58 protein-coding genes and 1 pseudogene (1 of these 59 running past the window's edge) are annotated in these 57671 nt (G+C 47.0%); 49 read left to right on the top strand and 10 right to left on the bottom strand.

All coding sequences use genetic code 11. The features are described 5' to 3' along the window. From MKX59_RS25715 to MKX59_RS25805, 19 genes are all read left to right on the top strand, one after another. Positions 1–448, top strand: the final stretch of a protein-coding gene (locus MKX59_RS25715; protein WP_340859372.1) for an S-layer homology domain-containing protein. The gene continues 3605 nt to the left of window position 1, outside the view; 448 of the gene's 4053 nt are visible here — the last part of the coding sequence; its start codon lies beyond the left edge, outside the window; its stop codon occupies positions 446–448. A 148-nt stretch (positions 449–596) separates the two neighbouring features. After that, positions 597–1085, top strand: a complete 489-nt coding sequence (locus tag MKX59_RS25720; protein ID WP_340859374.1) for an RTX toxin — start codon at positions 597–599, stop codon at positions 1083–1085. A gap of 281 nt (positions 1086–1366) precedes the next feature. After that, positions 1367–2368: an ABC transporter substrate-binding protein gene (locus MKX59_RS25725; RefSeq protein WP_069081282.1), complete on the top strand. Its 1002-nt coding sequence runs from the start codon at positions 1367–1369 to the stop codon at positions 2366–2368. Between the two features lie 92 nt (positions 2369–2460). Then, positions 2461–3474, top strand: a complete 1014-nt coding sequence (locus MKX59_RS25730; RefSeq protein ID WP_069081281.1) for a FecCD family ABC transporter permease — start codon at positions 2461–2463, stop codon at positions 3472–3474. Next, complete coding sequence (locus tag MKX59_RS25735; RefSeq protein WP_023987174.1) at positions 3471–4514, top strand: FecCD family ABC transporter permease; 1044 nt, start codon at positions 3471–3473, stop codon at positions 4512–4514. Before MKX59_RS25730 ends, MKX59_RS25735 begins: the two co-directional genes overlap by 4 nt. A gap of 13 nt (positions 4515–4527) precedes the next feature. Beyond that, a complete protein-coding gene (locus MKX59_RS25740) occupies positions 4528–5349 on the top strand; it encodes an ABC transporter ATP-binding protein (RefSeq protein WP_023987175.1) in 822 nt (273 codons plus the stop codon). Next, complete coding sequence (locus tag MKX59_RS25745; RefSeq protein ID WP_340859378.1) at positions 5318–6100, top strand: IucA/IucC family C-terminal-domain containing protein; 783 nt, start codon at positions 5318–5320, stop codon at positions 6098–6100. Before MKX59_RS25740 ends, MKX59_RS25745 begins: the two co-directional genes overlap by 32 nt. Positions 6101–6432: 332 nt before the next feature. Beyond that, a complete protein-coding gene (locus MKX59_RS25750) occupies positions 6433–7458 on the top strand; it encodes an ATP-grasp domain-containing protein (RefSeq protein ID WP_023987178.1) in 1026 nt (341 codons plus the stop codon). 319 nt (positions 7459–7777) lie between these two features. Beyond that, the gene (locus MKX59_RS25755; RefSeq protein ID WP_256703682.1) at positions 7778–9493 is read left to right on the top strand and encodes an IucA/IucC family protein; all 1716 of its coding nucleotides are present in this window, start codon (positions 7778–7780) and stop codon (positions 9491–9493) included. After that, on the top strand, positions 9481–11265 hold the full coding sequence (locus tag MKX59_RS25760; RefSeq protein WP_076265223.1) for an IucA/IucC family protein: 1785 nt from the start codon (positions 9481–9483) through the stop codon (positions 11263–11265). The genes MKX59_RS25755 and MKX59_RS25760 overlap by 13 nt, the downstream gene beginning before the upstream one ends. After that, positions 11262–12038 (top strand): HpcH/HpaI aldolase family protein, encoded by a 777-nt coding sequence (locus tag MKX59_RS25765; RefSeq protein WP_076265224.1) that lies wholly within the window; start codon positions 11262–11264, stop codon positions 12036–12038. Before MKX59_RS25760 ends, MKX59_RS25765 begins: the two co-directional genes overlap by 4 nt. Beyond that, a complete protein-coding gene (locus tag MKX59_RS25770) occupies positions 12035–13288 on the top strand; it encodes a type III PLP-dependent enzyme (protein ID WP_076265225.1) in 1254 nt (417 codons plus the stop codon). Before MKX59_RS25765 ends, MKX59_RS25770 begins: the two co-directional genes overlap by 4 nt. Then, the gene (locus MKX59_RS25775; protein ID WP_076265226.1) at positions 13248–15170 is read left to right on the top strand and encodes an IucA/IucC family protein; all 1923 of its coding nucleotides are present in this window, start codon (positions 13248–13250) and stop codon (positions 15168–15170) included. The genes MKX59_RS25770 and MKX59_RS25775 overlap by 41 nt, the downstream gene beginning before the upstream one ends. A 218-nt stretch (positions 15171–15388) precedes the next feature. Further along, a complete protein-coding gene (locus MKX59_RS25780) occupies positions 15389–15730 on the top strand; it encodes an iron-sulfur cluster biosynthesis family protein (RefSeq protein WP_076265227.1) in 342 nt (113 codons plus the stop codon). 411 nt (positions 15731–16141) lie between these two features. Continuing rightward, on the top strand, positions 16142–16699 hold the full coding sequence (locus MKX59_RS25785) for an SLOG family protein (RefSeq protein ID WP_023987185.1): 558 nt from the start codon (positions 16142–16144) through the stop codon (positions 16697–16699). Between the two features lie 157 nt (positions 16700–16856). Beyond that, complete coding sequence (locus MKX59_RS25790) at positions 16857–18722, top strand: rhamnogalacturonan lyase (protein ID WP_371918000.1); 1866 nt, start codon at positions 16857–16859, stop codon at positions 18720–18722. Positions 18723–18897: 175 nt separating this feature from the next. Then, the gene (locus MKX59_RS25795; RefSeq protein WP_023987187.1) at positions 18898–19131 is read left to right on the top strand and encodes a hypothetical protein; all 234 of its coding nucleotides are present in this window, start codon (positions 18898–18900) and stop codon (positions 19129–19131) included. Positions 19132–19242: 111 nt separating this feature from the next. Then, complete coding sequence (locus MKX59_RS25800; RefSeq protein WP_076265228.1) at positions 19243–20112, top strand: DL-endopeptidase inhibitor IseA family protein; 870 nt, start codon at positions 19243–19245, stop codon at positions 20110–20112. 90 nt (positions 20113–20202) lie between these two features. After that, positions 20203–20448 carry an HPr family phosphocarrier protein gene (locus tag MKX59_RS25805; protein WP_023987189.1) on the top strand — a complete coding sequence of 82 codons (246 nt, stop codon included), beginning with the start codon at positions 20203–20205 and terminating at the stop codon, positions 20446–20448. 77 nt (positions 20449–20525) lie between these two features. On the opposite strand, the gene MKX59_RS25810 is transcribed toward MKX59_RS25805, so the two are convergent. Beyond that, a complete protein-coding gene (locus tag MKX59_RS25810) occupies positions 20526–21314 on the bottom strand; it encodes a formate/nitrite transporter family protein (protein WP_013308962.1) in 789 nt (262 codons plus the stop codon). An 89-nt stretch (positions 21315–21403) separates the two neighbouring features. Beyond that, entirely contained in the window at positions 21404–22186 is a 783-nt protein-coding gene (locus MKX59_RS25815; RefSeq protein ID WP_340859388.1) for a Cof-type HAD-IIB family hydrolase, read from the bottom strand. A gap of 198 nt (positions 22187–22384) precedes the next feature. On the opposite strand from MKX59_RS25815, the gene MKX59_RS25820 reads away from it, so the two are divergent. From MKX59_RS25820 to MKX59_RS25890, 15 genes are all read left to right on the top strand, one after another. Further along, positions 22385–23416, top strand: a complete 1032-nt coding sequence (locus MKX59_RS25820) for a WXG100 family type VII secretion target (protein WP_053324723.1) — start codon at positions 22385–22387, stop codon at positions 23414–23416. A 518-nt stretch (positions 23417–23934) separates the two neighbouring features. Next, entirely contained in the window at positions 23935–24381 is a 447-nt protein-coding gene (locus MKX59_RS25825; protein ID WP_023987192.1) for a tellurite resistance TerB family protein, read from the top strand. 28 nt (positions 24382–24409) lie between these two features. Further along, on the top strand, positions 24410–25003 hold the full coding sequence (locus MKX59_RS25830) for a TerD family protein (RefSeq protein ID WP_013308969.1): 594 nt from the start codon (positions 24410–24412) through the stop codon (positions 25001–25003). A 47-nt stretch (positions 25004–25050) separates the two neighbouring features. Further along, positions 25051–25626, top strand: a complete 576-nt coding sequence (locus MKX59_RS25835) for a TerD family protein (protein ID WP_023987193.1) — start codon at positions 25051–25053, stop codon at positions 25624–25626. Between the two features lie 31 nt (positions 25627–25657). Continuing rightward, positions 25658–26239, top strand: a complete 582-nt coding sequence (locus MKX59_RS25840) for a TerD family protein (protein ID WP_023987194.1) — start codon at positions 25658–25660, stop codon at positions 26237–26239. 102 nt (positions 26240–26341) lie between these two features. Further along, positions 26342–27610, top strand: coding sequence for a TerD family protein (locus MKX59_RS25845; RefSeq protein WP_023987195.1), 1269 nt, complete (start codon positions 26342–26344; stop codon positions 27608–27610). 26 nt (positions 27611–27636) lie between these two features. Then, positions 27637–28371, top strand: coding sequence for a TerC family protein (locus tag MKX59_RS25850; protein WP_023987196.1), 735 nt, complete (start codon positions 27637–27639; stop codon positions 28369–28371). Between the two features lie 167 nt (positions 28372–28538). Continuing rightward, a complete protein-coding gene (locus MKX59_RS25855) occupies positions 28539–29726 on the top strand; it encodes an HpcH/HpaI aldolase/citrate lyase family protein (RefSeq protein ID WP_068938761.1) in 1188 nt (395 codons plus the stop codon). A 52-nt stretch (positions 29727–29778) separates the two neighbouring features. Then, complete coding sequence (locus MKX59_RS25860) at positions 29779–31125, top strand: phosphoribosyltransferase family protein (RefSeq protein WP_023987198.1); 1347 nt, start codon at positions 29779–29781, stop codon at positions 31123–31125. Next, the gene (locus MKX59_RS25865) at positions 31122–32273 is read left to right on the top strand and encodes a cysteine protease StiP family protein (protein WP_340859396.1); all 1152 of its coding nucleotides are present in this window, start codon (positions 31122–31124) and stop codon (positions 32271–32273) included. The genes MKX59_RS25860 and MKX59_RS25865 overlap by 4 nt, the downstream gene beginning before the upstream one ends. Continuing rightward, positions 32270–33106: an HAD family hydrolase gene (locus tag MKX59_RS25870; RefSeq protein WP_023987200.1), complete on the top strand. Its 837-nt coding sequence runs from the start codon at positions 32270–32272 to the stop codon at positions 33104–33106. Before MKX59_RS25865 ends, MKX59_RS25870 begins: the two co-directional genes overlap by 4 nt. Positions 33107–33123: 17 nt before the next feature. Then, complete coding sequence (locus MKX59_RS25875; RefSeq protein ID WP_023987201.1) at positions 33124–34155, top strand: ATP-grasp domain-containing protein; 1032 nt, start codon at positions 33124–33126, stop codon at positions 34153–34155. A gap of 58 nt (positions 34156–34213) precedes the next feature. After that, entirely contained in the window at positions 34214–34894 is a 681-nt protein-coding gene (locus MKX59_RS25880) for a hypothetical protein (protein WP_028542074.1), read from the top strand. A gap of 98 nt (positions 34895–34992) precedes the next feature. Next, positions 34993–36093 carry a toxic anion resistance protein gene (locus MKX59_RS25885; RefSeq protein ID WP_013308980.1) on the top strand — a complete coding sequence of 367 codons (1101 nt, stop codon included), beginning with the start codon at positions 34993–34995 and terminating at the stop codon, positions 36091–36093. 335 nt (positions 36094–36428) lie between these two features. Further along, positions 36429–36974 (top strand): hypothetical protein, encoded by a 546-nt coding sequence (locus tag MKX59_RS25890; RefSeq protein ID WP_023987205.1) that lies wholly within the window; start codon positions 36429–36431, stop codon positions 36972–36974. A gap of 334 nt (positions 36975–37308) precedes the next feature. On the opposite strand, the gene MKX59_RS25895 is transcribed toward MKX59_RS25890, so the two are convergent. The 4 genes from MKX59_RS25895 to MKX59_RS25910 all read right to left on the bottom strand — a co-directional run bounded on the left by MKX59_RS25895 (position 37309) and on the right by MKX59_RS25910 (position 41407). Continuing rightward, positions 37309–37689 (bottom strand): DUF3899 domain-containing protein, encoded by a 381-nt coding sequence (locus tag MKX59_RS25895; protein ID WP_053324728.1) that lies wholly within the window; start codon positions 37687–37689, stop codon positions 37309–37311. After that, positions 37689–39332, bottom strand: a complete 1644-nt coding sequence (locus MKX59_RS25900; RefSeq protein ID WP_071559136.1) for a peptide ABC transporter substrate-binding protein — start codon at positions 39330–39332, stop codon at positions 37689–37691. The genes MKX59_RS25895 and MKX59_RS25900 overlap by 1 nt, the downstream gene beginning before the upstream one ends. A gap of 196 nt (positions 39333–39528) precedes the next feature. Next, positions 39529–40479, bottom strand: coding sequence for an ABC transporter permease (locus MKX59_RS25905; protein ID WP_053324730.1), 951 nt, complete (start codon positions 40477–40479; stop codon positions 39529–39531). 1 nt (position 40480) lies between these two features. Beyond that, entirely contained in the window at positions 40481–41407 is a 927-nt protein-coding gene (locus tag MKX59_RS25910; protein WP_340859398.1) for an ABC transporter permease, read from the bottom strand. 318 nt (positions 41408–41725) lie between these two features. On the opposite strand from MKX59_RS25910, the gene MKX59_RS25915 reads away from it, so the two are divergent. From MKX59_RS25915 to MKX59_RS25935, 5 genes are all read left to right on the top strand, one after another. After that, positions 41726–42493: an amino acid ABC transporter substrate-binding protein gene (locus MKX59_RS25915; protein ID WP_053324731.1), complete on the top strand. Its 768-nt coding sequence runs from the start codon at positions 41726–41728 to the stop codon at positions 42491–42493. A gap of 40 nt (positions 42494–42533) precedes the next feature. Then, on the top strand, positions 42534–43193 hold the full coding sequence (locus MKX59_RS25920; protein WP_023987212.1) for an amino acid ABC transporter permease: 660 nt from the start codon (positions 42534–42536) through the stop codon (positions 43191–43193). Positions 43194–43208: 15 nt separating this feature from the next. Then, positions 43209–43961, top strand: coding sequence for an amino acid ABC transporter ATP-binding protein (locus MKX59_RS25925; RefSeq protein ID WP_025683111.1), 753 nt, complete (start codon positions 43209–43211; stop codon positions 43959–43961). 418 nt (positions 43962–44379) lie between these two features. Continuing rightward, the gene (locus MKX59_RS25930) at positions 44380–44985 is read left to right on the top strand and encodes a VC0807 family protein (RefSeq protein WP_053324732.1); all 606 of its coding nucleotides are present in this window, start codon (positions 44380–44382) and stop codon (positions 44983–44985) included. A 6-nt stretch (positions 44986–44991) separates the two neighbouring features. Next, positions 44992–45600, top strand: a complete 609-nt coding sequence (locus tag MKX59_RS25935) for a TetR/AcrR family transcriptional regulator (RefSeq protein WP_340859399.1) — start codon at positions 44992–44994, stop codon at positions 45598–45600. A 138-nt stretch (positions 45601–45738) separates the two neighbouring features. On the opposite strand, the gene MKX59_RS25940 is transcribed toward MKX59_RS25935, so the two are convergent. After that, a complete protein-coding gene (locus MKX59_RS25940) occupies positions 45739–46035 on the bottom strand; it encodes a DUF6809 family protein (protein WP_371918001.1) in 297 nt (98 codons plus the stop codon). Positions 46036–46323: 288 nt separating this feature from the next. Between MKX59_RS25940 and MKX59_RS25945 the strand changes: the two genes are divergently transcribed. Together MKX59_RS25945 and MKX59_RS25950 are read left to right on the top strand one after the other, a co-directional pair. Then, a complete protein-coding gene (locus MKX59_RS25945) occupies positions 46324–46569 on the top strand; it encodes a helix-turn-helix domain-containing protein (protein ID WP_023987217.1) in 246 nt (81 codons plus the stop codon). Positions 46570–46799: 230 nt separating this feature from the next. Beyond that, complete coding sequence (locus MKX59_RS25950; protein ID WP_023987218.1) at positions 46800–47012, top strand: helix-turn-helix domain-containing protein; 213 nt, start codon at positions 46800–46802, stop codon at positions 47010–47012. Between the two features lie 64 nt (positions 47013–47076). On the opposite strand, the pseudogene MKX59_RS25955 reads toward MKX59_RS25950, so the two are convergent. Beyond that, positions 47077–47178: pseudogene (locus tag MKX59_RS25955) on the bottom strand (GNAT family N-acetyltransferase); the annotation flags it as partial. A gap of 471 nt (positions 47179–47649) precedes the next feature. On the opposite strand from MKX59_RS25955, the gene MKX59_RS25960 reads away from it, so the two are divergent. Next, positions 47650–48288, top strand: a complete 639-nt coding sequence (locus tag MKX59_RS25960; RefSeq protein WP_023987219.1) for a glycoside hydrolase family 11 protein — start codon at positions 47650–47652, stop codon at positions 48286–48288. 217 nt (positions 48289–48505) lie between these two features. Here the strand turns inward: MKX59_RS25960 and MKX59_RS25965 are convergent, their stop codons facing one another. Further along, the gene (locus MKX59_RS25965; RefSeq protein ID WP_023987220.1) at positions 48506–49819 is read right to left on the bottom strand and encodes a hypothetical protein; all 1314 of its coding nucleotides are present in this window, start codon (positions 49817–49819) and stop codon (positions 48506–48508) included. Positions 49820–50045: 226 nt separating this feature from the next. Here MKX59_RS25965 and MKX59_RS25970 point away from each other — a divergent pair, with 226 nt between their 5' ends. From MKX59_RS25970 to MKX59_RS25995, 6 genes are all read left to right on the top strand, one after another. Next, complete coding sequence (locus MKX59_RS25970) at positions 50046–51272, top strand: M20 metallopeptidase family protein (RefSeq protein ID WP_034095150.1); 1227 nt, start codon at positions 50046–50048, stop codon at positions 51270–51272. Positions 51273–51300: 28 nt separating this feature from the next. Continuing rightward, the gene (locus tag MKX59_RS25975; protein ID WP_023987222.1) at positions 51301–52140 is read left to right on the top strand and encodes an enoyl-CoA hydratase/isomerase family protein; all 840 of its coding nucleotides are present in this window, start codon (positions 51301–51303) and stop codon (positions 52138–52140) included. Positions 52141–52201: 61 nt separating this feature from the next. Further along, complete coding sequence (locus tag MKX59_RS25980) at positions 52202–52966, top strand: enoyl-CoA hydratase/isomerase family protein (protein ID WP_340859400.1); 765 nt, start codon at positions 52202–52204, stop codon at positions 52964–52966. A gap of 91 nt (positions 52967–53057) precedes the next feature. Next, positions 53058–53453, top strand: coding sequence for a serine dehydratase beta chain (locus tag MKX59_RS25985; protein ID WP_023987224.1), 396 nt, complete (start codon positions 53058–53060; stop codon positions 53451–53453). A gap of 287 nt (positions 53454–53740) precedes the next feature. Beyond that, positions 53741–54202 (top strand): L-serine ammonia-lyase, iron-sulfur-dependent, subunit beta, encoded by a 462-nt coding sequence (locus tag MKX59_RS25990; protein WP_231118758.1) that lies wholly within the window; start codon positions 53741–53743, stop codon positions 54200–54202. Continuing rightward, positions 54199–54717: a TetR/AcrR family transcriptional regulator gene (locus MKX59_RS25995; RefSeq protein ID WP_196773809.1), complete on the top strand. Its 519-nt coding sequence runs from the start codon at positions 54199–54201 to the stop codon at positions 54715–54717. Before MKX59_RS25990 ends, MKX59_RS25995 begins: the two co-directional genes overlap by 4 nt. 344 nt (positions 54718–55061) lie before the next feature. On the opposite strand, the gene MKX59_RS26000 is transcribed toward MKX59_RS25995, so the two are convergent. Then, on the bottom strand, positions 55062–56414 hold the full coding sequence (locus MKX59_RS26000) for an MATE family efflux transporter (protein WP_023987228.1): 1353 nt from the start codon (positions 56412–56414) through the stop codon (positions 55062–55064). A gap of 137 nt (positions 56415–56551) precedes the next feature. Here MKX59_RS26000 and MKX59_RS26005 point away from each other — a divergent pair, with 137 nt between their 5' ends. Next, positions 56552–57238: a TetR/AcrR family transcriptional regulator gene (locus tag MKX59_RS26005; RefSeq protein ID WP_023987230.1), complete on the top strand. Its 687-nt coding sequence runs from the start codon at positions 56552–56554 to the stop codon at positions 57236–57238. Positions 57239–57671 lie beyond the last annotated feature (433 nt).

The following is a 57671-nucleotide window of genomic DNA, read 5'->3' on the forward strand; positions in this document are numbered from 1 at the left end:
TGTTTTGCAATTGCATTATAACGGGAATGGAGACCCTTCCCATCGGGCAGACGGTTACTCACTTGAGTTTCATCAATGGATGAAGAAAACAAACCAAATGAAAGTTACCACTTTACCGATTAATCCGCTTTATCCTGCCATGCCATATATAATCATCGACAGTATCTTTTATGATTTCATGGATATTACGAATGCTTGGTATTTCAATGATGAGGGCGATTTCTACAACCCGAGCGAATTTAATACCGTTGCATATGTTTTAAAATACCAAGGACAAGTGGTAGATGTATTAGGAAATCCAAATTCGCATGAGCAGTTTGCACCGCAAGGAGGAACGTTCGTCCGCAAGCCAGGAATATCCTACGGATCGTCTGCCTATAATCAGCCAGATGAGTGGAATGCGTTTCCGAAAGGGACCTATCAATATGTCGGCGCTCATACACCATAAACGGTATGCTTTGTAGCACCAAGGAGACTCCTGTCCCCTCGAGAATGATTATTTGACTTTTTTAAGAGTCCAGCTTAAGTAGGTCGTAGGAGTTGCTGGCAGAGCGACTATATTTCAGGTTCATCAGGAACCACAGGAGGCATTTCTTTTGTTTTTTTCACAATATGTCGATGGTGGAGACGGTCGCATCGTGCTGCAATTGTTTTACAACCGAGAATGTGACTTCTCTCATAAAATAGAAGGATATGAGCTGGAGGTTCACCAATTCATGAAAAACACGAACCGCATGAACGTATCCAGCATAGCGCTATATCCGGTTAATCCAGTAATTCCGTATCTGATCATAAACAGCATCTTTTACGATTTCATGGATGTCACGAATGTTGCCTATTTTAATCAAGAGGGTCATTTCTATAACCCAAGTGAATTTAATACGGTCGCATATGTACTGAAATATCATGAAACTGTGGTAGATGTGATTGGAGAGCCTCATTCGCAGAATCAATTGTTTCCTCAAGGTGGGACATTTGTTCGTAGACAAGGTATATCAGGTGGCTCACCCGTTTTTAATCAGCAGGATGAGTGGATTGTATACCCGAAAGGTACTTATCAATATGTAGGCAGGCATACACCTTAATCGGTATGTTTGTCCGCGATCGCTGTCTTTTGAAGACAGGTCATAAATTCTTATAAAGGTGTAACCCAACAACTATGGAGGGTTACACCTTTTTGTATACTGAGCATTTTGTATTCATCCAAGCCTTTACTGTACAAGGAGATTTTCAACATGAAACTAGAGGCACGGGGAGTTCTTCCACAGCAGTATCAATATGCTTGAACAATGTACTCAACTGAATTACAATACAATTGATAATGATTTTTAATATCAATTAGGATGAGAAGGGGGAGTTGAACTACATGTTTGGATTGACAAAAAAGCTACATATTTATATAGCACTTATTCTGATGATATCGGTGCTGGCTGGTTGTGCCTCGGGTGGAACTACAGGGACAACTGACCCTTCAAGCAAGTCTGCAAGTGGTAATAAGAGCAATACAGTAGGCAGTGGTGCGGACGAGCAGACCAGAGTTATCAAACATGCCATGGGTGAAACGACAATTAAGGGAACTCCGAAGAGGATTGTAACCTTGTTTCAGGGTGCCAATGATGTTGTTGTTGCACTTGGTGTGAAGCCAACGGGTGTTGTGGAATCCTGGGTTCAGCAACCCGTATATAAATATTTGAAAGCGGATCTGGATGGCGTGACGCAGGTAGGTCAGGAATCACAGCCGAATCTGGAAGAGATCAACAAGTTGAAGCCGGATCTAATCATTGCCACCAAAACAAGACATGAGGATATCTATGATCAACTGTCCCAGATTGCTCCAACGGTAGTTACCGAGACGTTGTTTGACTGGAAAGAGACGGTAAAGACGGCTGGTGAAGCGATGAATATGAAGGAACAGTCGGACAAGTTGCTTGCCGATTGGGATGCAAGGGTAGCGGATTTCAAAGACAAAATGGGTGACCGTCTACCCATTGAAGCGACTATTACGAATTTCAGAGCCGATCAGGTTCGCATTTTCTATATGGGATACGCCGGGAAAATTTTGAAAGAGCTTGGATTTACCAGACCGCCTGGACATGATGAAGACACCTGGGGTGTGGAGTTGACTTCGAAAGAGAACATCCCGGATATGAACGCAGATATGATCTTCAACTTCAATTCAGGTACGGAAACAGAAGCTATTGAGAAAAATTATAAGGATTGGACCAGCAGTCCGCTCTGGAAAAATCTCGATGCGGTAAAGAATAACCAGCTGGTACAGGTTGATGAAGTGGCCTGGAACATGGGAGGCGGATACACATCGGCCAACATGATGCTGGACGACCTATACAAGCAGTTCAATCTGAATTAATGGGAGCAAGACCTGCCATGCACCAGGACATCGTATACGAAGTGTATGGGCAGGCAGGTCTTTTTGCATTTCACGAATGAAAGAGTGAGAATATGTTTCCCCTTTTTACGAAGGCAAGTACGAAGATGTATGGACTATCCGGCTTATTCATTTTACTATTACTCGCCTGTGTAGCCAGCATGATACTGGGACGCACACACATAACATTTCAAATAGCAGTGGATGCACTACAACACTATGACGAAAGCTCAGTGGAGCATGTCGTACTTCTGACAGAACGTTTACCACGCACAATTATTGCCGCTGTTGTTGGTGCAAGTTTGGCGGTGGCGGGAGGACTCATGCAAGCGCTAACTCGTAATCCGCTCGCTTCACCAAGTGTGTTTGGGATCAATGCGGGCGCCATCTTTTTTATCGTTATTGCCATCGTGGTGCTGTCGGTGTCCTCGCTCAGTACGATGATGTGGTTTGGTTTTGCCGGGGCAACCATTGCAACAGTGATTGTGTACGCGCTTGGGTCCATCGGTCGTGATGGTCTGACTCCCATCAAGATTGTGCTGGCGGGTACCGCCATCTCTGCACTTTTTGCTTCGTTCACGCAGGCAATCCTGGTGCTGGATGGAACGGGATTACAGGACGTGTTGTTCTGGCTTGCAGGTTCAGTGAGCGGTCGGACACTCGACATGCTGTATCCTGTACTGCCATATATGACGGTTGCCACTGTAGTATCCCTGTTTATGGGCCGGGCGATCAATCTGCTACTGACCGGTGATGATATCGCCAAAGGCATGGGACAGAACGTGCTACTGGTTAAGCTGCTTATGGGAGTCGTTACGGTATTGCTAGCCGGTGGTTCTGTTGCGGTGGCCGGTTCAATTGGTCTGGTAGGATTAGTTGTACCGCATATCATGCGGGCGTTTGTTGGCAACGACTACCGCTGGCTTGTTCCCTACTGCATTCTGGGCGGCGCCATTTTGTTATTGGCGGCGGATGTTGTTGCACGGCTGATCATCATGCCGCAGGAGGTTCCGCTTGGCGTTATGACAGCGCTCATTGGTGGTCCCTTCTTCGTCTATATTGCCCGCAAAGGGGGGACGAAGATATGAGGAAGATGATTACTTTTCGCAATAAAAAAGATACGTTATCCTTGCAAATGGAGCGCAAATCGCTGTTCATCATCGGAATCTGTATGGTTTTGGTATTGATTGCATCCATTCTAGGAACTAGTGTGGGTAATGATTTCATATCTCCGCTGAATGTGCTGCAGACGATTTTCGGTCTGGGCGCAGGCGATCATGACTTTGTCGTGTTGACGCTAAGGCTGCCGCGTGTGCTGTTATCGTTGCTTGTTGGTGCAGCACTGGGCATGTCCGGTGCCCTATTGCAGGGGATTATCCGTAATCCGCTCGCTTCACCAGATGTGATCGGGATAACGGGAGGAGCTGCCGTTGCCGCTGTAGGTTTTGTCACCCTGCTGGGTGGAACCATCAGTATCAAGCTGTTGCCGCTGTTTGCCATTATGGGCGCGATGATTACCACAATCATCATATATCTTCTTGCCTGGAAAAAAGGAGTAAGCCCGATTCGACTGGTGTTGATCGGAATCGGAGTGTCAGCCATTACGGGGGCCGGGACGACCTTCATGCTGATCCTTAGTCCATTCTATACGGCTGGTCAGGCGTATATCTGGCTGACGGGGAGTGTGTATGGAGCATCGTGGACCGATGTCAGAACGATCATCCCGGTGATTGTAATCGTGCTTCCGTTGGCGATCTGGTTTGCCCGTAGTCTGAACGCACAGGAATTCGGGGATGATCTAGCCACCGGGCTGGGGGTCACTGTACAGCGTCATCGTTCAGCACTGCTACTGTGCAGTGTACTGCTGGCCGGGGGTGCTGTAGCTGTCGCGGGGACGATTGGTTTTGTCGGTCTGATTGCGCCGCATATTGCCCGGAAGCTGGTAGGGCGTATGTTTGGCAGCATGCTCATCGTTTCGGGACTGGTCGGTGCCCTGCTTGTATTTGCTGCTGATCTGATTGCCCGTACGGTATTTCTGCCGCTCGATGTTCCGGCAGGGGTATTTACCGCCGGGGTAGGAGCACCGTTTTTCCTGTATCTGTTGTTCAAGAATCGAAATCAGTTTTGAGGAGGAGAATGCTGTGAGTATTCTGGAAGCCAAGGACCTTACGATCGCCTATGGCGCAGAGCCTATTATTGAGAATCTGAACCTGACTATTCCCAAGGGGAAAACTACTGTCCTGATTGGCAGCAACGGTTGCGGGAAGTCCACCTTGCTGCGAACGATGGCGCGGCTGCTGAAGTCCAGTTCAGGCTCGGTGCTGCTGGATGGCGAGGAGATTGCGAAGTTGCCTACCAAGGAAATTTCAAGACGTATGTCCATTCTGCCGCAAGGCCCTTCTGCTCCAGAGGGACTGACAGTGAACCAACTAGTTCGGCAAGGACGGTACCCACACCAGACCTGGCTGAAACAGTGGTCCGGTGAGGACGAACGCATGGTCAGGCTCGCGCTGGAATCCACACATCTGACTGCTCTGGCTGATCGGCCCATGGACGCATTATCCGGCGGACAACGCCAGCGTGCCTGGATTGCGATGACACTCGCACAGGGAACAGAGACCCTGCTGCTGGATGAACCAACGACTTATCTGGATATGACCCATCAGATTGATATTCTGGATCTGCTGTTCGATTTGAATGAACGGGAGGGGCGCACCATAGTGATGGTTCTTCATGATCTGAATCTTGCGTGTCGCTATGCTCACCATATCGTGGCTGTCCACAACAAGTCCATCTACGCGGAAGGAAAACCGGAAGACATTGTTACGCAGGACATGGTCCGCGCGGTCTTCCAGATGGAGTGCGACATTGCGGTTGATCCGCTGTTTGGCACACCAATGTGCATTCCGCACGGGAAGGGAAGGAAGTTAAATGAAACCACACGCTACAGCCACTTGGCTTGATGATCAAGAGATGCAGGCCTTGGCTGCCGAATACCGTTTGACCTGGGAGCCTTCGACAGATCGTACATTTTCGATGCCATTTACGGACTTGCTGGACCCGTCCAAAAGCCTGAACTATTTGCAAGGGGTGAGTAGCATCTTTGAGACGGATTCTGAAACGGCTACTGTATCTCTCTTTGCTAAACGGTATGCTTACTTGATTTTGGCTTCGGGTCTCTATGCCATGTCACGCTTCAACAAAGGCCTAAATTATGAGATTGCCAACGGCACGATCGAATCCAGTTATCAGGGGGAGACATGGCTCCCCAAGGCTCGTCTGACTAATTGGCAGACGACCTCACCGGAGGCGGATCAGCGTGGCGTATGGAGAGATCAGGTGATTGAACAGATGTTCGCCGGTAATCTGGCCAAGGTGTGGCAATCGCTGTCCAAGGCAACGCGGGTTTCACGTTCAGTCCTGTGGGAGAACACGGCCATTTACGTATACTGGCTCTATGAGAACAAGTTTGCTGAAGGAGCCACGCCTGAAGAAAAGCAGCGTGTCGAAGAGGACTTCCATTATCTAATTCGTGATGCACCTGCACATCTCTTTGGTGAATCCCGTAATCCGCTCAAGCAGTTTAACACGCCCAAGCGGGCAACAGCTGTCTCAGATACACCCATTCGTGTGCGCAAAACCTGTTGTTTCTATTATCTCGCTGCAGATGATCCAGAAGATTACTGCCCAACCTGCCCCAAATTAAAGCATTAATGCCGATGATCATCATCCACATCCCCAGCCTATACTTCATTGCATCTCAATACAGCGAATAGCACAGGCAAGCTTATGACATAACGAAATTCAGAGCTTGCCTTATTTGTTGTGCCCATTGTTCCATGAACACTCCTTCATTTGGGGATTCTCTCCCTGCAAAAACCATCTTATTTTTCCTAAAAAGCTTATTATTGACAAGGTGACTGAAATTGCCATAAAATAGATTTTGTTTGAAACTGATAATCATTATCAATATTATTTCCATCAAATCAATCCGATGAAAGCACAACCAGGAGCGAACGCCTTCATTCGGTCGGGGAGGATTTTCATTGTTTCCGAAAGGAATTCATAATCTGCAAAACCGACTCATCATAAGCAAAGCAAGAGAAATGGGAATGACCTGCGAGCCACTTCTCGCAGAATGTGAAGATTTTTTGGAATTATCCTATGGGGATAAGCGCAGAGTCATTAATAAAACCAGATCGCATCGTCTACCCTTGATCGCTGGACTGCTCGCCAAGAACAAGCAGGTTTGTAATATGCTACTGCATGAGCGGGGAATGCCTGTGCCGCCGTTTATCGTTATCGAGGCAATGGGTGACAAGGCAACGCAGTTTCTGAAACTGCATCGTTCCGTTGTAGTGAAGCCGCTGGACGCAAGCGGCAGTGCAGGTGTGACACTGGACGTTCGAACAAACGAGGAACTGGAAGCGGCTATTGCCCGGGCGGGTACCCATAGTAACAGCATCATGCTGCAGCAATTCGTAACGGGTGTGGATTACAGGGTACTGGTCATTAACGGGGAAGTGGCGGCAGTAAATGAGTATCGACCTGTCTATGTAGAAGGAGACGGCACCTCAACCATCCGGGCGTTGATTCGAATGTTGAATCAGCAGCGAATCCAGCATACCAGTATAGGGAAGTTCGAGGCCTTTCCCAAGATTAATGAAGACGCAGAGCCTTTGCGAAAGGTTCTGCTTGGACAGGGAATCACACTGGAGGAGGTACCTGCGGCAGGAAGGGAGATCGAGCTATATGATCTTCGCAATTCGGCCGCCGGGAACATCAGTGAATTTTATATGGACTGTACGGAAGCGATTCTTCCTGACAATGCACAAATGGCAATTGAGGCCGCAGGAGCCCTCCGGATTGATGTGGCTGGCATTGATATCCGTTGTGAGAATATCCGCCAGCCGCTGACAGGAGATCAGGGAGGCATTTTGGAAGTCAACGCATTGCCGGACCTGACCCACCATGTCTTCCCCTTTGGGGGGACCACACGTGATGTCGTCCGGTTGTACCTGGAGTATCTTTTTCAGATGGAACATCATTTCGAAAAGTCGATTGCAGAATAAGGGCAAATCATTGCTTGTTCTGGCTCAATAGCCCGCTTGCGTTTTGCGTTGTTCTTGCTCCTATGGTGTGATCGGTATATTCGAATGGACGTGCCTGCCCGCCGCAAGCGGTGGCATCCATCCAGCATTCCGCTGCTGGTCAGCAGTGTAGGTACTCTGGATGATTAGTCTGCTAATGGTTCAACGGGTCAGAACACCAGCAGATACGGCCAGATGGGCGGCACTGAAAGAGATTAGTATGGGTCTCGGCTGTGCCATCCTGTGACCTTGTCCCTTGTTTTATTTATAACCCGAAAGAAGGTTGGCAACATTGTTCGAGATGGAAAACAGGCTCAGGTCTGAAGCAGAGCAGCAGGCGAATATACACTCTTGTAAGCTGCTGCTCAATTGTTATATCCGGGAGCTTGCGGTGGAGAAGGAGGGCGACATTCGGATTGATCCGAATGCGATGACGTACGCAGTTGCTTTTCAGGCCAGCGGGGTGATGATAACCGGACAATTAGCGTATTACTCGGCTATGGGAGAGCATGAGTACCGAAGCGTACAACAGCACGGGCAAGCGGTGCATTATCAGGACCTGGTTCGCTGGATCACACGGGAGTTGAGTGAAGACACGGCGTATGGAAACAGCCGGCATGAGCAAGGCAGGTTGACCCATGCGGCTGATGTGCGTGATTTTGCGGAAAAGGTAGATAACAGCGTGAATAATCTTGCGCTGTATATCGAGCAGGCTGCTGGACTTGGCATATATGATTACTGTACTTCTGAACAGTCTCTGGTATATGGTCATCCCTTTCACCCGTTTCCGAAAAACTCCAAAGGCTTCACCGAACACGACGTACGGATGTACAGCCCAGAACTGCGTACCTCGTTCCAACTCTGTTACGTTGCTGTGAGGAAGGATGTGTACATGCAGGAATGGGTGGATGATTACACTAGGATCAATCTGCATGCCAGCCTGCACGGGCATGTGGAACAAGCTTGGGAAGCAGAGTGGGGTGAGCATGGGGATGAGTATGAACTACTGCCTATCCATCCCTGGCAGTATGCGTACGTGTTGGGCTTGTCCGAGGTCCAGCAGTATATTCTGGATAAGAAACTCATTCCGATGGGCAGCGGCGGGCCGAAGGCCTACCCGACCTCCTCGGTACGCACCGTTTATATTCCAGAGCTGAATTGCAATATCAAGCTGTCGCTGAACATGCAGATTACCAACATGATTCGCACCAATAGTGCGGAGCAGATGCGAAGGACGCTGGACGCCTCCAGGTACATCAAGCAGCAGAATTGCTTCGGTGCAGATCAGCATACGCAGATTGCCTATGAGACAGGTGTAGCTACTTGTGACTTTCAGGAGGGAGAATTAACGAGTCTGTTTACCGTCGCATACAGACCGATTGAGTTTGACCCGGAATGTACATATGTCCTGTCGAGTCTGGTAGAAGCCCCCTTGCCGGGAATGCAATCACGACTTATGACGATGCTGGGTGGCGTACGTGCTGAAGCCGAGCGCTGGTTTGCACGTTATCTGACCTTGTCTTTGCTGCCCATTGTACGAGCGGCCGGAGAGCGAGGCATTCACTTTGAAGCTCATTTGCAAAATACTCTCGTGACGCTAAGAGACGGAATGCCTGAGGCATTTATCGTGCGTGACTTGGAAGGAGTCAGTGTCGATGAGGGGCTGATCCATGAGGTGGATACCGCTCCCTCTAGATTGTTGTTTTATCCACGGGACAAGGCTTGGGCGAGGACATCCTATTACTTTATTATCAATCATCTGGGTTCCCTCATTCATGCGATGGCAAGGGATGTGAACGTATCGGAGGAGCATTTCTGGGCAAAGGTCCGCGAAGTGCTTGTGAAGGAACTGGATCGAACTGGAAACGTGTATGTGCAGCATTTGCTGACCGCGGACAGTTTTCTGGCGAAACAAAATCTGGTGAGCTGTCTTAGGGGGATCAGTCAGACCCCGGCGTATGTGCCGGTGAGCAATATAATGAACCGAATAGGGAGTGAAGTGGCGTGGGGTTCATAGGGTACAGGGCTGAGAAAGGTCACAAGACGGCAGTATACACGGATGTACAGGAACGGATCATGCGGCAGGCGCTGGAAGCCATGTGGTTCGAGGGTATCCTTGACTGTAAGGTGGGGGAAAACGAATGGTGTACTGTGGGGCGGAGTACGTCAGGGCAGGCTGTGACATACAGCTGTGAGGCGGAGCGAAAATTTTCATTTGGCCGAGTGAAGGTGGCGAAGGGCTCGATTCGAAGAGAGGGCGTTCCCTGCACCGATCTGGATCTGTTTCTGGAGGAAATGGTACTGAACCTTCTGGAGGGTGCGAATGTGACGGCCTTCATTCAGGAATTGCTGGAGACGATGGCGAAGGACAGTCAGTGCCGGGCTTTGCTGCCTGAGAAGATTCCGGATGAAGACCTGCACTATGATGCCCTCGAAAGCCATATGAGCGATGGTCATCTCTACCATCCAAGCTACAAATCGAGGCTTGGCTTCACCCTAAAAGACAATCTTGCCTATGGTCCAGAGTTTAACTCGGATGTGACCGTATACTGGATTGCCGTGAAAGAAGGACTTGTGCAAACGGCTCTTTCCACAGGCTACACGTCAGAACAGTTGGTGAGACAACATCTCACAGAGGAGGATATCAGCCGATTTAATCAGATACTTCAGTCGGAAGACACGGAGGGTAAACGCTATATATTCATTCCTGTTCATCCGTGGCAGTGGGAACACCAGCTGGAATCGGTGTTTGCCCGGCAACGAATGGACAGAGATATCGTTTTTCTCGGCCCTTCGGACTCAACCTATCGCGCCCAGCAGTCCATTCGTTCCCTGTCGAACCGGATGAATTCGAAGGCACCGTATCTCAAGCTGTCGCTGAGTATTACCAATACATCGAGCATACGCATTTTGGCACAGCATACGACCCAGAATGCACCGCTAATCAGCGACTGGCTGGAAGCACTCATTCGAGAGGATGAGTTGTTGCAACGGGAAGAGTTTTCCATTCTGAAAGAGATCATGGGACTCTCGCTCCGGTACGAGAATTTGCCTGCAATCCAGTATGGACGGGCGTATGGCACAACAGGGGCGATCTGGCGTGAAAATGTATCTGTTCATCTGCAAGAAGGCGAGACTGCCTGGCCCTTAAATGCACTTATGCTGGTACAGTCGAACGGGGTACCGTTTATCCAGGGTGCAGTTAAGCATCATGGCATTCAGAAGTGGAGTGAAGCGCTCGTTAGAACGGTATCGCTGCCTATTATTCATCTGCTCTATGCACACGGCATCGCGCTGGAATCGCATGCCCAGAATATCATTTTGGTGCTGGAAAATGATCTGCCGAAACGGATCATCATCAAGGACCTTCATGATGGTGTCCGCTATGTACCCGAGAAGTTGCTGAATCCAGAACGAGCCCCGAAGCTGCACCCCGAACCGGAGACCCACCGCAAGTTCAATCGGTATTCCTTTATCTACGCGGGTGACGTGTCGGAAGTCCGGGACTATACGTATGATGCGTTCTTTTTTATTTGCATGACGGATATTGCGCTGACGCTGGAGAATTTCGGTCTGACGGAAGAAGCGTTCTGGCAGCTGTGCGCGGCCACGATTGTGGACTATCAGCGGGAGCACCCGGAGTACGAGGAACGGTTCGAGTGGTTTGATCTTTTTGCCGAGGATGCGCTGATTGAAGAGATGACCAAGCGCCGCCTGTATGGGGATGGGGAACTGTATTTCCGTAAGGCCAGTAATCCGCTGAAGTTGGCGAAGGACGTTCTCAGATGAGAACCAACACGCTGAAGGAGAAAATTGAACGTAAACAGCCGGTGTTTGGCCTCTTTGTCTCTATCCCACATCCGGTCATCATTGAGATGATTGGACATGCGGAGTATGATTTTGTAATTATCGACCTGGAACATGCCGCAACGAATATGGAATCGGTGGAAGAGCTGGTTCGTGCTGCGGAGCTGGCAGGAATGACCCCGCTGGTACGCATCTCGAAGGTAGAGCGAACAGAGATTCTAAAGGTATTGGACTGCGGCGCACAAGGCATTGTCATACCTCATGTGGAACAGCGGGAGCAGGTGGAGGAAGCGGTTCGTCATGCGTATTATCATCCGCTTGGCATGCGGAGTCTGAACAGTGGGCGACCGGGGGTATTCGGCAAGTATCCACTCACCGGGTATATTCAGGAAGCGAATGAACAGGTGATGGTTGTACCGATGATCGAAAGTGTGGAGGGCGTCCGGCAAAGTGCGAGCATTCTGTCTCATCCCCAGGTGAGCTGGGTACTAGAGGGGGCGGCAGACCTGTCGCAATCACTTGGTGTACCGTGGCAGACGGAACATCCAGACGTGCAGCGTGCGCTAGGCGCATTATACGAAGACGCGAAGGAGTGCCAGGTACCGTATGCAACGGTGGCCAGAAGCCAGGAAGGCATGGCGCTGTGGGCCGAACGAGGGGTATACATATACGTGTTGGGCGATGACCGGAATACGGCTTTTCGGGCATACGAACAGAAACGGAATGACTATGGAAATGCGGGTGGACTGATATGAAATCAAGCGTATGGAATATGATCCATGAACTGCAAAGGGATAGTGAAGACCCGGTATGTGCTTATGTCTACGATCTGGCTGGTATTCAGGAGCAGGTCCGTCACATGCTGCACACGCTGTCCAGAGGCACGCGGCTATTCTATGCCATAAAGGCCAATCCGGATCCTCGAATTATTGAGGCTTTGCTGCCCTGGGTTCACGGGTTCGAGGTAGCTTCCATTGGTGAGTTGCTCAAGGTGAGGAGTGTAAGTAGCGAGGTTCCAATCCTGTTTGGCGGTCCAGGGAAAAAGGAGAGTGAGTTGAAGCAGGCTATCGAGCATCAGGTGAGTTTCATTCATGTGGAGAGCCTGCTGGAACTGCGGCGTGTCATCACCATTGCTACAAGGAGAGAACAGGAAGTCCGCATTCTGCTGCGGATCAATCTGAGAAGCAGCACATTGCCGCGGACCCGGATTGTAATGGGCGGCGGTCCGAGTCCATTTGGCATGGATGAGGAGAGCGTGGAAGAAGCAGTCCGGGTCATTCGTGAGGAAGGCGCAGGTTTGGTGCGTTTATGCGGATTTCATTTTCACTCGTTATCGAACAATGTGGACGCGAGACTGCATGCCGAGATGATTGAGATGTATTTGCAAAAGGTGGAGATGTGGCAGCAGGCATATGACCTGCATCTTGAAGTAATTAACGCCGGAGGCGGGTTTGGCGTCACATATGATGGTAGCCCCGGGTTTGACTGGTCCCTGTTCACATCCTTAATTGAGCGCAGTGAAGCCAGAGGGCGCCTTGCTTCACGCGGCATACAGTTGTATTTTGAGCCGGGTCGCATGCTTGTCGCTGACCACGGTTATTATGCGGCAGAGGTTACGGACATCAAAACATCGCATGGTCAGCATTTTGCCGTGTTAAGAGGAGGTACACATCATAATCGTTTGCCCGCATCATGGGGACACAACCATCCGTTTCACATTATGTCTACGGACCGTTGGGGGCATTCGTTTGCAAGACCAGAGGTACGGGACAACAAAGTTCACGTGGTCGGAGAACTGTGTACACCCAAGGATCGTATGCATTCAGATGCGGAAGTAGAGCGGCTGCGGGTAGGCGATATTGTTGTATTCGAGAAGTCGGGAGCCTATTGCTGGACCATCTCGCATCATGATTTTCTGGGTCATCCGCACCCGGCATTCCATTATTTGACGGAGGACAATAACCATGTCAACAGTGATGAAGCGTGCCAGTCTGCAAGACGCTGAGCGCCGGATTATGGAGGATCTGATCAATGCATTTCTGGCCGAGCAATTGCTTCCGCTGGAAGGGCATCCGTTCATTGAACTCTCTACTTCACCAGAACCGTTCCGCCGAATGTTTCTGGGGGATGGTAATGGAGGTCCTTCGCAGAGCAGATGGGGAACGGGGAACGGAACCGACGGCAATGTCGCAGGTAAGGATAAGCAGGATGAGAATGGGGCAGGTAGACATAGTGGACAGCTTATGCTGCATCAGAAAGGGATTTTGTTTCTGGTGAAAGCAGGCAAAAGGCAGGGATATCAATGGGTACAAGGTTCACCCGTCTATGGAGAGACACCGGATGGAGGCTGGAAGCTTCTTGAATCTCCGGCAGTCGTAGGACAGGCTGTGCTTCGGATGACGCTTTCGGATGAAGCATACGCGCATCCCGGGGTTGCGGAATTCTTCGCAGGCGTGAAAATAGCCACCGAGCAATTGGCACTGGGACTCCAGCAGGTACAACGTCTGAGAGAACAAGTTCCGTTCAATGCCTACGATTGGTTTATCAAGGGAGAGCAGGTTGCAGCGCTGCGAGATCGTCCATTTCACCCCACCTCCAAGGCCAAGGTGGGGTTCACAGAAGCGGATGTGACCCGGTATGCAGCGGAATTCAGGAAGGAGATCCCGCTGCGATGGGTGGCGGTGCGTTGGGATGCCGTACAACAGGGATGTAAGGAAGGATTGTCCACACTGGATGTACTGGATGAAGAACAGCGGAGCAGGCTGGAAGCAGAATTGGCCCGGAAGGGCCTGAATCTGCAAGAATACATGCCCATGCCAGTACATCCATGGCAGATGGAACATATCATCTTGCCACGTTTCAACGGAGAGATCGGGGACGGTACCATCGTTGTACTGGATATTGAATTGGGAGAGGTTCAGGCGACATCGTCCCTGCGCTCGATGGCCCCGATGGAAGAATCCACACAGATGCTCAAGCTTCCGGTCAGTGTGTTATCTCTCGGGGCCGCCCGCTATCTCCCGGTAGTGAAGCTGCTGAATGGTCTGGCTGGGGAGAAGATGTTACGACAGGCGGTGGCCTGCGATGAATCGCTTACAGGTAAAGTGTGGCTCTGCGAGGAACGGAACTGGTGGGGATACATGCCGGAATCCATGGGATTGTTCGATGATCATCCTCGCCATCTGGCCGCCCAGATTCGCATTTATCCGCCAAAGTTGCTGGAAGAAGGTATGCAGGTCATTCCCATGGCTGCGCTTGGGGTGACGCTGGAAGGTCGCCATATGTTATCCGACCTGCTGGGCAGAGAGTTAACCAGTGAAGAGGTCATGGGATTCTACACCGATCTGACGGCGTTATTCTATGATGTGGTGATGCGGCTGTTCAAGATAGGCGTTGTACCCGAAATTCACGGTCAGAACTGCTGCGTGGTACTGCAGGACGGACAGGTGAACGGTCTGTTATTCCGTGACCACGACTCCGTTCGTTTGCATCAGCCGTATCTGGACAAACACGGCATTGCAGACCCGGGTTATCATATCCGGCCAGGATACTCGAACAGCTTGTATAATGAGACGATCCGCAAGCTGATCTTCTACGTGCAGTCGCTGGGCACACAGGTGAACCTGGCTGCGATTATGGAAGCGCTAAGCGAGGTGTATCCTATCCCGGAAGCGAAATTATGGGATATCACCGAGCAGGCGTGGAAGGAAGCGCTACGGGTGGTGCCGCTTCCCGAAGCTGACCGGGCTGAGCTGTTCCAAGCGGTATTCGAGAGCAGGGAATGGCCGGTGAAGCTCATTGTCCGTCCGCTGCTTGAAGCGGACGGGGTGCCTGGGGCGATGCCATCGGGCAAAGGCACAGGTCATAATCCTTTTTACAAAGGATAGAAGTTGTGACTAGAATGTTGGTTTAGATAAGATGAGAGATGACGGAGGTGACCCGGTGTAATCGGGTTGCCTTTTTATGTAAGAGTTCATTGATAGCAGTGAGTGCAGTCACATAGACACATACGAAAACATGACTATAATGAACACATAGTTAAAATTTAGTCTTTATGGAGCTGACGGCTCCAAACATCTCATTTACAAAGGAGAGAATTCATCTCATGAGCATACATTTAGAATTGGATTCCTTGTCCGTTGAAAGACTAGAATTGGCTCTTTCAGGACAACCGGGAATGTTCAAGTTGTTTTATGACACCGAGGATTGTGGATGCAATGGCGTACTCGTCATCTTGGTTGTCACTACACCGAATACAACTGATAAAGTAGTTCAGTCTGAGCCTTATTCTTTTTGGGTAGATCAGCAGCAGGAGCAGCAGTTCGATAGCAGAATGCGGCTTGAGGCAGACCCTAGTTACCCGTCATTCAAGCTAAGTAGTGATGCCGGTTTATTTAGTAGCAACATTAGAATTAAAGATGTCCGCATAAAATCGTCTGAGGAGTGATAGGGAATGGAAAAAAATAATCTTACCCAATTTCAATAATATCAGGAGAACAAATTCAACAAACGTATTATTCGTAAGGAAGCGGCGGTAGTCAAAGGGGATATCATTCATATCACTGGGGACGAGCATTTTGCTTATCGCAACGGCGCAGATACTACGTCTAGCTGTATGTCGTTTTAATGAAAATACCAAGTGAGGATTATGCTCAGAATAGATAATAAGAATTCATTAGGCACCCAAAAAGCATGAATGAATACCAAACTCCAAAAGACGAACCTGATCCAGCCCAATTGGAAGAGGTTCGTCTTTTGCGTTATATTCAATTCGTTCCTCCAAAAAACGAAGTGTTTAGTGGTCTGCTCTGAAGTGGTACAATAACCTTTATGATAATCGGAGAAGGACGTTGAGAAGATGAAAAACTTGCTTGTTTCGGGCTATCGTGCCCATGAGCTGAATATTTTCAGTCAGAAGCACGAAGGCATTCCATATATTAAAAAGGCGATTGCAGGCAGGCTTATTCCCCTGGTCGAAGAAGGGCTGGAATGGGTGATTACCCCCGGCCAATACGGGGTGGACCTGTGGGCCTGTGAGGTCGTTACTGCACTAAAACAGCAATATCCCCACCTCAAATGCTCTATTATGATGGCTTATCAAAATATGGAAGAAAAATGGAAAGAGGACAAAAAGGAATATTTTCAGCAGATTTGTGCCGAAGTTGACTATGTGGGAGTAGTCAGCCGCCAGCCTTATCAGGGAATATGGCAACTTAAGGCACGGGATGAACTCCTTTTCCGCAAAACAGACGGTTTATTGCTTGTTTACGATGAGGATGCGGGAGAGGGCAGCCCACGTTTTATGAAGGAACTTGCATTGAAAAAACAACAGGCAGAGGGCTATCAGTATATCAGCATCAGCTCGGAGGATATCCAGAGCATTGCGGATGAAGAACGATTATTCATGGACCTCTGATTTTTAAAGCATTAGCCCGGATTTTTGAACAAAAAGGACGTATTCGTCCCTTTACATTTATGTAAGCGCTATCATAAAATTTAAATAACAATAACTTATCAGTCACATAAAATAAATCTATTGAAAATACAAACCATGAAAGGAGCTAATGATTCAGATGAACAAAAGGTTTCGGTATACTGCGTTGCTCTGTCTCGGTGTAATGTTGAGTGGAGTGGTCACCCCGATGGATAGCCAGGTCTCTGCTGCCTCTACGAGGCAAATGGAAAAGCTAAGCCGGGGAGCTGTCGCTGTAAAGGTGCCTGAGGGTGTACTGGTGAGCTGGCGCTTGCTGGGCACGGAAGCGGATTCGGTCGGCTTTAATTTGTACAGAGGGACAAGCAAGGTAAACGATGCGCCGATTACATCGAGAACCAACTTTTTGGACAAGGCAGGTACGACCTCATCTTCGTATACCGTTCGTGCCGTGGTCAATGGAGCAGAGCAGGGCGCTTCTCCTGCGGTGAAGGTATGGAACAACAACTACCTGGATGTTCCGATCCAGCAGCCCGCGGGAGGCACAACTCCGGATAATGTGAATTACACATACCATGCCAATGATGCCAGCGTAGGGGATCTGGATGGGGATGGCGAGTATGAGATTGTGTTAAAATGGGACCCTTCCAATGCCAAGGATAATTCGCAATCCGGTTATACGGGAAATGTATTTTTGGATGGCTACGAGCTGGATGGAACACGCAAATGGCGGATCGACCTGGGACGGAACATACGGGCTGGAGCTCACTACACGCAATTTCTCGTCTACGATTTTGATGGAGATGGTAAAGCAGAGATCGTATGTAAAACAGCAGACGGCACAGTGGATGGTGCAGGTGTAAAGATTGGGGACGCTTCGGCTGATCATCGAAACACGAGCGGATATATTTTGAAAGGTCCCGAGTTTCTAACTGTGTTCTCAGGTGATACAGGCAAGGCTCTTAGTACGATTGACTACGTGCCACCGCGCGGAACGGTATCGAGCTGGGGAGATAATTATGGTAACCGTGTGGATCGTTTTCTCGCCGGGGTTGCTTATCTGGATGGCGTGAGACCCAGCATAGTGATGGCACGTGGTTATTACACCCGCACCGTTCTGGTCGCATATGATTGGCGGAACGGTAACCTGAGCCGACGCTGGACCTTTGACAGCAACAGCTCCACCAATGCCGGGACGGCTGGACAGGGGAACCACAGTTTGAGCGTGGCGGATGTGGATGGAGATGATAAGGATGAGATCGTGTATGGCTCGCTGGTTGTAGACGATAACGGAGCGAAGCTGGCTAACACGGGGATGGGACATGGAGATGCACTTCATGTTGGCGATCTGGACCCCGACCGTTCAGGTTATGAAGTGTTCAAGGTGAACGAGGACAAAAATGCCACCTACGGAGCTGCCATGTACGACCCGCGTAATGGAAATATTTTATGGGGCGTAAATACAGGCAAGGATACCGGAAGAGGCATGTCGGCAGACATTGACCCGCGGACCAAAGGGAACGAGCAGTGGGCACCGGGTATTGGTTTGCGTTCAGCCAAGGGGGAGCTCATCACCAACACGCTACCGTCTTCCATTAATTTTGGCATCTGGTGGGATGGGGATCTCCTCCGTGAACTGCTGGATCATACCTCATCAAGCGCTGGAAAGATAGACAAGTGGAACTATACGAACTCGACTACTTCCAACTTGCTTACGGCAACAGGAACGAGTTCCAATAACGGAACCAAAGGAACACCGTCCTTGCAGGCCGATCTCTTCGGTGACTGGCGTGAGGAAGTCATTTGGCGCAAAAGTGATAATTCGGCGCTGCGGATCTACACAACACCATACGAGTCAGAACATCGATTCTATACGCTTATGCATGATCCAGTGTATCGCCTGAGTGTTGCCTGGCAGAACGTAGCTTATAATCAGCCGCCGCACACCGGGTTTTATCTCGGAGAAGGGATGTCCAAGCCCCAGCAGCCGAATATATATACTCCTTGATATGTCGTTCGAAAGTGGTCTGAAAGCAGGTAGAATGAACAAAAACAGAGAGGGCTCCTAGCTAATTGGAGCTCTTTTTGTCATGAGAGCCCAAAAGATAACGTATGATTTCCATAAAAATGGGAACACTAGTTCTTATTGATGGAACATATGTATGAAGAAGGAGGCGGAATCTGTGAGTTCTTTAACGACTGAAGGCATGATCGAGCTCGTAACTAATGTCGGATTCCCTGCTGCATTAAGTCTGATTCTGTTAAAATACATCCTCGTCACTTTGAGTCGCAGATTGGAGGAGCTGGACCGATCTGTTAAGCAACTGTCGCTATCCTTGGAAGAGATGGAGGCAAAGCAGTTGAAACAATCAGAACAGCCGTCCCCGGCAAATACGGACAAACTTCGTGCAGAATGAACAAAAAAAGGCAAATAGAAACAATTTAGCAACCCAATCGAGAAGCGAAATTCTTATAATAGAAACGTGTGCAGTTTATGCAGACATATGATTATGGAGGTGTATATGAGTATGAAAATAAATACGAAGCTATCCGCGCTGTGCATTGCGGCCACACTTATGAGCGTGGCACAGGCCGCCGCTGCCGCGCCGGCCGTGACCGCTCCAGCGGAAGCGACGCAACCGAGCGTTGCCAGTCCGGCCGCATCCGTCCCAGCCCAGGTGCCAGCACCCGCAGCGTCTGCGTCGGCTACGATGCCAGCCCCGGCGCAAGCGCCGTCGGTTCCAGCCGCCTCGACCCCGGCTGCAGCCGCAGGTTCTGCTAAAGCCGCTACACCAGTAGCTCCGTCTGCACCAGCACAGCGTCCATCTACATCGGTAGCACCAGCGGCTGCTCCGTCCGTACCGTCGACTGTGAAGCCGTCTAAGCCGCAACAGCCGTCCACTTCGGCGCCAGCAGCCGCGGCTACCAGCGTGAAACCGACGCAGCTGGACAAGCTGAACCACGAGAGTGCGGTTCCGCTAGTGCTGGAGGCGCAGTCTCGTTATCAGTATGCGATTAGTGGTGGCAGCCCGGTAGGTGAGTCGTTCCAGTTGAACGGTAAAAGCTACCGCTATCTGTCCGAGGACATCGGCACGAAGACCAAATTGATCAGCTATCTGACGCAGGCTTACACAAAGCAGGCCAGTGAGCAATTTGTCGGTAAATTTTTCGTTGAAGTTAACGGCAGATTAGCTCAGTTGAACGCAGATGGTGGCAATTTGCTAGAGTTCAGCCGGGCTACGGCGAAAATGGTAACCATGACTCCGGTGAAGCGCAGCTACCTGCTAACCGTGCCTTATCCGGCAGAAACCAAGCAGCCGAATGCGAAAATCACCGTGAATTTTGAAAAGGTCGGCAGCTACTGGAAAATCAGCTCCGCGCCGCATGTCATTTTCTAAATTAAGATTTTGCAACAGGCTTCATATGGGGTAAAGTGATGTTAAGGCTTGTTTCGTAAGCCCCAATTCAATACAGGGGAGTGCTGTGCAATGATGACACCCATCAAGGTAAAAGACGTGAAGGATATTGAAAAAATCAATCAAATCGTTTCGAATTATACCTATGACATCTGGATTCATGGCAAAAGCGGCATGGCAGATGCCAAATCCATTTTAGGCATGTATGTGCTGAAGCTGGATGAGCCGCTAACTCTGGTTGTACCTGACAATGTTAATCCCAAGAAGCTGTTCAAGGAGTTGGAGGAGTTTATCCATTTTCCTGCTCAAGAAGGATAAAAGGCAAGAAAGCACCTGCTCTATTACTAAAATAACGCAAAGAAGCCGTGGAACCAAAGTCCCACGGCTTCTTTTTTTTAGTGTTCTTCCTCGTCCAAAAACGGGAGATTCACCGAATAGTACATAACCCCCATAAGCAACACGCCACCAACCAGATTTCCGAGCGTAACCGGAACGAGATTATGGATCACGCCAGCGACAGAAACCGTACCCGGATGATCCAGCACGAGCGCAATGGCGAAAGTACACATATTAGCCACGCTATGCTCATATCCCGAAATGAAAAAGCAGAATACAAACAGCATCATGGCAAACATCTTTGCACCATTTTCCTTCATAAACATTGGAACAAAAAAGGCAAGACAGACCAGCCAATTACACAAAATAGCTCGGAAGAATAGCTGCATTGCAGGCGCTTCCATTTTATGCTCAACCACGTTCAGTAGAAAGCTGTTCACGCTGGAGGAGTCAAACAGCCCGGTCAAGTAAATAAGGAGTGCAAATACCCCCGCACCCAGCAAATTACCACCATAGCTGGCAGCCCATAATCGAAGCACCTGCCCCCAGCGCAGCTTTTTACGGAGCGCAGCATACGTGTAATAGAAGGTGTTACCTGTAAACAAATCCCCGCCGCCGTAAGCGATCAGAATGATGGCCGCTCCGAACGTGAGTGCCGCCATGGGATAAGTGAATGGAGAATGCTCCATGTAAAAAAAGTTGCCCGTCTTGAAGGCTACAATAACGCCGAACCCGATGAACATACTCGCCAGCATGGAACGTGCCAAATACCGGAGTAGGCTCTGCTTATAAATTTTGTACTTCTTCATGGCTAGCTGTTCGACATTGCGTAAGCCTTCCGTCTCCATATTTAAGGACAACCTCCTATTTTCTCATATGTAAGTCTTTAAACAGACTTTATTTTTCCCGAAACATGCCCAGTCTATCAGCAATCCTATTAGCTTAACAAGCCAAGCTTTTGCAGTCCGTACAAAATACCGTCTTCATCTGCGCGTTTTGTGACCATTTTAGCTGCGGCTTTGGCTTCATCACAGCCGTTGCCCATCGCGACGCTGTTATGTATAGCTGTCAGCATCTCGACATCATTTAAGCCATCGCCAAAGGCGTATTGATTTTCATCGGCAATGCCCAGTCTGGATGTAATTTCGCGAATGCCCTTCGCTTTGGAGCCAGCATGAGGAACAACGTCCACAGAACTCGGATGCCAGCGCACAAAGTCAAACGCCTTGAATACCGCTTCATAGAAAGGCTCTTCTTCTGCTGTACACATCAACAGCGTCTGATAAATATCTCTTCCCTGGAAATAGAGCGGGTCGTATCCAACTGAAATCTTGGCCTTAAGCGTTTGGACTGATCTCTCCACAAGCTCATCGTTAGGAATATTGGCCTTCATGTTCATATGATCCATATATACGAGAGCATGATTATGTGTGAGGGCCAGATCGGTCATCGCTTGCAAGGCTTCTCTGTTCAACGGATTGGTAGCGACCACTTCCCCGCGAAGCACGACATATTGCCCATTAAAGCTGACGTAGGAGTCAATTTCCAACTGCTCGCGGATATCTTTGAACATAAAAGGCGCACGGCCTGTTGCGATGGCCACCTCATGTCCCAGCTCTTTCAAAGCAAAGACGGCCTTTTCTGCCGTTAACGGCATTTTCTTGTCATCGTCCAGTAATGTACCGTCGATATCGAAAAAGATAATTTTTTTGTCTGACATGTCCCTACACCTGACTTTCAATAATGTATTGTCGAAATAAACTCATATGGATTCATTATATCAAAGGAACTGCTTCTGAATACACAAATACGTATAAATCCTCATGAATGTCCGACCTCTATAGCTTACAATATGAAATAAGGATTACTGTAAAATATAATTTCTATCTCCTATTTTCATAGATGGGATGTGATCACCATGACAAAAATCCAAGTCACACCGGAGCAGCTGGACAGCGTGGCCTCCCAATTTGCCAATGCCCACGGCACACTGTATAACCAGTTAAACGGCCTGGATAGCACAATGAACCGCCTTCACAGCCAGTGGGATGGTATGGAGAGGAATCGTTTTTATAATGACTATCGTACGGCTAAATATACACTTTCTTCTGTATTAAATAAGGTTCAATCCATTGAAATTGAGCTGAAAAGCATCGCTTCGAAGTTTAGAAATGCGGATGGTGAAAGCACACGTGGCTTCTGGACAGCCCTAGCAGCGGCAATGAACGCTAGCGCAGCGCTGGCAGGCAGTGGAGAGGCTGGAGATCATGATGGTGAAATTGCCAAACAGCCCAAAAACATAGACAAATGGGATCAGGCAGACGCGGATAAATATCATCAATATGAGGAACTGCTGAAAAACGCCGAGGCCATCGGCGACAAGCAGGTTATGCAGAAAATTCATGACCAGATGAATGTCCTGCGGCTGCAATATGAGGACTCAGTTCCCCGTACAGATTACAATACAGGAGAGACCTCCAAGATCACATCCGATTCCCTTGTCGCCGTCACCGAACTGACAGGTAAAGACGGAAGCAAAACGGATATATCTATCGATAAAAAAGGGAATGTTGTGAGTTATGAGCAAAATACGGATAAATACGATTACTGGGTCCAAAAGCATACCCAATCAGCCGGAGAGCACGCTCTAGGTAAAACGGCCCAGACCGTCACCGGATATGGAATAGGTCTTATTTTGTCGCGCGGGGCTGGAGTTAGTGGGGCAGGTTCGGGCATCGGTTCTGGCGCAGCCTCCGGGTGGGGGGAACACGTCGTCGGCATTGGTGGCGGCATGCTCAGTGACAAAGTACTCTTCTCTGTACCCGATGAGGGCGAAACTCGTACCATGATCTACCGAACGAATAAAGAAACCGGACATATTGAAAATATGATCATCGTCACCAAAGGTGAGAATGAAATGGAGTATCGCTATTGGGAGGATTATAACTAGGTCTTGAGCTGTGAACGATAATAGCGTGAATAGGAGTATCTATAAAATCTACAGTCTTTTTTTCTGGAACAGGTGAGCAGCAGGTGGAAACTGTAAACTCGCTAGCTGGAGAAGTCTGTAGATTTTTTGGTTTACCAATTTTTTCGGAAAACCGATATATTAAATAGATAGAATACATATCCAAAGAGAAGTGCAAATTTAGTAGAACTAAATTTATAGATGGATAAACCGTGGATTATGGTAAAAGGCACAGTGCTTCTGTTGAAATTGGAAGGCTGTGCCTTTCTATCAACTCTACCATTTCACAGACTTGCAATTGGGGTACCAAATGATGGATGATGGAAGAGAGGATTTTATGTAGAAAATAGGGCTAAAGATAGAGAGGATACCAATAATAAATAGATCGGATTTACCGTATTTTTGTATATTATTGTAGAAAAAGATCGTAATTCAGGTTATAGTAAAGGAAGAAATTAACTAGGATACCTTTACCCAAATACGTAATTGTGGAGGGAAACATGAGTACATTTAAAAATTGGTTGAATACAACTAAAAAAGGACTTGGAGACCAAGTTAAGAAGTTTAAGAATAAAGATTTTATGGAAGCTGTTGTTGCAGGCTGTGCGTTAGTAGCATTTGCTGACGGTACGATTAGTCCGGAAGAGAAAACAAAAATGGCCGGATACATAAATATCAGTGAAGAATTGAAAGTGTTTGATATGGGTGAGGTCATCAACCGTTTCAATCACTATGTAGCGAACTTTGAATTTTCACCTCAAATCGGTAAACAGGAAGCACTGAAGGCGATTGGTAAATTGAATGGCAAGCCTGAAGTAGGCCGACTCGTCGTTGGCGTATGTAGCGCTATTGGCGCAGCTGATGGTGACTTTGATACCAATGAGCAGCGAATTGTGGCTGAGATTTGCGGCGCGCTTGGTTTGAATCCGTCTGAATTTAGTCTGTAAATTTTACGGAAGGGAGGTGTGTTAATCAGTGGCTGTAATTAATCTGGTCAAGGGCCAGAAAATTGATTTGACCAAGGGAAACACAGGACTAACCAAGGTTATAGCAGGATTGGGATGGGACCCTGTACAGTCCAAAGGATTTTTTGGCTTCAAGAAGCAACCCAATATTGATTGTGACGCTTCTGCCATTTTGCTGGACGCCAACGGAAAACTGACTCAGTCAGATAACGTAGTGTGTTTCCACAATAAAAAAAGTCCATGTGGCTCTGTCGTGCATTCCGGTGATAATTTGACCGGACAAGGCGACGGTGATGATGAACAAATTGCGATTGACCTGGCACGTATTCCTGCCAATGTCGACAAAGTGCTTGTTGTTGTGAATATATATGATTGCGTAAACCGGAAACAGGACTTCGGCATGATCGAGAAAGCGTATATCCGTATTCTGGATGGTGCTAATTCCAAGGAACTGGTGACGTTTAATTTATCTGATAATTATGAAGGGCTGACCGCACTGGTCTGTGGAGAACTCTATCGTCATAACAACGAATGGAAGTTTGCTGCAATCGGTGAAGGAACCCATGCCGTACATATTGATGTGCTGGCTCAGCGTTATATGTAATTTTAGGTTGCTCATACAAAACTTAATGTGAAAAGGGGTTCTTACTCATGGCAATTAACTTATCCAAAGGTCAAAAAATCGATTTGACGAAAACAAATCCAGGTTTGTCTAAAATCACAGTTGGTCTCGGTTGGGACACAAACAAATACGATGGCGGTAAAGATTTTGACTTGGACGTATCCGTGTTTTTGGCTAATGCGGAAGGTAAAGTAGAATCCGATAAGAACTTTGTCTTTTTTAATAACCCACAAAATGAGAACGGCTCTGTCATTCATACAGGGGATAACCGCACAGGTGATGGCGACGGAGATGACGAGCAAATTAAAATTGATCTGGGTAGCGTGCCAGCTAACGTTGAAAAGATCGCTTTTACGATTACAATCTATGAAGCACAAGAACGCAGCCAAAACTTTGGACAAGTGTCCCGTGCTTACGCTCGTATTGTAAACGAAGCAAACAATGAAGAATTGGTCCGCTTTGATCTGGGAGAAGATTTCTCGATCGAAACAGGCGTTGTTGTAGGCGAACTGTATCGTCATAGCGGTGAGTGGAAGTTCAATGCCATTGGTAGCGGCTACCAAGATGGTCTTGCAGGATTGACGCGCGATTACGGTTTGGCGTAAAAAATCTATACAAAGAAAGCAGGTATGCGGAATGACCATTAGCCTTTCCAAAGGACAGCGTATTGATCTGACCAAAACGAATCCCGGCTTGACTCGTGTCGTTGTAGGTCTTGGATGGGATACGAATAAATACAGTGGTGGCGCGGACTTTGACCTGGATGCTTCGGCTTTCCTACTTTATGAAGACGGTAAAGCCAAAGCTGCGGATGATTTTGTATTTTACAACAACCCGACAGGCGGAGCAGGATCGGTTACTCATACAGGCGATAACCGCACAGGTGAGGGCGATGGGGATGACGAGCAAATCATCGTTGATTTCTCGAAGATTCCTGCGAACATCCACCGTATCGGGATCACGGTTACCATTTATGATTACGAGGCACGCGCGCAAAACTTTGGTCAAGTGTCCAATGCTTTTGTACGTGTGGTAGATGCGGCAACGGATCGTGAAGTGCTGCGCTACGATTTGGGAGAAGATTTCTCCACCGAAACGGCCGTCGTATTCTGTGAATTTTACCGTCAGAATGCAGACTGGAAATTCCAGGCTATCGGTAGTGGCTTTGCTGGTGGATTGGGTGCGCTTGCTAAAAACTATGGCTTGGACGCTCAATAATATCCACTTGGGGTGGTGTCCATAGGGCGCTACCCTTTCTTTTTAAGCTATTACATTAGCGTACGCTGACACATGACAAACGGACAGAAAGGTGACACAATCATGGCTGTTATCGTAGTAAAGGGACAGAAGGCGGATTTGACGAAAACAAATCCGGGCCTGACCCATGTCAACGTAGGGATTGGCTGGGAGTCCCCAGCGTCTCTGGAGCTGGATACTTCGGCATTTTTGCTGGGTCCTGGAGGAAAAGTATCGGGCGATGAGGACTTAATTTTTTACAACAATCCGACCACGCCCTTTATCACCTATTCAGACGGACAACAGTCCGGTGACAAAAAGCAATTTGCCCTTGATCTGACGCGAATTCCTGCAAACATCGAGAAGATTGCGTTTACGCTAACGATTTATGATGCGGATCAGAAACGGCAAAATTTTGGACAGGTTCAAGGTGGGTTCATTCGTTTTGCTCATCCGGTTAGCGGAGAGGTTTTGCGGTTTAATTTGGACAGTGGATTTACAGTGGAAACGGCGATTGTCATTGGGGAACTGTATCGTCATAACGGGGAATGGAAATTCAACGCGATTGGCGCAGGTTTTTCCGGTGGATTGGATGCGTTGTGCGTTAATTTTGGGATTGAAGTGGAAAACAGTCCGGCTCCTCCCACGCCAGTGCCTACACCTCCGTCTCCAGCGCCTCGGCCAGCACCAACGCCGCCACCAGTACCACCTGCTCCGAAGCCAGAGCCATCTGCAACACCGGTGAATCTGAATCTGCGGAAAATTGAGCTGAAGAAGAAGGGCGACACCATCAACCTGAAAAAAGGCTCAGGCGGATTGGGTGAAATCCTGATCAATCTGAACTGGAATCAGGTGCAGCAAAGCAAGGGCTTTTTCAATCGCGGCTCCAAGGGTGTCGATCTGGATCTGGGCTGCTTGTATGAGATGAAGAACGGAGATAAAGGCGTTGTGCAGGCGCTCGGGGAAGTTTTCGGTTCTCTAAATCGCTTCCCGTACATTGCTCTGGATGGCGACGACCGTACAGGCTCTGTGAAAACAGGGGAAAATCTTCGCATTAATGGTGCTAAAATTTCTGAAATTAAGCGAATTTTGGTATTCACCTTCATCTATGAAGGAGTCACGAACTGGTCACAAGCGGACGGGGTAGTCACGCTGTACCAGAAGGATGGGCCGGACATTATCGTTCACATGAATGAACATGACAATCGCAAAGGGATGTGTGCGATTGCCATGATTCAAAATGTAAACGATGAAACGTTCAGCATTGAAAGACTCGTGCAGTTCTATGGCGGTCATCGTGAGTTGGATCGGGCCTATAACTGGGGCATGCGCTGGTCGCAGGGTAGCAAATAAATTGAATTATCGGAGGCACTCTTTTCATGTTGAATGATTTGTTTAAAAATATCAGCGAAAACTATGGCCATTTCTTTTCATGGAGTGATGTTGTAGCTACGCTTACTGATCCAGTGAGTTGGGGGATTATAGGAACTCTCATTTTGCTGGAAGGACTTTTATCGGCGGATAACGCCTTGGTTCTCGCAGTTATGGTTAAACACTTACCCAAGGAACAACAGAAGAGAGCCTTATTTTACGGGATTTTGGGTGCGTATATATTCAGGTTCCTGGCTATCGGCTTGGGTACATTCCTGATTAAGTTCACACTGATTAAGGTACTGGGTGCGGCTTATCTGCTCTATATCGCTTATAAGGGCTTATTCAAGTCCGAAGGTGATGGAGAAGTGAAAAACAAACCTACTTCTTTTTGGAAAACCGTATTAATGGTCGAACTAATGGATATTGCCTTCAGTATTGACAGCGTCATTGCCGCTTTCGGTGTGAGCGAGAAAGTATGGGTTCTGTTCCTGGGTGGTATTCTCGGCGTTCTGATGATGCGTGGTGTTGCTCAAGTGTTCCTCAAGCTCATTGATAAATTTCCGGAACTGGAACAGACAGCCTTTATTATGATCGCCATTATCGGGGGTAAAATGCTGGCTGCTGCTTTTGGCTTTCATATGTCGCAGGTTTTATTCTTCGGCATTTTGATTGCTGTCTTTGTAGGCACAATGGTTATCAGCTCGGCGAAAAGAAAGAAAAAGGCCGACAAAGAGGCTTAATGTACAAAGTATAGCGAAATCCCTCCTGAAACTAAGGGGGGATTTCTTTTATACCCGAAGCACAGGGCTTCAGTCAGGCAAGAAAGAGCAAGAGGAGGGGAAGGGCCCTGAAATATTTTAATGATTTAACCTCTGAGGAAGTAGAAGCGATCTTTTATACTCCACCGTTGGAGTTTCATAACCGTTCTCCCAAAAGTATATTGGCTTATGCGATAGGAGCAGCTTTGTACATGCCTGCTACCCGTTCAGAAGTAGCGGAAGAGATCAAAAATGGAAAACATGAAGGACTAACTACGGTCATTTTGGATTTGGAGGATGCTATAGGGGATCAGCAGGTCGGACAGGCAGAACAATCGCTGGCACAGCAACTGCTTCAACTATTATCCTATGTACGGACGGGGATGATGAGTGAACAGCAATTACCTTTGTTATTTGTACGTGTGCGCTCTGTGGAGCAGTTGGAACGACTGCTGAACGGTTTGGGTGAATCTTTGTCGCTGCTCACGGGCTTTGTCTTACCTAAGTTCTCTTCTGATAATGGACGGGCGTATTTTGCACTCATTTCCGAATATAACCGGAATATGCATACAGGGGCAGGAAACGCAAGCGACATGCCTGTGCTGTACGGATTACCGATTCTTGAAAGCTCCAAAATTATTTATCGGGAAACTCGCTGGAAAGAGCTACTGTCGATTAAAGAAATTTTAGACGAGTACCAGGAATATGTGCTCAATGTACGAATTGGGGCAACCGATTTCTCCAGTCTGTATGGCTTGAGACGCAGCCCGGATATTACGATTTATGAAATTGCCGTCATTCGGGATTGCATCGCAGATATTATTAACTTGTTTGGACGCGTGGGCTCAAATTATGTCATTTCCGGTCCTGTATGGGAATATTTCTCTCACCGAGAACGTGTCTTTAAACCTCAATTAAGAGTGTCTCCTTTCGAAGATGCACTTGGAAAGCCGGGAAGACACTTGCGGATGGACTTCATCTCAGATGCCGTAGACGGACTGATTCGAGAAGTCATGATGGACAAAGAGAATGGGATTATCGGCAAAACGATTATTCATCCCTCCCATATTAAACCGGTACAGGCCATGTATGCGGTGACACATGAAGAGTATATGGATGCACTTGAAATTGTTGAGCGTAACGACGGTAGTCTGGGTGTATTCAAAAGTACCTATGCCAACAAAATGAATGAAATTAAGCCGCATTTGAATTGGGCTCATCGTATTATCAATAGATCAAAAGTATACGGGGTGTTACATGAACAACAACATTTTGTCAGTCTCTTACCCAACCACGAAAACACATCTGCTGCCAATCCTGGAGCAGTTCAGCGTTAAAATTACGGAGACGCATAATCCATTCCGCCTTCCTGTGGACAAGCTGTTTGCGATGGCGGCACGGGTCAATAAAAAGCGTTCGTTTTTGTTTGTCAGCAAGGTGCTGGGCAAGCATATTCCGGTAAACCCATACACTTCTCTGCTCAGTGGTGCGGCGCTGGCGATTCTACTATATAAGGAGCTTGTCCCGCAGGCAGGACAACAAATGGATGAACTGATTGGAGAGGCCGTGAGAGGACTTCTTGACCCGGACTATGCGAAAGAGGCCTACCGAAAGCTGATGGATGAACGTCTAGCTTTTGCTTTTACGGAGCCGATCAAGTTTGTTGGTTTTGCCGAGACGGCTACAGCATTGGGACACAGCATGTATCGGTTGTTTGACGACGGAGCCTCGTATATTCATACGACGCGCGAGGATATTCCGGGCCTTCGGCCTATTATTCGGTTTGAAGAAGAGCATTCGCACGCTGTTGACCATCGTTGCTATGCACTGGATGAAGATGCTTTTGCGGGAGATGGCCCGATTGTGCTGGTAGATGATGAAATTACGACGGGAAAAACAACGCTTAATATCATACGGGATATTCAGGAGCATTTTCCGCGTAAGCAGTATGTGATTGCTTCATTATTGGATTGGCGGACAGACAGCGATGAGCAGGCTTTCACTGATCTGGAGGCAGAGCTAGGCATTACGATTACGCCTTTAAGCTTGCTCAAAGGAAAGATTGAGGTACAGGGAGTACCCATATTGGATCACGCAGAATATGCTGGACAGGCTGGGCACCCAGAACATGCAGCCACTAGCATGGCAGAGGTTAATAAAGACGCTTCTGGGATAATTGACCACCGTTTTGAAAAGGATACTTCCGGTTTTGAGCGGGTAGTACACAGTTCCATGTCAACGGACGGATACGCGAATACAGCTCCTTATCTAAAATATACAGGCCGTTTTGGTCTACAATCCGCTGACAATTCAGCGTTGGATGAAGAAATCACGCGTACAGCTGAACGACTGAACGAACTTCGTTCTGGGCAACGCACGCTGGTTATGGGCACGGGGGAATTCATGTACATTCCAATGCGGATTGCAGCAGAGTTAGGTCCGGATGTGTATTTTCAATCGACGACACGCAGCCCGGTGTATCCCCACCGCGAAGAAGGGTATGGAGTCGCTTGTGGTGTGACATATCCATCACCTGAGGACAGTACGATACGCAATTTTATTTATAATGTAGACCCCGGTCAGTATGACGAAATATTCGTTTTGATGGAAAGGGAGTCGGACCCAGAGCGGATGAACCCCATGCTGGAGGCTTTGACCCGTCTGGGCTGCGATAAAGTGCATGTCGTTTATTTTAACGGTTTAACTAGTCAGGAGAGTAAAGGAGCGCGGATATGAAGCAAGCACTCATGGAGCAAATACAGCAGAAGAACATTCATCCGCCCGAACCGCGGGGCAGTTATCCTGCCTCGGATGTCACTTTTTTATTGAAGGATTTGAGCCGGGTTACGTTGGAAAAAGGGACGGAGGATCGTGAAGAGGCGATTCAGTCGGGAGTCCATTATTCAGAAATGCTGCCAGTGGAATACGAGCCCACAGCAGAGTATATTGCACTGTTTCACGAAACGCTTGCCCAATCTGCCAAAAAGGTTGCATTAGCGGCAGCTTCTGTGGCTGAGATGATTGTGAGAAAAAGAGGCCTGAACACGGCGATTGTTTCTCTTGCCAGAGCAGGGACGCCCATTGGTATCCTGATCAAGCGTTATATTGACTGGAAGTATGGCGTATCCTTGCCGCATTACAGCATTTCTATTATTCGTGGCAAAGGCATTGACCGGAATGCGATTTTATACATTTTACAGCAGCATGGACTGGAGATTGAACTTCAGTTTGTCGATGGCTGGACGGGGAAAGGGGCGATTCGCCAGGTATTGATTGAGGCCTGTCGTGAGATGAACGCGGATTACGGGTTGCGTCTAAATGATGATCTGGCGGTGCTGGCCGATCCGGGCAGATGTTCAGAAACCTTTGGTACACGAGAAGATTATTTGATTCCAAGTGCTTGTCTGAATTCGACTGTATCAGGTTTGATGAGTCGGACGGTATTACGCGACGATCTCATAGGCCCTGACGATTTCCATGGGGCCAAATTTTATGAATCCTGGCGGTCAGTGGATCAGTCCAATACGTTTGTGGATACGGTATCCGGGTACTTTCAAGACGTGGCTGAAACGGCCGTTGCATATGCTGAACAAATGACATTGAATCCGCCTGCGGTGACATGGCAGGGCTTACGGGATATTGAGGCGATTCAGCAGGCATTTGGTATTCGGGATATCAATTTGGTCAAGCCCGGAGTGGGGGAGACGACTCGTGTACTGCTGCGCAGAGTGCCGTGGAAAATTCTGATTGACCGCGAAGATAATCCGAATCTTCAGCATATTATGCTGCTGGCAAAGGATCGTGGAGTGCCTGTAGAGGTATTTGAAGGATTGACTTATTCCTGCTGCGGAATTATCAAGCCGCTCAAGGGGGGACAAGAATGATCTACGCAAGTGATCTGGATCAGACACTGATTTACTCCAAACGTTCGCTTGGCGTACCGCTGGAATCCCCTGGTCTGTTGCCTGCGGAACAGATAGACGGGGCGACGTCGGCTTTTATTTCTGAACAAGCCCTGCAATTGCTAAAGACACTGCCTGAAGATGTGATGTTTATGCCCGTGACGACTCGGACGATAGAACAGTATAGACGAATCACTGTGTTTCAGACGGAGTTGGTTCCCGCATATGCCGTGACGAGTAATGGTGGAAACATCATCGTCGGAGGCGAGGTGGATCGAGAGTGGAATCGGCGTATTCATGAACAAGTACGCCGTGATGGTGCTCATGCGGAAGAAGCACGTCAGGTGTTCGGACAGGTGCTGGATGAAGACTGGGTCGTAAACGAACGCTTTTGCGACGAGTTATTTTATGCTTTCATGATTGAACGGGATCGTATGCCGCTGGAACAGGTGCTGGAGAAGGCGCGAATCATGCGTGAAATGGGCTGGGAGGTATCCATTCAAGGTCGTAAGATATATCTGGTGCCTGCGGCGGTGAATAAACAGGCAGCCGTGGAGCATATCCGTAATCTCACGAATGGAGGGGCTGTGGTTGCGTCCGGTGACTCTTTGCTGGACCGATGTCTGCTGGACTATGCTGATTATGCGATTGCTCCCCGTCATGGTGAATTGTATCGGGAACAGCTGCGGGATAAGCTGGAGGTCAATTACCGTTTTACAGAAGTGTCGGGGGTGTATGCAGCGGACGAAATCATGGCGTATGTTCATGCAATACACCGGAGTGTGTTCGCAGCTCAAACTTCATTTTCAGAATAGATAGGGGACGTGGCTCTGTGAAGAAGGTTAAGGTGTATTTTAATCGCTGGTTTTCAGTGGCGTATCATTATATGAATGCTATTCGTAACAATGAGGACGGTATTCCGTTCGAGATCTATGCGACACACTCAGATCCGCAGCACATGGCGCTACAGGCCAGTGATGTGGCTGAAGTAGAGCCTCGCACCAGTGGTGTGGAGTACGCACAATTTTGCGCTGATTTTTGCAAGCGGCACGGAATTGATGTCTTTATCCCACGGTGGAATATGCTCGATATTAGCAAGCATCTTTATTTGTTCGATGATATTGGGACAAAAGTGATGGTATGCCAAGATACCGAACTGCTGGAGCAACTGATGGAAAAGGATTTGTTTTATGAATCCATTCGTCAAAAGGAAATTGTCACGATTCCCGATTATGCCATTGCCAGCAATGCCGAGCAGTTTAAACAGGCATATGAGTCGTTAATAGCACGTGGGCATAAGGTATGCTTCAAGCCATGTAATGCAGAAGGCGGAATGGGCTTTCGTATCATCGACAATGAACGTAATCCGCTGGAGGAACTGTTCGGCCATGCGCTGAATCATATTTCGTTCGAGGAAGCACACCGCGTATTGTCATCCACAGAATCATTTCCCAATCTGATGGTGATGGAGCTGCTGGAGGGATACGAATACAGTATTGACTGCCTGGCTGACCGGAACGGAAAGCTGCTAGCGGCAGTTCCGCGTAGGAAGGCAGGAGGACGATTACGGCTGCTGGAGCAGCATCCCCAGCTGTTGGAGGTGGCACAGAAGGTCGCTGAGGCGTATCACATTCCGTACAATTATAACATTCAGGTAAAATATAACGGCGAGCATGCCAAGCTGCTAGAGATCAATCCGCGGATGTCCGGAGGACTTCATGTATCATGTTTGTCTGGTATCAATTTTCCTTATCTAGCGGTGAAATCGGCTTTGGGTCATGAGATCGGTTCACTTCATCCGCAATACGACATTTTAGCCAGTCATATCGAGCAGCCAATCACCATACGTAAATCCGTACATTGACACACACAAATATTGTTTTCTACAATATGGTAAGGGTTTACGTCAGGAGGTACAAGCTATGACGTCAAAAATGTGGGGTGCCACGATTGCTGTGGTTAGCTACCTGATTGCGCTTTTACTAAGTTTTTGGTTGCCACTGTTTGTGTGTTTGGCGATTCCGATCATTGGTTTGGGAGGATACAGCGCCATCATGGCTATTCGCCATCCTCGCCCCAATCTGACCGGTTCCGTGATTCCGGTGGTGCAGGAGCAGGTCGCTGAGACACATCAGCATGAAAAGGAAGCTGCCGTTCGACCGGAGTCTATGACAGGACAAGTACGTCAATCAGTTCAGGTGAGCAGTGAATTTGCTCAGGTGATGGAGTATTTGGAGGTACTGGAGGATATGGTGATCTCCGAGGGACAGAAGGATGCGCTTGATAACGAGATTGTCGAGAAGGCGCTGGCTCTATTTGCACGTTTGCAGCGGGTCATTCCACTTTTGCATGAACTGAACAACAGCGAAGTGAATCATACGGTTCGGAGATTGATTTTGAAGGATTTGAACGGACTGATTAATCCGTTTCTTCGGCTCAGCGGCGATGCGAAGCGGACTAACCGGAGGACGTTATTAAACGGATTACGGGATGTGGACAGCAAAATATCGGTAATTGTATCTACGGTGGAGCATAAGGATCTGTTGGAATTACAGAGCAAAGCGGAGCTTATTCACCAGCGATATAGCAGTTCCGAATTGTAGGCGATTTTTTGGGAAAATAAAAAAAGTAGCAGTATAGCTGCTCTGAATAACAACGATTAGACTTGGGTAACAGTTGTTTTCAGAATAGGAGGTAGCGTATGGCGACCCCATGGGCTGAATTGAAAAAAGAAGATGAACAAAAGGTGACTGAGGAGGCTTCACAGCTGATTCAGAAGGTATCACAAAGCGATGTCATGAGCCTGGATACCTTAATGGATGATATCGGTAAGTTGGGGGTTAAAACGCAGGAACGTGCGGGGCAGACCCTTAAAATGCTGGATCGTCCGGTAAACGACCTCATGTCCGGTGATCGGGCTGAGGTATCCAATATGATCTTAAAGCTGCGTGATGAATGCGAAACGCTCCAGCAGAGCAAAAATATGAGCTTTTTTGGCAAGCTCCTGCGTAAAAGCCCGTTAAAGAACTACATTTACAAGTATCAGTCGGTGAAGACGAACATCGAGAAAATCATTACTGCCTTGAGAGATGGTAAGGATAATCTGGAAGAAAACATCGTCAGCATGAGACAGTTGAAGAAGGCTTCCATTGAAGAAATCTACAATTTACAGACGAAGATTGCCTTTGGTAATCGCTTGAAAGAACTGTTTGAGACCGAGATTGCCAAGCCGGAAAACGAAAACCGTAAGCCACATCTGGAGCGGGGATTGCGCAAGGTGGTTACTCGTACACAGTCGATGACAGAAATGATTTTGTTATACAATCAGGCGATTGCAGCAACGGATATTATTAATGATAACAATGATAAACTGATTGATTCTGTAAATAATGCGATTGATAAAACATCGAATCTGATCACTGTATCGGCTATGATCGCGATGGCGCTGGCGGATCAGGATAAAATCATTTCAGCCGTCGATGCGACCAACCGTACCATTGAAGATCAATTCAAGGAAAATGCGAAGCTTCTCAAAACGACGACCGAGAGAACGACAGATCTGCTTAGCAAGCCTTCTATGTCACTGGAGGCTGTGAATCAGGCGATTGGTGATTTGGTATCTGCTTTGGATCTGTCTGAAAAATCGAATCGCCAAATTATTGAAAGCTGCCATGATTACACAAGTAAAATGACAGCAATCAATGCCAACCTTAGCCAACGCTTGGGGATCGAAGGGAAAGAACCATCCAAAACACTGAAGGATAGCAATTCTTCTGAGGGTTTAAGCTCGTTTTTGAACTGATGACAATGTAGAATAATAGACCCAATCTATTAAAAGACGCCGGATGACTCCGAAAGGCGTCTTTTTTGGTTTGGCAGCAGCTAATAAAGGACATGATGAACATACATAGCATTCTCGTGCATAAACTCTTAAAAAGCGAATGACAAAAGGAGAGAGCGAGCGTATGATGTCCTTTATTTTAGGGTGTGTGATTGTCTATTTACTCGTGGCTGTCAGTAGCGAAAAAGCAGATTCAATTGTGGAGTTAAATGATTCTGTGAAATAAAATTTTTTATTGAAAATCATGCATTTTCTGATAGGATAGAGTTAAATATTGGAATCCCAAAGGAGAATGCATGCTGGAATTTTCATTTGAAATCATCGACGAATCGAAAATCAACATTGTATATCAGTATGGAAGCAGCAACTTCAATTTTAATTTATTTTTTAACTACGGTGTGTGGACGCTGCATCCTTTTGACGGGATTCTGCTGCAAAACAAGGAAATGTGCCGTCTGATCGTTACGGATCTGTTTAAGAACAAAGATTTTCATGTCATGCTGGCGCGCGAAAATATTTTATTGTCAACCCTGCGTACCTCTATTGATCTCAATCCCGAAACTCGGGGAGAGCGATATCAGGAACAGGAGTTTGATGAGCTGTCTGATTTTGCTGAGACACACAGCTTTGAAGAGGTACTGCAAATCGAGCAGGATTCCGTCCGCGAACGTATGGATTTCTTCCAAAACATCATTCAAAAAATGTATATGGAAGGATTCGGTCCGGAAGACAATGATTTTAACAAGGTACAAGCTATTCTTCGCATTTATAAGGCTGCACATGACCAACTCGGAGAATTGAGCGACTTTCCCCTGAGAGGCGACGAACGACGCAGATGGTAGATTTATTGAAACATAAAAGAGAGAGTCCCACGAACTAGCTCCGCGGAACTCTCTCTTTTATGTGTACCTGAGCTACAAAATAAGGTAGGCTAAGTGATTTAAACTTGGCCTACCTTTCTCTTACCATTCACACCTCTAAAACGTGTAGAAGCTCTACGGCGGTTTGCCAGCGGAGCGGGCAGAATTGTTCTGAAGAAGCGAAGCGTTCGCCTTTATCCCCGGATTTTACCCTTACAGGTTCTATTCAATAGAAATCCGGGGATAACAGCGATCGGAAGAACAATCTGCACGCGCAGCGCCCACCAACCAACCAAAGGCTTCTAATCGTTTTAACCTAACTCATCCCCATTAATATCATCGAGCAAAGTATAAGCCCTGTCCCGCACCCCGAAGTGTATACCTTGAGATGGCGGAACATGGATGTTTTCCAGGCTGACAGAGATTCATCGGAACGCAAACGCTCATTTTCCTCTCGTAATGCCTTGGATTGACGAATGAACAACTGTCTGATGTCGGCAAATCCCCGCAGGAAGAGGGTTAGAAAACCGCTTTGCAGAACGTGGAAGATTGCACCGATCACCAAGCCCAGCAACCCCAACAGGAATAGCAGATTTGCAGTAGCCATGTTTTCACGACCATACAAGAGATGGGGTGTGGCGTACAGAATTCCTAAAGTACCGACAATCAGGGCAGAGAGCCCGAAACGTAAAATCATTATTTTTCGACCCGTTTCGCAAAGCGCAGGTCTGGGTTCGAACGAGCATCAAATACGATACCTTGAATCTTAGGACTGATTAATGCCGTGTCCGCAGAGAACTGGATCGGAATAATCGGCAGATCTTCCATCAATACGTCTTCTGCCTGATGGAGCTGTTCAAAGCGTTTTGCCGGATCAAGCTCAAAGGTTGAGGATTCGATCAGTTTGTCATACTCCGGGTTGCTCCAGTTGGTAAAGTTGTTCGAATTTTTGGAAGTATAATGCCCCAATACGCCGAGTGGATCCAGGAAGTTTCCTTCCCAGCCCATACGGGCGATCTGGAAGTTCTTTTGTTTAAAGGTATCAATGTACGTTTTCCATTCCTGATTCTCCAGTGTCACTTCAACACCCAGGTTTGTTTTCAGCATTTCCTGAATCGCTTCAGCTACTTTTTTATGCTTGTCCGAAGTGTTGTATTTGAAGGTGATCGGTGGCAGCTTGGTCAAACCTTCTTCTTTCAGACCTTCGGCCAGCAATTGTTTCGCTTTTGCAGCGTCAAACTCATAGTATTTTTTCGGTGCCTCATCACGGAAGTCTTTGCCGGATGGCGTTGTTGTTCCGTATGGAACATAACCGTAAGCCGGAGTTTCGCCACCTTTGGTTACGCTGGTAGCCAGTGCTTCGCGGTCAATCGCGTAGGCGATGGCCTGTCTGATTTTTTTATTGTCAAACGGCTTTTGTTTTACGTTAAAAGAATAGGTGTACACACTGAAAGATGGATGCGACAGGAATTCCTTGTTGCTCTTTTCCTGATCCAGTGTATCCACGGGAAGGCTCAAAATCAGATCCAGATCGCCCGTTTTATACATTTGATAATAAGTTGTGGAGTCTTGAACCATTTTAAAATTAATCGTTGCCATCGTAATGGCATCTTTGTTCCAGAATTGATCGTTTTTAGCCAGCGTAATTTGCTCGTTATGTTTCCATTCCTTGGCTACATACGCACCGTTGCCGACAATTGTGCCCGCTTCTGCTGCCCATTTGTCATTTTTCTCAACAACCGATTGGTTTACCGGCAGATAGGCATGACCCACAGCGATCGTTGGGAAAAAGCTCAGCGGTGATTTCAGCTCAACTACAAGAGTTTTATCATCTTTGGCTGTAACACCCACGTCTTCAATTTTACCTTTGCCTGTGTTGTACGCTTCGGCACCTTTGATGTAGTAGAGGGCAGAAGGATCGTAGGCAGCTGTTTTCGGATTCAGTACCCGTTTCCAAGAGTATTCAAAATCCTTAGCTGTCAGTGGGTCACCATTCGACCATTTTGCACCATCACGGATAGTAAAGGTGTAGGTTTTGCCGTCAGGAGATACATCTACTTTGCTGGCAGCGCCTTCTACGATTTTACCGGCCTTATCGTATGTATACAGCCCTTCATACAAGTTATCAATCACAAAGTAGGACGTTGTATCTGATGCGAAAGCAGGGTCTAGCGTATAAGGCTCCCCACCTGCCAGATTGGCAGTAATTTCTTGCGGGATATCTGCTTGAGGCGTAGCGGACGGGTCGTTGCTTGCTGTTTTGTCCGAAGTACCCGAGCATCCAGCTAAAGCCGTTACGGCCAAAAGTAAGATGATCGTCATCCAATGCATTTTTTTCATCGTGGTTTTCCTCCATTACTGTGATTAGTTATGCCAAAAATAAGGTACACCGTACCGGGATTTATTCATCCTCCTTTCCCGCAGGTATGCCGCGTGTGCGCACTTCGATAAAGGAACTGCCGTTTTTCCTGCGGTTAGGCGAGAAGCTGCGGATCATGGTGACACCCCTCCTTGTCCAATTTGGATCTCTCTGTTGTTAATGTTGTGAGCGCGGGTCAAGTGCATCTTGAAGCCCGTCTCCAAGTGTATTGAACGCCAGCATGGTGAGCGATATCATCAGCCCGGGGAAAAATAGGCGCCACCATTGACCGCTTAAAATAACGCCAAGTGAATCGTTAGCCATCGTCCCCCAGCTGGCCGAAGGAGACTGAATCCCCAGACCGAGAAAGCTCAGGAACGATTCGGCAAAAATAGCCGACGGAATAGTGAACGTCAAATTTACAATAATGATTGCCGCTGCGTTCGGTAGCAAATGTCTGAAGATAATACGCGAATGAGATGTCCCCAAGCTACGGGCTGCTAACACATATTCCTGCTGCTTCAGCTGTAAGATTTGCCCACGCACTACACGGGCCATACCGACCCAGCCAGTAATAGATAATGCAATAATCATCGTGAGTAGGCCTGGCTTCATAATGACGAGCAGCAGAATGATGACCAGCAGATAAGGAATACTATACAAAATTTCAATAATACGCATGAGAATGCTGTCGATCCGGTCGCCCGTTTTACCGTGCCCAGCACAATAGCCAGCAACACAGCCGACGAGAATGCCAAGCACCAAATCAATGGCGGCAGCGGCAAAGCCGATCATGAGTGAAATTCTAGCCCCGGCCCATGTCCGTGCCCATACGTCCCTCCCCAGATCATCCGTGCCAAACCAGTGCTCTCCCGAAGGAGAAAGATTCGTCTTCAAAAGGGATTGATCACTGGGTGCATAAGGAACCATGGAAGGTCCAACAATCGCCAGCACAATAATAATGATAAGTAGGGAAAGCCCCAACAGAGCAAGCTTGTTGTTAAAAAGTCTGCGTAGCCGATCCCGCCAGGGTGATTCTTTGGGTCTGGTCAACGTGGGGGTGGGGATCTGGCTACGGTCTACAAGACTAAACAGGCTGTCCTTTTCGACAGTAGGTGCTGCTTTCATGTTAATCTCCTTTGCTGTCTAATTTGATTCGCGGATCGACAAGGCGATAGGATATATCAATTAAAAATAAAGTAACGACCAGAATGGCACTATAGAAAATGGTCGTCCCCATAATCACTGGATAATCCCGGTTAAAGATACTGTCTACGAAGTATTTACCGATGCCGGGAATGGCGAATATTTTTTCAACGACAAAGGTACCTGTAATAACGGAAGCGAATAACGGTCCGATAAAGGACAGCACCGGAATCAACGCGTTGCGTAATCCGTGACGAATGACTACTGCCCAAGAGGACAACCCTTTTGCTTTGGCAGTGCGTATGTACTCCTCATGCATAACTTCCAGCATACTCGTCCGCATAAAGCGGGCGATAACGGCAAGCGGTGAAACAGCGAGAGCCAGCGACGGAAGCACCGTATGCTGCCAGGTTCCCCATGAGGCGACCGGAAGCAGGTGCCATTGGACGGCAACATACTTGATTAACAGCGGTGCCAATATGAAGCTGGGTACGGAAATACCAACAATGGCGATAAACATCGAGATATAATCCAGTGGTCGATTATGGTGTAGAGCAGCCAGCGTTCCGAGCGAAATACCGGCAATAATCGCGACCACGATGGATTGAATACCCAGCAATGCAGAAGGTGGAAAACCTCGGGCGATAAGCATATTGACGTCCGTCGTTTTCGATTGAATAGACGGGCCCATATCCAGCACTAGCAGATTTTTTAGATACAGCACATACTGCACAGCGAGCGGCTTGTCCAGATTGTACCTGGCACGCATGTTTTGCAATACCGCTTCCGGAATCGTTTTGGAATCGTTCGAGAATGGATCACCCGGAATGAGGTGCATGATGATAAACGTTAAAGTGACGATAATCCACAACGTTATGAACATCGTAAAAAGACGCTTTAAAATGTACATGGGGCTTTATTTCTCCTGTCTATCAAGCTGATTTACATACTATTGCTGCTGAAATTTTAAAATAAATAAAAGTATATAAGAATACTAGGAAATAATAAGACGGTTTAGGTGACATGTCAAGGTAAGGTTTTACATTATAGAACACAGGTCAAATTTTCGTCACAGGTTTTCCATTTATATGAGGCTAAGATTCCGCTCATTCCTCTCGACGAGTATCCTGCGGTGTGTTATGATGATACTCTGATAACGTGTTAACGAACTAAAGCGTTTGCCACCTGTTCTTGGATACGGGGGTCACCATTGTTGGAGGGGAATAAGATGAGAAAAGCAGCCATGTTTACGATGTTAATTGGATTGATGATGATCGTGTTGGCCGGATGTTCCGGCGGTAAGGATGACAGTAAATTGATTATTGGAATTGATGATAAATTCGCCCCGATGGGCTTTAGAGATGAAAATAACGAGCTGACCGGCTTTGATATTGATTATGCGAAAGCGGCCGGGGAACAAATGGGTAAACAGGTGGAATTTCAGCCGATTGACTGGTCTGCCAAAGAATCCGAGCTGAACAGCGGACGTATTGATCTCATTTGGAATGGATACACCATTACGGATGAGCGTAAGGAAAAAGTGCTGTTCACGAAGCCATATCTGAAAAACAGTCAGGTGATTGTCATTCCGACTACTTCCAGTCTTTCCAAGCTGGCTGATCTGACGGGCAAAACGGTCGGACTCCAGACGCTGTCTTCAGCAGCCGATGCATTGGATGCAAATCCGATCAAAAGTAAATTGAAGCAAGTGTCCGAGTTCCCGGATAATGTTCTCGCTTTGACAGACTTGAAAACCGGACGTCTGGATGCGGTGGTCATTGATGAAGTTGTTGCCAAGTACTATATGTCGAAGGAACAAGGGACGTATAAGCTGCTTGATGAATCACTGGCCCCTGAGGAATACGGCATCGGTGTGAAAAAAGGGAATGAAGAGCTGTTGACGCAGCTGCAATCCGCTTTGGATGAGCTGCACAAGAACGGAAAAGCTGCTGAAATTTCGAAAAAGTGGTTTGGTGAAGATAAAGTATTAAATTAATACGTAGTGTATCGAACTAAGGGTTTAGGAGTCGAAGGTTATGAGTATGGAATATATTTTACGAATTATGAAGCCTATGCTTGAAGGGGCACAGATGACGGTTATTTTATTTTTCATCACGCTCATCTTGTCTATTCCATTGGGTTTTATCGTTACTTTACTGGCCAAAAGCCGGATTAAGCCAATCGCCTGGCTGATGCATACGTACATTTATGTTATACGCGGCACGCCGCTTTTGCTGCAATTATTGTTCTTTTGTTTTGGTCTGCCGATGTTGCCTGTCATTGGGGAGTATCTGGTATTGGACCGGACAACGGCTGCGGTACTGGCATTTGTACTGAATTATGCAGCTTATTTTGCAGAAATTTTCAGAGGCGGGATGTTGTCGATTGATAAAGGGCAATACGAGGCTTCGCAAGTGCTTGGCTTGAGCAAGTCGCAGACGCTGATTAGAGTCATTGTGCCGCAAATGGTACGGATTGCTTTGCCTGCGGTAACGAATGAGGCGACAACACTGGTAAAAGATACGGCACTACTGTATGCAGTAGCGGTACCGGAACTGCTGCATTTTGCCAATACGGCTGTAAACCGTGATTTCTCGATTGTACCTTATGTTGTAGCGGCGGTTATTTATTTGTTATTAGCTTTGGTGCTGACGCTATTCTTCAGGGCGCTGGAAAAACGTTTTAAATTCGAGTAAAAGGAATGTCGAGATATGAATACTAATGCAATAGAAGTTACCGATTTGAAAAAATCGTTCGGCAAGCTCGACGTTCTGAAAAGAGTGAGCTTTAACGTTAAAGCGGGCGAGGTTGTAGCCGTCATCGGTCCTTCAGGTTCAGGAAAAAGTACCATGCTCCGTAGTTTGGTGCACCTGGAAGATGTGACGGGCGGGACGATCCGCATTCATGATAAAGCACTGGTGGAAAACGGTCAGTACGCTCCAGCAGGTGATATTAAGGGCATTACCACCGGGATGGGCATGGTGTTCCAGCATTTTAATCTGTTCCCTCACTTGACGGTGCAGGATAATCTGGAGCTGGCTCCGAAGCTGGTGAAAAAGGTGAGCAAGGCTGAACTGCGTCGCCAAAGCGCTGAGTTGCTGGCTAAAGTCGGATTGGCAGATAAAGCAGATGCGTATCCATCCCGACTGTCGGGGGGACAGAAGCAGCGTGTGGCGATTGCCCGGGCAATGATGATGAACCCTGATATTTTACTGTTCGACGAGCCGACCTCGGCCCTTGATCCCGAGCTGACGGGTGAGGTGCTGCGAGTTATCAAAAAGCTGGCTGAGGAACATATGACGATGGTCATCGTGACCCACGAGATGAATTTTGCGAGAGATGTGGCGGATCGTGTCATTTTTATGGATAATGGAGAAATCGCGGAATCCGGTACACCAGAGCAGATTTTTGGAAATCCGCAGCTGGAGCGGACGAAGGTATTTTTGAATCGGGTGGAGGCTTAAAAAAATAGTTGCTTGTTAGAGTGTGTGTCGGGGAGGCGCTGCGCGTGCAGATTGTTCTTTCGAACGCACATGCTTCTTCAGAACAATTCTGCCCGCTCCGCTCACCGACCACCTTTGCCGCAACAAGTTTTTAAGCAGGAAGTGTGGGAGAAGAATAAAAGCAAGGGAGATGGCAAGCGCCATCTCCTTTTTTTTGTAGTTGTAGGGTATGCGAAACGTGTAGCAACATGAGGAAATATAGAATGTAAGCTCTCAAAAAGCTGGTTTAACAAGGAGTAAAAAACCTTAATGATTCTTATGTAAAAAGTCATGACGTTAGGTATTATTATTTTTTAATCTTTACATACCTACCGAAGGTATGTAAAATAAAAGATACCTACCGAAGGTAGGTTTTAAATGATGAGAGGATGAGTCGATCATGAATAAATCTCGCAACGAAATCATCTTTACGTTAATCATCAATCTTGTATTGCCTTATTTGACTTATCGCCTGCTAATTCCGTATACGAGCAGTGTGGTGGCTCTGTCTATCGCTGCTCTTGTACCACTATGCGACTCGATCTACAGCCTTATACGGACCCGTAAAGCAGATGTGTTCTCTGGCTTTATTTTTCTTGGTCTGATTCTTGGCGTCGTGGCCGTTCTCTTGGGCGGTGATGAACGCTTTATTTTGCTACGGGAGTCTTATGTGACCGGTATTATGGGGGTGGTGTTTCTAGGTTCGCTGCTCTTTGGTCGACCATTAATTTATTATTTTGCGGAAAGATTCACAGGCCATAATCCTCAGATGAACGATAAATGGGAGAAACTTCCCCGCTATCGCTTTAATTTCCGCCTGATAACGGCGGTGTGGGGACTCAGCCTGCTGCTGGAAGCCTTCATCAAAGTAGTGCTGGTATACTCGTTGTCCATACCGACCTTTCTGGCCGTATCCTCGTTCTTCACTTACGTGATTATTGGTTTGACGATCTGGTGGAATATTGGTTTCATTAAACGAATAAAAAGACAGACAACCGGGAGGTAAAAGATTATGCAAGACAAAGCGATGAACGACAGTCTAAAAAAGCTGCTTGAGATTGCCGAAGAGATGATTATGGAGAAAGGCTGTCGGGCGACGACACTACAGGATATTGCGGATCGCAGCGGACTGACTAAAGGAGCCATTTACCATTATGTCAAAAGCAAAGATGAATTGTTCGGTATGATTCTGGAGGCGGGAATGGAGAAAACCAATCAGCGTTTTTTTGAATCTGTCGTCCGGACTCCCGCAGGACCAGAAGGAATCAAGTCCCCGCTTAACACCTTAACTGAACGGCTTCGTAACATCGGCAGTGGGGACAGCGCTACCAGCCTGATTTTTATCTATCTACTCAGCCAACAGGATAAGCCCGCCGTGGCAGGAATTCTGAAACGTTATCATGAAGCATCTATCCTCACTGCCAAAACGTGGATCGAAGTCGGACAGCAGAATGGAGCTATCCCTATTTCAATCGATGCGGACAGGACAGCTCGGATGTTCACCGTGTTCAAGAACGGACTGCAAGTTCAGCATAACATAGTGACCGATGGCGATAAAATCAACGAACTGGAAATTTACGAGTTCTTGATGAATGCGCTGGGGGGCGCAGGCAGAGGCTAGTGAGCCCCTCCATTCGTTTTGTTATCCCCGGATATTACCTTTAAATTTATATTTATTGAGGAAAAATCTAGGGATAACAGCGATCGGAACGGGTAATTTGCATGCGTAGCGGGTTCACCACCATAACTCCTCCATCATCTATCTATTACGATCAACAATTTCTTTGTCCTCGCTAAATACTTCAATCATCGTTAATGCCCCCGCCCGGTACCCGTGAATGAATGCTGCTGCGGAGTGCAGGGAAGTTGACTCGCTTAATAAATCAAACATGACTTCAATTGACTCAAACTCGACTGCTGGTAATTTGCTTTTCAACATCTCCATGAGATCACTAATTTTTTGATTCACTTTTTGAGATTCAGGGTCGGTTGAATTTATCTGTTCACTGGGACGCCAATTCCCATAATACATATCCTCCAAAATCATTTTCATCATGCCTCCTTATGAATACTGATTATTTATATAAGTTGAGCTAAAGATGTACATACGGCGCCACTACGCGGTCGGATGGTGCTTCCCATCGCTGTTGTGCCCGGATTTCTTAATCAAGCTAAGAAGGTTGAAATCCGGCCACAAAGGCGAACGCTATCGCTTGTACAGCACCATTCCGCCCACTCCGTTCTTATTCCACTTGTTATACTCTTTAAATAAATTTATGCGAAAAACGCATAAAAATCAATATGCAGTTTTCGCATGGAGTAAACTTTGCTTGGGTGATGAGCAATGTATAAGAGAATTCGCGATTTACGTGAGGACAAAGACTTAACACAACAGACCATGGCTGAATTATTACATATCTCACAAACGACCTACTCTCGATATGAAAATGGGACCTTGGACGTTCCCAGTGTCGTCTTAATCAAATTGGCAGATTTCCACAAGGTAAGTATCGACTTTATTCTTGGTCAGACAGATGATCCTGAACGTTGTACCGGTAAAAAGAATAGCATGCAAAATAAAGCTCTATGATGACCGCAGGAGCTATATTTCAATATTCTGTTATATGCTTCGTTGGGAAATATACACTTTAATAAAACGAATTTAGGAGAATCCGTCTGTCCCCATTAAGAGCTTTTGCATATGAAGGGACAACTCAAGATTTCAAGGTAAAGTTGAAGATAAATAAATTTTATGCGAAAAACGCATAAAAATCAATATGCAGTTTTCGCATGGAGTAAACTTTGCTTGGGTGATGAGCAGTGTATAAGAGAATTCGCAATTTACGTGAGGACAAAGACTTAACACAACAGAGCATGGCCGACTTTTTAGGTATCTCACAAACAACCTATTCCCGATATGAAAATGGGAATCTGGACGTCCCAAGTGTGGTCTTAATCAAATTGGCAGATTTCCACAAGGTGAGTATCGACTTTATTCTTGATCAGACAGATAATCCTAAACGTTACAGGTAAAAAGGCATAACATGCACAGCAAAAAAAGCTCCCGTGATGATTCACAGGAGGTTTTTTGCTGGAATTATTCATTAAGTCGTCCCATCATAACTGTGTTGAGGTAATTACCATCGGACAGAATTTTGTCCTTTTTTAATATGCCTTCGCTCTCAAACCCCAGTTTTTTTATACTGAATTGCACTCCTTAAAATTGACATTGGAAAAACTCCATATGGGAAACCGACGGGACTGACCCCAGTTGCCATTGGCAGCTTTTTGGTTTTAACGATATAAGTTCTTGTCTTCAGCTTGGGACAAGAACTTATATTGTTTCCGATTAGATGAATATCTAAAAAATCCGACATAAAAATAGATTCGCATATTGCTCGAATAATTAAAAGCAGCGAAGACCTTCTTCCAACGTTACGAAACTCGATTACCCTTCAACGGCTTCTATAAAATTCAAAGAGAGCTAAACATAATAGAGTTAAAGCTTTAATTTGCTAGGTTTATATGCAAACGCTATCATTCTATAATTTACACATAAGGGAGGTAAAAGTAAAAAAACGGGATATGCACAGATAAGAGATGTGTTACAAACAGAATCAACTAACAAGCAGGTGTATGGGACAAACACAAAAATTTTAGGAGGTAGATTATGTTTAATTTTAGTAAGAAAATGATGACAGTAGTTCTTGCAGCTTCCATGAGTTTTGGGTTGTTTGCAACAACCTCAAGTGCAGCGACAGACTATTGGCAAAATTGGACCGATGGCGGTGGGACGGTCAATGCTGTTAATGGATCAGGCGGTAATTACAGCGTAACATGGAAGGATACCGGGAATTTTGTTGTCGGGAAAGGCTGGACTACTGGATCACCAAACAGAACGATTAACTACAATGCCGGTGTCTGGGCGCCGTCCGGTAATGGATACTTGGCTCTCTACGGGTGGACGAAAAACTCACTCATCGAATATTATGTCGTTGATAGCTGGGGGACTTATCGACCTACCGGAACGTATAAAGGTACGGTGACCAGTGATGGGGGCACATATGACATCTACACAACAATGCGATACGACGCCCCTTCCATTGAAGGCGAAAAAACGACGTTTATTCAGTACTGGAGTGTTCGACAGTCGAAGAGACCGACCGGGGGTAACTCCACGATCACTTTCAGCAACCACGTGAAAGCATGGGCGAGCAAAGGAATGAATCTGGGGAATAGCTGGTCTTACCAGGTGTTAGCAACAGAGGGGTATCAAAGTAGTGGGAGTTCTGACGTAACGGTGTGGTAATCACTCAACCACAAGCTGTTCAACGAACAGGCGCGGTTGGGACTGTCTCACGGGATAAGCGGGTTTTGAGAGCTGTCTGATAGATAGGGTTTAAATGAATCGATCATAAGTGATTTGACTTGGTAAATTAAGCGCAAAAAAGGCACGTTTTCAGTTTTGAAAATGTGCCTTTTTTGCCATTAATTTAAAGTCGAAATGGCAAACGTAACAATGCGTGTCATCTGCTTAATTTGCGCCCTTCTTTGTCGAGAAACAACAGTTCGTAGTATTTTTTTGGTCGCCCTTTACTGTTGTCTCGTTTTTCAAATACCGTTTGTACGTATTTACTTTCTTCAATTTTGTTAAGGATACGGTTTGCACCTCTGACGGTCATGGACAGGCATTGAGCAACATCCTCAGAGGATAATTTATTTGTTCTCATGATTTCTGCGTAGGACATGATTTTTTGCAAGTTAATGTTGTTTATTCCGATAGTTTTGGCTAACGCGATGATTTCCGGGTCCCCCTGTTCAGAGAACTGTATGACATTCATGCTCCGCATTGGGCCGATAACCTTCTGATCCTCGTTTATAAAAAAGCTGCAGCTGCCCGTAAAGGCTTCCGCCTGTCTGTGAGCTTTGGTGGCGTTAATGTTAGCTTGAAAATATTCATGCCCTGAGCCCCACCCGATCTTCACCTTGTCGCTTATGCGCTCTTCCAGATACTCCAGCAGGGTGCAGTTATGCGCGTTAGAGGTGATTTTCATGAAATTTCCATAGGTGGTGTATAGTCTGACAAAGCCTTCCGAAATTTGGGCCGTGTCTGCCAGATTCACGCTGCGCAGAAATCTGCCGACAAGGACCTTTAGCTCATGAAGCTGCTCTTCAGATGGCGGTTCCGCCGTTTTGGTCGATAAGCATGCGACAACTGCCCTCTGACTCTTAAGCTTGAGGATGGTAATCTCGTTGATGATCTCTCTTATGGTCTCTTTAACGTTTTCCAAAGTGGGCCGGATTAAGATATATCTGACTCCGTGCTTTTTGAGTTCTGGAACAAAGTGGCCGAACGCCGTGATGGACAGGTCTATTTTCTTATCTTCCCACAGAGTGATATGGTTTTCGAGCATTGTTTCCACCCGTTCGAGCAGATCGTCGTTGTTAATGGGCTTTCCCTCATGAGTCAGGTATTGTTGGAATTCACTGAAAGAATCGATAATATACGCATAATCCACATAGATCCTAGATATATCAAGCTCAGGATATGTAACCAGTAGCCGGAAAAGTTCCCTATATAGAAGGTTTTCATTATCCTGCAAAATGTGAATAGGTACTTTTTCATCCAAGCATTCCTTATCAATTGACTCGTAAAGCATCCTGCCACTGATAACAAATCCATCTACCGAACCTAAGTTTTTAAGATATATGTCTTTTGTTTCCCGGAAGTTGTTGATCGTAAGAAAACGGAACTGACATACCGACCGCATTTCTTCTTCAATGGCGCGGAAATAGTCCATATGGGTCTCAGGCGTGATAATACCCAGCTTGATTTTCATGGTAGATTCCTTTCATAAACAGTTCAATCAAAAGAGTTATATCACAATAAATGTGATATTTCAATGTTCCGGTAGCCTCCAAAAAAAAGCGTTCTTAAAATGTCTTATTTTCTCTTTACATTTAATAAATTTAAAAGTACGATAAAATTGTTCTTAAAAAGTCTTAAAATAAGAAGGGGGGGATGTTTACTCTGTTCTTACGTTCATTCAATTTGTGTTTTGGGAGATGTTCATTGTGATTGAAGAAGCTGGAGACTTTTTGAGTATGGCCCATCAGCTGCAGGAAAAATTGGTCATGTACAGGCATCATCTGCATGCGATTCCGGAACTTGATTTAAGTTTGCCCAGGACAACTGCCTACGTAAAAGAGGTGTTGGAGTCGATGAGTCTTAAGCCCACTCCCGTAGGAGAATCAGGTCTAACGGTTACGATCGGCGGACAACATGCCGGGAAGGTGATTCTTATTCGTGCGGATATGGATGGGTTGCCCATTCAAGAAGAAACGGATATTTCTTTTGCGTCGTTGAATGGAAACATGCATGCATGCGGTCATGACTTGCATACTTCCATGCTGTTGGGAGCTGCGGAGATCCTGAAGGCAAACGAAGAGCAGCTTCGCGGGACGGTTAAGCTTATGTTTCAGCCGGGTGAAGAGACTCTGCACGGGGCAAAGATGATGCTTGAGAATGGGATTCTCGAAAATCCTAAAGTGGATGCAGCCATGATGCTTCACGTGTTGACTGGAATGCCAATTCCTGCCGGGCAATTTGTAGTGCCTGAGGCCGGAGAAGCGATTTCAGCTTCTTCTGATTGGTTCGAAGTAATCATCCGCGGAAGGGGCGCACATGGAGCGATGCCTAGTGCCGCAGTAGACCCATTAAATGTAGCTGCTCATCTTCATCTGGCGCTGCAGGGGATCGTAAGCCGTGAAATTTCGCCAATGGAGAGTGCAGTTCTTACAATTGGAGTGATGGAAGGTGGAAGTACAAACAACGTGATTCCCGATACTGCCAGAATGAAAGGCAGCGTACGCACATTTAACGCCGCATTGCGGGATGAAATGGAAACCCGTATCCACGAAATTTCTGCAGGTATTGGAGTAACTTTTCATGCAAAGGTGGATGTGATTTATACCAGGGGCTGTCCTGAGGTGAAAACGGAAAGCGGGCTGAACCATCAAATGAGAACTACTATTGCCAACACTTTTGGCGCCAGTTCCTTTATCGGTATAACACAATTGATACCCGGTGGTAAATTAATGGGATCAGAAGACTTCGCATTTGTATCACAAGCGGTGCCAAGTACCTCAGTGTTTATTAACGCAGGCAATACCGAAGAAGGTTATGGTTACCCTATGCACCATCCAAAGACGATGTTCTCGGATGAGGTACTTTATAAAGGGGCTGCGGCATACGCTGCTTTCGCCAGAGATTGGCTTGAAAGTAATAGATAATATCTAAACAAAACTAGGAGGAATTGAAATGACTGAGCGACGTATGATTGGACCAACAAAATTTGAAGAGTACTCGGTGAAGTACAAAGACTTTCTATTAATGACCCGTCGTGACGGAATAATTGAAGTGCGGTTGCACACCGACGGAGGGCCGTATCAACATTCTTGGGAAGCCCATACTGCATGGTCCCATGCATGGTCAGATATTGGCCGTGACCCTGAAAACGAGGTAATGATCATTTCTGGAACAGGGGATAAATGGGTAATAGGGAACCCTGATGTCTGGAATACAAAATTTATGGACTGGCCGAAGCAAAAGAAGCTCGAACAGTATCATGAATCGCTGAGACTGCTTGAAAATTTGATATTCTGCATTGACATCCCCACAATAGGGGCGATCAATGGGCCGGGAACGCATTGTGAACTCGCAACTCTCTGTGATATTACTATTTGTACAGAAGACGCGGACTTTTTTGATCCTCATTTTCTGGGAGGCACACCTCCCGGAGATGGAATGTTACTCACGCTGCAGAACATGATAGGTTTCAAGAAAGCAGCATATTACGCTTACACTGGCAAGAATATCAATGGTCAAACCGCATTGGACCTAGGCATAGTTAGTGAAGTCCTCCCCCGCGAAAAGCTCCTTCCACGTGCTTGGGAACTTGCGGAGATGATCATGCAGGCACCACGTTCAACGAGACATCTCTCACATTCAATTATATCCCGTCCATGGAAACAAGCCTTGGTCAGTGATCAAGGGTTCCAGCTTGCTCACCAAATGTTCGATATGGCTATTGATGAAGAAGGTGCTCTTGAGAGACTGATGAAGATGCAAGGACGTCTAATGGGCAACGAAGTTCAATAGAGATATGGCGGGACCTACAAGATTCGAAAAATATTCGGAGAAGTACAAGGACTTGTTCTTCATGACTCGCCGTGACGGCATACTCGAAGTGCGTATGCACACTCGCGGGGGACCTCTTCAATTTGACTGGGCGACCCAAACTGCATATGGCAATGTATGGTCAGATGTTGGCCGTGACCCTGAAAATGAGGTGATGATCCTTACAGGGACAGGAGATTTGTGGCAAATAGGCAATCCTGAAGTCTGGACAACAAAATTCATGGATTGGCCGAATAACCGGAAACTGGAATTATATCATGAATCGTTGAGAATGATTGAAAATATGATCTATTGCATCGACATCCCCACAATTGGGGTGATCAATGGTACAGGCTCACACTGGCAAATGGGAACGCTTTGTGATATTACCATTTGTGCTGAAGGCACAGAGTTTTTCGATGCTCATTACCTAGGCGGTGTACCGCCTGGAGATGGAATCGTCTTAGCACTTCAAAATATACTGGGAATCAAGAAAGCGGCATTTTGCGCATACACGGGTATGAATATTAATGCACAAGCGGCATTAGACCTCGGTCTGGTTAGTGAGGTACTGCCTCTTGAAAAGCTTCTTCCACGTGCGTGGGAACTGGCAGAGATGATCATGCAGGCACCTCGCTTTGTAAGACATCTTACTCATTCGATTGTGTCGCACACATGGAAAAAAGCCCTTGCCAACGATCAAGGTCTCCAGCTTACTCACCAATTGTATGACATGGCCATTGATGAAGAGGGTGTTCTTGAGAGGCTGATGAAAATCAAGGAACGTTTTCAGAGGAACGAGCGATAGTTTAAACGATGCCGAACGTTTATATTGGTCAAGCAGTAGGAAGATCTTATGCCAAAGAAAACTGAAAACTGAGAAAGGATGTAAGGGTGCTATGAAATCTTTGACAGAACTCTATAAGGTTGGCAGTGGACCATTCAGCCCCCATACAATGGGGCCGGAGAAAGCCGCCAGAATCTTCAAATCAGAAAATGAGGATGCCGAACGATTCAAGGCATTGATTTATGGTTCCCTTGCAAAAACAGGCAAAGGCCATATGACGGACAAGGCCATTATTAAAGCACTGTCACCATTTCCAACGGAGATTGAATTTGTTCCACACGCAGATTTTATTCTGCCCCATCCCAATACCATTGATTTTTTTGCTTACAAAGACGGGCGGCAAACAACATCCATGCGTGCTGTAAGTATCGGCGGCGGGGACATCGTTATTGAGGGACGGGAGGAGATGCTGGCGCCCGATGTCTATAGGGAGAATAGTTTTGTATAAATTAGTAAAATTTGTAAAGATAACAATATCCGCCTAAGCGATTACGTCGAGCAGTGTGAAGGCAAACAGATATGGGATTTTTTCTATGGGATTTGGGAAGCGATGAAGCATTCGGTCAACGAGGGGCTTTCAGTCACAGGTATTCTGGAAGGCGGTCTCCATGAGAACGCAAGGCGCAATTTCTTTATAATCAGCGGCATATTGATGAGAGCCCGGAGACGCGGGAAAACAGGATTGTCAGCGCATATGCTTTCGCGGTCAGCGAACAAAATGCCGCCGCCGGTGCAATCGTAACGGCCCCGACCTGTGGGGCCAGTGGTGTCATGCCGGCCGCGCTCCTTTATATGCAGCAAAAGAAGCATGTCTCGGACGAACAGATCCCCCGGGCTCTGGCAGTAGGCGGGCTCATTGGCAATCTGGTCAAGCAGAACGCCTCCATCAGCGGTGCTAAATGCGGCTGCCAGGGGGAGGTTGGCACTGCTTGCTCTATGGCATCGGCTGCACTGGCAGATCTGTCTGATATGGGTATCGACCAGATTGAGTATGCAGCGGAGGTTGCGTTGGAGCACCATTTGAGGTTGACCTGTGATCCTATTAACGGACTTGTTCAGATCCCTTGCATCGAGCGGAACGCCGTGTGGCTGAAAAGCCTGTGCAAACATTGGGCCGCAAGCGAGATCACACGCGGGATGATAAAATCCTTGAGGCGACAATCGACATCCTCGCCGATACGAGTTTCGATGGTATGACAATGGACATGGTCGCGGCTCGAGCAAAGGCTGGGAAGGCGACGGTTTACCGCCGCTGGTCTTCCAAGGCGGAGTTAGTCCGAAACGCCTTGGCCTGGATGAATCGAAATCATCTTGAGCTCGAAAGCTTGCCTGATACAGGAACCTTGCGCGAAGATCTCCTCGTGCTTTTGAAGCCGCAATCGATCGCGGAAGAAGAACGAAAATTTCGAGTCTTAGCGGGTCTAGGCTCCTTTTTGCAGCATCCGGAATTTGCCGAAGCAGGAACAGCCGGGATTTTCGAGCCATGGGTTGTTGTGAACCGCGAGCTTATGAACCGAGCCGTCGTCCGCGGTGAAATTCCCGCTCACGCGGACATTGAGATGGCTTGCCAGGTCATTACTTCAATGGCTTCCTTTCGCGGACTCATCCAGCGCAAACCGTTCGACAAGCCTTTCTTCACAGCGCTAATCGATGGCATTCTACTGCCTGCACTCAAAAACCCGCAAACAGCTCCAAATATCATGGACAGATGATGACGAGGCGCTTACCAGAAGAATCTACAAGGTGGATCAATCACAGAAATGATTCAACTAACGGGAAACAATATTTGAATTTAGAACAGGGTTTGAAAAGTGAAATATAAGGGATTAGGAGGCACGGGTTTGCTCGTTTCGAAGTTTGCGCTGGGAACGATGATCTTCAGAGGTAAGAACTTTCCGATGAGTGTGGCGATGGGGGCGCTGAATAAGCAAGATCGTGCAGGTAGGGGGCATTTTCCTTTTTTAAATGACAATTGCCCTTATTCCCCGTCCACGTACCTAAAAAAGGCAGGATCGGGGAGTGTCCTTATCCTGCCTTCTTGGGTGTTATATGTTTTCTACTGTACTAACTTATCCAATTCTGGCTGCAATTTGGTCCGCAAAACATACAACATGATGGCACCAACAAGGAATGCGACCGCATCCGCAATGACAAGCGACCAGACCACCCCGTGGAAGCCGTTCATTTGATTGGCGATAAACAACACAGGAATCAGAGTAATCCCTTGAATAATTGACATAATAAACGCGGCAGTTCCTTGCGCTGATGCTTGGAAGATCCCGGTAAACAATGTGGTCATTCCTGTAATGAACAAGGATAGGAACGTCACATGTAGAATGTAGCTGCCCATTCCAATTAATTGCGAGTCATTTGTAAATAAACCAATTAAGTGGTCGGAAATCAAATAGACGATAATGCCGAATACGACTGCTAACGCCACAATCACTTTGATCGTAAATCCAATGGTATTCTTCATGCGTAATTTATTCGCTGTGAAAGAGAAGGCAATCAACGGCACGACTCCCTCGCATAAGCCCATCAGAATAAACTCAGGAAATTGCAATAAACGTGATGAAATTCCGTAAGCCGCTACGGCCTGATCCCCGTATTCGACAAGAAAATGGTTAAAGATGAGCGACATTGCACCCAAAAAGATACTCATAATAAAGACGGGAACTCCGATTTTGAATACATTGCTCAGAATGTCCTTGGTAGCCTTGAACCATTTTACGGAGACGGTTAAGAATTGGCTCTTATATCCCATATGGAAGGCGTAGAATGCACTCGCAACCAAGTTAGAAATGACCGTAGCAGACGCAACGCCGATCACATCCCAATGGAGCACGAAGATGACTAACGCGTCGAGAATAATATTTATAACAACACTGAGAATCATACCGATCATCGACGTGATTGCTGCACCCTCCGAACGCACGATATTCTCCAGTGTGAAGAATAATACGACGAATGGTGAGCCAATAAGCATAATCGTGACATAGTCCTTCGTGAATCCGAAGGAGCCAGACGTTGCTCCCAGGCCATGAACGATTGGATTGATCAACGGGAGACCTACGGCCATCACGATAAGACCGAGAACTAAACTGCTGTAAAAGGCGAATGAAGACACATGCTTTACCTCATCATATTTTTTCTCACCTAGCAAACGGGAGATGAATGTACCGCTACCCATGCCAATCAAATTGCCTAGCGCCATAATGATTGCGAATAACGGCAGGGTTAGTGCAAGTGCGGTTAACATAGCAGTATTGTGAAGTGTACCAAGAAAATAGGCATTCAAGATGGAATAAATGACGCTCATTGACGTGCCTAGCATCATTGGTATAGCGAAATGAGCTACGGCTTTTGCGATCGGTGCTTTTTCAAAGTAATGGAGGTTTTCTGCATCCATGCGGATCACTACTTTCTTTATTTATTTTGCCTTTCAGTCTAACACTGTTAGGTTGTACCTTACAGTGTTAGATGGTATCATGAACCAATGAACCTGTAAAGCATAAACTTACACTGTTAGATAAAAGGGCGGATGACATGAAAAAGCAGCAACCTCAGATTTCGGAGGATAAGATTTTGGAAACCTCGTGGGAGCTTCTTGGAGAGGAGGGCATCGAGAAATTAAGCATGAGACGATTGGCCGACAGGTTAGGGATTCAGGCTCCCTCTCTGTACTGGTACTTCAAGAGCAAACAGCATCTCTACCAGCGTCTGGCCAACCAGGTATCGAAAATGATTCTGGAAGAGTTCCACTCCGAGGGGGAATGGAAGGAGCAGCTGACGGGGCTTGCGGTAACGGTACGGAGCGTGCTCAGCCGATATCCCTGCTCCACGCAGCTCATGATGATGACGCTGCCCCACGAACCGGACATCATCCGGTTCACCAACCGTATGCTGCTCTGCGTGGAATCGACGCCGCTTGAGCAAGAGCAGAAAATGCAAGTGGTTACTACGCTTGTGAACTATGTCTTCTATTTCGTTCTAGACGATTATCAGCATGAGCGTAATGTCTCCGCTATCTTTAAGGACCAGAAAGCGCATCCGGGTGAGGAGATGATTCGCCTTCTGGACTCCATGAGCGAGACGGATGTGGGACTGTTTCGGAGGATGTTCACGAACGGGCTGTTCAATCTGATGGGAACCGACGGGGCGTTTGAGTTCGGCTTGAAGCTGATTCTGTTGGGGATTGAGCAGGTGATAAAGGAGCAGGAAAGTAGTATGTAAAAACCGCCCATCCGGTTATTGGATGGGCGGTTTCAATTAGGTTATGTTTACCCTAAATTGTTAGTGAATTTATAATCTTCTGCCTGTCTTTTTTCCTTTGTAAACGTGATTTACTTGTATTAATCATCAAGACAGGAAATATGTATCTTCAACTCAATTACTAAGCATAAAACCAAACGAGTACGTTATTTATACAAGGAACCATAGAATGGCCGGATATGTATAATATCGCCGAGCACTTCAAGCGTGTACCTGCGATTAGGTTTGCCGAAATCAAAGGAGCTGATCATATGCTTGTCCTTACTCATGCGGAAGAACTAGCAACTAGCATCCGACAGTTTTGTCACAGGTGAGAACCATCCGTGAATAGATTGGGTATCTCTTGAATCAAAGTATTATAATGAGGTGATAAGAAGTTTTGAACCTTAAGAGC

The sequence above is a fragment of the Paenibacillus sp. FSL R7-0340 genome, assembly GCF_038002205.1.
Taxonomy (GTDB): Bacteria; Bacillota; Bacilli; order Paenibacillales; family Paenibacillaceae; genus Paenibacillus; species Paenibacillus polymyxa_B.

Excerpts from the sequence above, each read along its gene's own strand:
- MKX59_RS25725 (WP_069081282.1), top strand. The coding sequence starts at position 1,367 with ATGTTTGGATTGACAAAAAAGCTACATATTTATATAGCACTTATTCTG.
- MKX59_RS25730 (WP_069081281.1), top strand. The coding sequence starts at position 2,461 with ATGTTTCCCCTTTTTACGAAGGCAAGTACGAAGATGTATGGACTATCC.
- MKX59_RS25735 (WP_023987174.1), top strand. The coding sequence starts at position 3,471 with ATGAGGAAGATGATTACTTTTCGCAATAAAAAAGATACGTTATCCTTG.
- MKX59_RS25745 (WP_340859378.1), top strand. The coding sequence starts at position 5,318 with ATGAAACCACACGCTACAGCCACTTGGCTTGATGATCAAGAGATGCAG.
- MKX59_RS25755 (WP_256703682.1), top strand. The coding sequence starts at position 7,778 with ATGGAAAACAGGCTCAGGTCTGAAGCAGAGCAGCAGGCGAATATACAC.
- MKX59_RS25765 (WP_076265224.1), top strand. The coding sequence starts at position 11,262 with ATGAGAACCAACACGCTGAAGGAGAAAATTGAACGTAAACAGCCGGTG.
- MKX59_RS25770 (WP_076265225.1), top strand. The coding sequence starts at position 12,035 with ATGAAATCAAGCGTATGGAATATGATCCATGAACTGCAAAGGGATAGT.
- MKX59_RS25775 (WP_076265226.1), top strand. The coding sequence starts at position 13,248 with ATGTCAACAGTGATGAAGCGTGCCAGTCTGCAAGACGCTGAGCGCCGG.
- MKX59_RS25780 (WP_076265227.1), top strand. The coding sequence starts at position 15,389 with ATGAGCATACATTTAGAATTGGATTCCTTGTCCGTTGAAAGACTAGAA.
- MKX59_RS25785 (WP_023987185.1), top strand. The coding sequence starts at position 16,142 with ATGAAAAACTTGCTTGTTTCGGGCTATCGTGCCCATGAGCTGAATATT.
- MKX59_RS25790 (WP_371918000.1), top strand. The coding sequence starts at position 16,857 with ATGAACAAAAGGTTTCGGTATACTGCGTTGCTCTGTCTCGGTGTAATG.
- MKX59_RS25800 (WP_076265228.1), top strand. The coding sequence starts at position 19,243 with ATGAAAATAAATACGAAGCTATCCGCGCTGTGCATTGCGGCCACACTT.
- MKX59_RS25805 (WP_023987189.1), top strand. The coding sequence starts at position 20,203 with ATGATGACACCCATCAAGGTAAAAGACGTGAAGGATATTGAAAAAATC.
- MKX59_RS25810 (WP_013308962.1), bottom strand. The coding sequence starts at position 21,314 with ATGGAGACGGAAGGCTTACGCAATGTCGAACAGCTAGCCATGAAGAAG.
- MKX59_RS25815 (WP_340859388.1), bottom strand. The coding sequence starts at position 22,186 with ATGTCAGACAAAAAAATTATCTTTTTCGATATCGACGGTACATTACTG.
- MKX59_RS25820 (WP_053324723.1), top strand. The coding sequence starts at position 22,385 with ATGACAAAAATCCAAGTCACACCGGAGCAGCTGGACAGCGTGGCCTCC.
- MKX59_RS25825 (WP_023987192.1), top strand. The coding sequence starts at position 23,935 with ATGAGTACATTTAAAAATTGGTTGAATACAACTAAAAAAGGACTTGGA.
- MKX59_RS25835 (WP_023987193.1), top strand. The coding sequence starts at position 25,051 with ATGGCAATTAACTTATCCAAAGGTCAAAAAATCGATTTGACGAAAACA.
- MKX59_RS25840 (WP_023987194.1), top strand. The coding sequence starts at position 25,658 with ATGACCATTAGCCTTTCCAAAGGACAGCGTATTGATCTGACCAAAACG.
- MKX59_RS25845 (WP_023987195.1), top strand. The coding sequence starts at position 26,342 with ATGGCTGTTATCGTAGTAAAGGGACAGAAGGCGGATTTGACGAAAACA.
- MKX59_RS25850 (WP_023987196.1), top strand. The coding sequence starts at position 27,637 with ATGTTGAATGATTTGTTTAAAAATATCAGCGAAAACTATGGCCATTTC.
- MKX59_RS25860 (WP_023987198.1), top strand. The coding sequence starts at position 29,779 with ATGGCGGCACGGGTCAATAAAAAGCGTTCGTTTTTGTTTGTCAGCAAG.
- MKX59_RS25865 (WP_340859396.1), top strand. The coding sequence starts at position 31,122 with ATGAAGCAAGCACTCATGGAGCAAATACAGCAGAAGAACATTCATCCG.
- MKX59_RS25870 (WP_023987200.1), top strand. The coding sequence starts at position 32,270 with ATGATCTACGCAAGTGATCTGGATCAGACACTGATTTACTCCAAACGT.
- MKX59_RS25880 (WP_028542074.1), top strand. The coding sequence starts at position 34,214 with ATGACGTCAAAAATGTGGGGTGCCACGATTGCTGTGGTTAGCTACCTG.
- MKX59_RS25885 (WP_013308980.1), top strand. The coding sequence starts at position 34,993 with ATGGCGACCCCATGGGCTGAATTGAAAAAAGAAGATGAACAAAAGGTG.
- MKX59_RS25890 (WP_023987205.1), top strand. The coding sequence starts at position 36,429 with ATGCTGGAATTTTCATTTGAAATCATCGACGAATCGAAAATCAACATT.
- MKX59_RS25895 (WP_053324728.1), bottom strand. The coding sequence starts at position 37,689 with ATGATTTTACGTTTCGGGCTCTCTGCCCTGATTGTCGGTACTTTAGGA.
- MKX59_RS25900 (WP_071559136.1), bottom strand. The coding sequence starts at position 39,332 with ATGAAAAAAATGCATTGGATGACGATCATCTTACTTTTGGCCGTAACG.
- MKX59_RS25905 (WP_053324730.1), bottom strand. The coding sequence starts at position 40,479 with ATGAAAGCAGCACCTACTGTCGAAAAGGACAGCCTGTTTAGTCTTGTA.
- MKX59_RS25910 (WP_340859398.1), bottom strand. The coding sequence starts at position 41,407 with ATGTACATTTTAAAGCGTCTTTTTACGATGTTCATAACGTTGTGGATT.
- MKX59_RS25915 (WP_053324731.1), top strand. The coding sequence starts at position 41,726 with ATGAGAAAAGCAGCCATGTTTACGATGTTAATTGGATTGATGATGATC.
- MKX59_RS25920 (WP_023987212.1), top strand. The coding sequence starts at position 42,534 with ATGAGTATGGAATATATTTTACGAATTATGAAGCCTATGCTTGAAGGG.
- MKX59_RS25925 (WP_025683111.1), top strand. The coding sequence starts at position 43,209 with ATGAATACTAATGCAATAGAAGTTACCGATTTGAAAAAATCGTTCGGC.
- MKX59_RS25930 (WP_053324732.1), top strand. The coding sequence starts at position 44,380 with ATGAATAAATCTCGCAACGAAATCATCTTTACGTTAATCATCAATCTT.
- MKX59_RS25935 (WP_340859399.1), top strand. The coding sequence starts at position 44,992 with ATGCAAGACAAAGCGATGAACGACAGTCTAAAAAAGCTGCTTGAGATT.
- MKX59_RS25940 (WP_371918001.1), bottom strand. The coding sequence starts at position 46,035 with ATGATGAAAATGATTTTGGAGGATATGTATTATGGGAATTGGCGTCCC.
- MKX59_RS25945 (WP_023987217.1), top strand. The coding sequence starts at position 46,324 with ATGTATAAGAGAATTCGCGATTTACGTGAGGACAAAGACTTAACACAA.
- MKX59_RS25960 (WP_023987219.1), top strand. The coding sequence starts at position 47,650 with ATGTTTAATTTTAGTAAGAAAATGATGACAGTAGTTCTTGCAGCTTCC.
- MKX59_RS25965 (WP_023987220.1), bottom strand. The coding sequence starts at position 49,819 with ATGAAAATCAAGCTGGGTATTATCACGCCTGAGACCCATATGGACTAT.
- MKX59_RS25970 (WP_034095150.1), top strand. The coding sequence starts at position 50,046 with ATGTTCATTGTGATTGAAGAAGCTGGAGACTTTTTGAGTATGGCCCAT.
- MKX59_RS25975 (WP_023987222.1), top strand. The coding sequence starts at position 51,301 with ATGACTGAGCGACGTATGATTGGACCAACAAAATTTGAAGAGTACTCG.
- MKX59_RS25980 (WP_340859400.1), top strand. The coding sequence starts at position 52,202 with ATGACTCGCCGTGACGGCATACTCGAAGTGCGTATGCACACTCGCGGG.
- MKX59_RS25985 (WP_023987224.1), top strand. The coding sequence starts at position 53,058 with ATGAAATCTTTGACAGAACTCTATAAGGTTGGCAGTGGACCATTCAGC.
- MKX59_RS25995 (WP_196773809.1), top strand. The coding sequence starts at position 54,199 with ATGACAATGGACATGGTCGCGGCTCGAGCAAAGGCTGGGAAGGCGACG.
- MKX59_RS26000 (WP_023987228.1), bottom strand. The coding sequence starts at position 56,414 with ATGGATGCAGAAAACCTCCATTACTTTGAAAAAGCACCGATCGCAAAA.
- MKX59_RS26005 (WP_023987230.1), top strand. The coding sequence starts at position 56,552 with ATGAAAAAGCAGCAACCTCAGATTTCGGAGGATAAGATTTTGGAAACC.